We start from the raw sequence: 57671 nt of genomic DNA, 5'->3' as shown, positions 1-57671 counted from the left end.
GACGGGGAAGGCGTCGAGGACCACGAACAGCTGGGGCACCATGTGCTCGGGCAGCCGGGCCTTCAGGTGCTCGCGCAGGTCGCTGCTGGTGAGCGTGGAGTCGGCGGTGACGTAGCCGACGAGGCGGGGCGTGGCACCGTCGTCGCGGCGGGCCAGCACGACGGCGTCGCGGACGTGCGGGTGGGCGGCCAGGGCGGCCTCGATCTCGCCGGTCTCGATGCGGAAGCCGCGGATCTTCACCTGGTCGTCGTTGCGGCCCAGGTACTCCAGGGTGCCGTCGGTGCGGCGCCGTGCGAGGTCCCCGCTGCGGTACATCCGCTCCCCCGGGCCGCCGAAGGGGCTGGCGACGAAGCGGGACGCGGTGAGTCCCGGCCTGCCGAGGTAGCCGCGGGCGACGCCGCCGCCCGCGACGTACATCTCGCCGGTGACGCCGGGCGGCACCGGGTTGCCCCAGCGGTCCAGCAGGTGCACCTGGAGGTCGTCGAGGGGGACGCCGATGGGACTGGTGGGGTCCGCGACGTCGGCCTCGGTGAGGGGGCGCTGCGTGACGTGGACCGTCGTCTCGGTGATGCCGTACATGTTGACCAGGCGCGGCGCGGCCGAGCCGTGCCGGGCGAACCACCGTCCCACGCTGGGCAGGTCGAGCGCCTCGCCGCCGAACACCACCAGGCGCAGGGCCGGTTCACCGCCCTGGTGCTGGGCCTCGGCGGCCTCCAGGGCGCGGAAGGCGGACGGCGTCTGGCTCAGCACGGTCACCCGTTCGCGGGCCAGCAGCTCCAGGAGCTCGGCGGGGTTGCGGCTGGTCCCGTAGGGGACGGCGACGAGACGGCCGCCGTGGAGCAGGGCGCCCCACATCTCCCAGACGGAGAAGTCGAAGGCGTACGAGTGGAGCATCGCCCACACGTCGTCGGCGCCGAAGGCGTACGGGGCGCCGAAGGCGGTGAAGAGCCGCGCGACGTTGCGGTGCGTGACCTGCACGCCCTTGGGGCGGCCCGTGGACCCGGAGGTGTAGATGACGTACGCGAGGTCGTCCGGCGAGACGGCGGGCTCCGGGGCCTGCGCACCCTCGGGGGCGGGCGCGTCCAGGTCGACCGCCGTCCAGGCGCCCTCGGGCAGCCGCTCCAGCGCGGCGCCGCGCGAGACGACGGCGGGCAGCCCGGCGTCCTCGCACAGGAAGCGCAGCCGCTCCTCGGGGTAGTCCGGGTCCAGCGGGACGTAGGCGGCGCCCGCGCGCAGCACGCCCAGCAGGGTGGCGACCAGGTCGGCGCCGCGCGGCAGGGCCACGCCCACCAGTTGTCCGGGGCGGACCCCGGCCGCGTGCAGCCGGGCGGCGACGGAGCGGGCGCGGGCGTCCAGCGCGGCGTAGTCCAGCCGCTCGGCGCCGTCGGTGACGGCCTGCGCCGCGGGGGTGCGGGCGGCCCAGTCGGCGACCCGCTCGTGCAGCGGGCGCTCGTCGGGGACGGCGGCGGAGGCCTCGGCCGGGCCGGGCGCCTCCGTGCGGCCGGTGTGCTCGGCGGGCCCGGTGAGCGGTACGCGGGTGAAGCGGGCGGCCGGGTCGGCCAGCAGGCCCCGCAGCATCCGCAGGTAGGCCGCGGCGAACTCCTCGACGGTGGTGCGGTCGTACAGGTCGGTGTTGTACTCCAGCTCGATGCGGGTGGCGCGGGCGGTGATGACGTTCCAGGTCGTGTCGAACTTCGCGGTGCCGCGCTCGACGTGCTCGGCGGTGGCGACGGCCCCGCCGATGCGGTAGCCGTCGGCGGGCTCCTCCTGGAGGCCGAAGACCGTCTGGAAGACGGGACTGTGGCTGAGGACCCGCTCGTGGCCGAGGGCGTCGACGATCCGCTCGAAGGGGACGCCCGCGTGCTCCTGGGCGTCGGCGACGGTGGCGCGGACCCGCTCGACGAGGGTGCGGAAGTCGGGGTCGCCCCCGAGGTCGGCGCGCAGGGCGACGGTGTTGATGAGGGGTCCGACGGTGTCGTACGAGCCCTCGGGGTCCGCTCCCCCGCCGCGCACCGCGACCGGGGTGCCGACGACCACGTCCTCCTGGCCGGTGCAGCGGGCGGTGAAGGCGGCGAACGCGGCGAGCAGCAGCGCGTACGGGGTGGCGCCCAGTTCCCTGGCGCGGGCCGCGAGCCGCTCGGTGAGCGCGTCGTCCACGGCGATCAGCAGGGTCTCGCCGTCGAACGTCAGCTCGGCGGGCCGGGGGCGGGTGGCGGGCAGGGTGGTGACCTCGGGGGCGCCCTCCAGGCGGCGCAGCCAGTGCGCGAGGCCCTCCGCGCCCTCGCCCTCGTCCCAGGCGGCGCGCTCGCGAGCGGCGTGGGCCGGGTAGCCGGGGGCCGGCGGCAGGGCGCCGGAGCGGCCCGCGGCCAGCTCGGCGTAGCTGCGCCCGACGTCGCGCAGGACGATGCCCAGCGACAGCCCGTCGCACACGATGTGGTGCACCGTCAGCACGAGGAGGTGGCGGTCGTCCGCGAGCCGCACGAGCAGGGCGCGCAGCGGCCGTCCCCGGTCGAGCGCGAAGGGACGGCGCACCTCAGCCTCGGCGAGCGCACGGGCCTCGTCGGCGCGGCGCTCCGCGGGCAGGGCGGTGAGGTCGCGGTGGGTGAAGGGGACGTCCGGCGCGGCGCCGACGACCTGCACGGTCTCGCCCTCGCGGGTGGCGAACCCGGTGCGCAGCGCGGGGTGGCGGCGCGCGGTCTCGTGGAGCGCGCTCTCCAGGGTGCGGGCGTCCAGCGGGCCTCGGAGGAGGAAGGCCCCGCCGACGTTGTAGGTGGGAGTGCCGGGACGCCACTGTTCGAAGAACCAGACGGTGCGCTGGGCGAAGGAGAGCGGCGCGCTGACCGGTTCGGCGCCGGGGCCCGTGCCGGGGTTCGCCTCTTCGGCCTCTTCCCGCAGGAACGCGGCCAGTTCGGCGTCGAGGTGCGCGGCCGGGGCCGCGGTGCCGGCGGTGTCCCGGAGGACGGACACGTCGGGGAGGTCGGGCAGATCAGACATCGTGAGACCTTTCGATCAGCGCGTGACGCTCTTCCGGACGCAGGTTCCACGCCGTGAGCACGAGGGACGCCCGGCGGCTGAGCTCGTCCGGGTCTGTTGCGTGGCCGCGCACGACCTCGGTGAGGGCGGCGAAGCCGGAGGTGCGGAACAGCTGGGCGGGCGCCACCGTCACCCGGAGGACCTTGCGCAGGCGGGAGCCGAGGCGCACCGCGTCCAGCGAACGTCCGCCGAGGACGAAGAAGTCGCTGTCGGGCGTGACCGCCGCGACGGGCAGGTCGAGCGCGTCGGCCCATAGACGGGCGAGGACGTCGGGCACGGCGTCGGGCGGCGTGTCGGTGGCCTGTCCGCCGCCGGGAACACCGGGGGCGGCGGGGATGGTCGCCCCGGCTCCGGTGGCGGCCGGGGCGGTCGGCGCGTCGAGCGGCGCGTCGGCGATCGGCAGGTGCGGGGCCGTGCACACGCCCGCCAGCAGACGGGCGTAACGGTCCAGCAGGCGCTCGGCGTCGGCGCGCCCGTAGCGGTCGGTGGCGTAGGTGAGGGTGCAGCGCAGCGCCGTACCGTCGTCAGTCACGGTGACGATCAGGTCCAGCTTGGCCGCGGCCGGGTCGATCAGCCGGGCCTCCCAGACCAGTCCGGGCGGCGCGGGCACCGAGACGGCCCGGCTCAGTTCGAACAGGACGGGCGTCGGCGGCTCGGCCACGCGTCCCGTGCCGTGGCCCACCTGGTGGAACGGCACGTCCTTCCAGGCGAACGCGGCGGCGGTACGGTCCTGGGTGCGGCGGACCAGCTCGCCGAAGGCCGTGGCGGACGCGGCCGTGGAGCGGATCGGCAGGGTGGCGAAGAACGGTCCGATCAGCCCGGCGCACTCGGCGCCGTCCCGGGTGGTGACCGTGGTGCCGACCACCAGGTCGTCCTGGCCGGTGAGCCGGTGCGCCAGGGCCTGGAAGGCGGCCAGCAGCACGGTGTACGGGGTGGTGCCGAGGTCCTTGGCCAGGGAGCGCACGGCGTCCGTGGTGCGCGGGGCCAGGACCGTGCGGACGTGGTCGCCCGCCAGGGTGGGCGGGGCGGTGCGGGGGCGGGCGCCGGGGAAGGCCACGGGCTCGGGGGCGTCGGCCAGCTCGCGGGCCCAGTGCGCGGCGGCGGCCGCGCGGCGGGTGGCGGCCACCTCGTGCTGCCGGACGGTCAGGTCACGGTACTGCAGGGGCGGTGCGGGCGGCTCCTGGCCGGTGTACCCGGCGGCGAGTTCCCTCAGGAGCGGTTCGACCGAGCCGCCGTCCAGGACGAGGTGGTGGAACGTCAGCAGCAGCGTGTGGCGCTCCTCGGCGAGCCGCAGCAGGTCGGCCCGGAGCAGCGGGGCGCACGCCAGGTCGAAGGGCTCCTCGACCAGCTCGGCGAGCAGTTCGTCGGCGTTCTGCGGCGCCCCGGTCAGGTCGTGCTCGCGCCACGGGACCTCGGCATCGGCCAGGACCGGTGCCCGGGGCACTCCGTCGTCGTCGGTGAACGCGGTCCGCAGGACGACGTGCCTGCGGACCACGCCCGACAGGGCCGCGCGCAGCGCGCCGGTGTCGAGCGCGCCGTCGATGGTCAGGGCGTAGGGGGCGTGGTACGCCGTGGTGCCGGGCGTCCACTGTTCGGAGAGCCACATGGCCTCCTGGGCGGGCGACACGGGCAGGTCGGCGTCGAGCGGGTGCGCCCGCGGCGGCGGTACGGCAGCGGCTGCGGCGCTCTCCCGTGCCGCGGCGATCACCGCCGCGGCCTCGCGCGGGGTGGGCGCGGACATGACCAGCCCCTTGGGGAGCTCGACGCCGAAGTGGCCGGAAAGTCGCTGTGCGGCGCGGATGGCGGCCAGCGAGTGGCCGCCGATCGCGAAGAAGTTGTCGTCGCGTCCGATGTCCTCGGCTGCCAGCAGGTCGATGGCCTCGGCCCAGATCGCGGCGACGGTCCGCTCGGTCTCGCCCCGGGGCTCCTCCCGGACGCCGGGCGCCGCGGGCGCCGGGGGCGCCGGGGGCGCGTCGGCGGGTGCCTCGTGGAGCCGGGCGACGCGGAGGGCGGCGACCGGGGTGTCGGGGGATGCGGCGAGGGCGCGGCCCAGGTCGTCAAGGAGCCGGGTGACCAGCTCGGCGGAGTAGCGGTCGGTGTCGTACGTGGCCGAAAGGACGCCCGGGAAGCGGCGCACGGCCAGGGCGGCGCCGAGCCTGATGTGCTCGCCCGGTCCGTGCGGGGCGCCGTCGTCCGCGCGGGCGGCCAGTTCGGCCAGGAGCGTGTGGGGCGCGACGCTGAAGTGGGTGCCGCCGACGAGCAGTTCGCCACGGCCGGTGTAGCCGGCGAGGACGGCGGCCAGGCACGCGGCGAGCGGCAGGGTGCCGGGGCCGGTGCACGGGACCTCCCGTACGTCCTGGTGGAACTGGGGCACCACCGGCTCCGGGAGGTCGGGCGGGAGGGTGGCGCTCCGGGTGTCATGCCTCATCGCGCACCACCAGGAAGTCGCCGAGGACGAGGTGGTCGAGCTCGGAGCGCAGGTAGGTGGCGAGCGCCGTGCCGGGGTCGCGGACGATCGGCTGGCCGCGCAGGTTGAAGGAGGTGTTGAGCAGGACGGGGACGCCGGTCAGCTCGCCGAACGCGCCGATCAGCTCCCAGAGCCTGGGGTTGTCCTCGCGGGCCACGGTCTGCACCCTGGCCGTGCCGTCGACGTGGGTGACGGCGGGCAGCAGGTCGCGGTGCTCGGGCTTGACGCGCACCACGAACAGCATGTGCGCGTACATGTCCTCGGCGCCCTCGACGACCTCGAAGTAGCGGTGCACGTCCTCGCGGCGCACCACCGGGGCGAAGGGCCGGAAGTCCTCGCGCTGTTTGACGACGCTGTTGAGGTGGTCGCGCATGTGCGGTCCGCGCGGGTCGGCCAGGATGCTGCGGTGGCCCAGTGCGCGCGGCCCGAACTCCATGGCGCCCTGGAACCACGCCACCACCCGCCCTTCGGCGAGGTTCCGGGCGGTCTCCCGGACGACCTCGTCGCCGCTCGCCCGGCGGGCCGTGCAGCCGGGTTCGTTCTCCACCGTCTTGGCGACGGCCTCGGCATCGAACTCGGGCCCCCAGTAGGGCATGCCCATCCGAACGACGGGCTGCTCGGTCTCCAGGGAGCGCGCGTACAGGGCGGCGCCCAGCGCGCTGCCGTCGTCGCCCGCCGCGGGCTGCACGAAGATCTTCTCGACGAGCCCGCTGCGGGCGACGAGCCCGTTGGCGGTGCAGTTGAGCGCGACGCCGCCGGCGGTGCAGAGCCTGCGCAGCCCGGTCTCGGCGGCGAAGTGCCGCAGCACGTGCAGCAGCGTGCGCTCCAGCACGGACTGGACGGCGGCGGCCACGTCCATGTGCCGCTGCTCCAGCGGGGCGCCCGGCTCGCGCGGCGGGCCGAACAGCCCGGTGAGCGCGCGGACGGCGCCCGCGTGGGTCTCGTTCTCCAGCCAGCCGCGGTTCTCGCCGAGCAGCGGCACGGTGTACGTGCCGTCGTCGCCGAGGCGCGCCAGGGCGTCCAGCCGGTCGCGGTAGCGGGCCCGGTCGCCGTACGGGGCGAGGCCCATGACCTTGTACTCGTCCATCGCGAACTCGAAGCCGAGGTAGAGCGTGACGGCGCCGTAGAGCGTGCCGAGCGAGTGCAGGGCCGGCACCCGGCGCAGCGGGGTCAGCGTGCCGTTCTCGCCGCGGAAGACGGTCATGCTCTCGCGCTCGCCCATGCCGTCGGCGACCAGGACGAGGGCCGAGTCGAAGCCGCTGAGGTGGTAGGCGCTCGCGGCGTGCGCGTGGTGGTGCGGGACCGCCACGAAGCGCTCCGCCCAGTCGATGCCGGGCCAGTGGGCGTGCAGCTGGGAACGGGTGGCCTCGGCCGAGTAGACCTCGTCGAAGCGGCGCCGCGTGTACTCGCTCAGGTCGTCGAGCTCGGAGCGCCGGTAGTCGAAGCCGTACGCGACCCGGTCCACCTCGGAGAGGTCGATACCGCCGCGCTCCAGGCAGTAGCGGAGCGCCTGGAGCGGGAAGGCGCCGGTGGCCTTCTCGCCCGTGAACCGCTCCTCGGCCGCCGCCGCGACGACGCCGCCCGCGTCCACCAGGGCGGCTGCCGAGTCCAGGCCCTGGACCACCCGGTAGTGCCGGTCGTCCAGGCCGGGCAGGACGCGCTTCTTGAAGTTGACGCTGGAGTGCATGCCGCTGATTCCGAGTACCCGCACGGTGGGACCTCCTGAATGGGTGAGAGACGGGGCGCCGCGCCGGTGGACGGCCGCTTCGCATGCTTCGAGCCGCCGCTACTCGTTCGCTATCGGTCCGTTGTCGGCCGGGCGGCGAGTGATCAGTAGTGGGGCGATCGCGGGTCAGTAGCGGGCGTCGGTGTGATGAGTCCGTCGAAGCCCGAACCGCCGAAGGGAAACCCGAAAATGCAGCTCACCCGCCTGTTCGCCGCCCGCGTCTGCACCACCGCCGCGCTCACCGCAGCACTCGCCACGGGAGTGGCCGGCGGCCTCGCCGACGCGTCGGCGGCGGAGCGTCCCGCGGACACCCGGTGGGGCGTGGCGGCGCAGGAGGACACCCGGTGGGGGATGGCACCCGAGGAGGACACGCGCTGGGGCATCGCACGGCAGGAGGACACCCGCTGGGGCATCGCAGCGCAGGAAGACACCCGGTGGGGAATGGCACCCGAGGAGGACACGCGGTGGGGCATCGCACCCCAGGAGGACACGCGGTGGGGCATCGCACCCCAGGAGGACACGCGGTGGGGCATCGCACCGCAGGAAGACACCCGCTGGGGCATCGCGTCCCCGGAAGACACCCGCTGGGGCTGAGCCCCCGTCAGTCAGTCCGCAGCCTCAACGCCCCGCGGCCCCCGCGTCTCACCCGTCGGCGTGCAGCAGGCGCCGCTCTATGAGGTCCCGCACCTCGGCCGCCTCCGCCGACTCGATCGCGACCAGCAGTTTCGCCGCCGCCTTCAGGCACGCCTGCTCGTCGCCCTCCGACCCGGTCAGCACGGCGTGCACATCGGCCTTCGCCACCAGAGCCCGGCCCTGCCAGAGCGCCGCTCCCACGTGCGCGAACGTCTCCGCCGCGGCCGTCAGGGTCTCCAACGCCGCCGCGTGCTCCCCCAGTTCGTGCTCCGCCTGCCCCAGCGCCAGCCGGGCCTGCCCGTGGATCAACAGGTCACCGGCGCGCTCCGCGGCGCCCAGCGCCTCGGTGAACGCCTGCTTGGCGCGCCCGGGTTGACGGCCGTTGACCCAGACGCGGCCGATGCCGTAGAGGACGTGCGCCTCTCCCGCCACGTCGCTCGTGGCGCGGACGATCCGCAGCGCCTGCTGGAACGCCTGCCCCGCGAGCTCCGCCTCGTCGAAGCGCAGGTGGAAGTCGCCGAGCCGGTAGATGACCTGGGCCTCGATGCGGGCGCACCCCACCGAACGGGAGATCTCCAGCGCCTCGGTCAGCAGCGGCCTGGCCTCCTCGGCCTCCCCGTCGTCCAGCTTGGCCGCCGCGATGCCGCACAGCACGTGCGCCTCGCCGACCCGGTCGCCGAGCGCGCGCAGCTGCCCCAGCGCGATCTCGTACTGGGTCATCATCGCCTCGCGGTCGCCGCGCAGCCGTTCCAGGAAGCCCATGTTGCGCAGGACGAGCGCGCTGCCGTGCGTGTCGCCCACGGCGTCGAACAGTTCCTTGGCGGGTACGAAAAGCTCCTCGGCCGCGTCGAGGCGCGCCTGGTACATGTGGAGCGAGCCGAGCGAGTAGAGCATCACGGCCTCGCCCCGGGTGTTGCCCGCCGCGCGGACCGCGGCGAGGCCCAGCTCCGAGGTCTCGCGCCAGTCGTCGGTGTAGCCCTTGGCCTCGTAGAGCGTGACGGCGGTGTGCGCGAGGTCCCAGCACAGCTCGTGGAGGCCCGATTCGGCGGCCTGCCGCACGGACCAGACGAGCGCGTGGCGTTCGCGGGCCCAGCGTTCCATGGGTCCGTCGAGGAGTTCGGCCGTGGCCTCGGCGGGCAGCGTCCGGCGCTCTTCGGTGCCGTGCAGGATCGTGAAGTCGCCGCCGTACTCACGCCGGTGCATGGCCTCGGCGAGGGTGAGCCAGGTGCGCAGCAGTCTGCGCAGCGCGGCCGCGCACTCCTCGGGGGTCTCCGTCTCCTGGCAGCGCTCCTTGGCGTACACCTTGATCAGGTCGTGGACTTGGTAGCGGGTGCTGGGGTCGTCGCGATCGCTCATGACGTCGACGAGCTGGACGTCGACCAGGGTGTCGAGGATGTCCTCGGCGTCAGGCGTTTCCATGTCGGCGAGCGCGGCGGCCACCCAGCCGGGGAAGGTCCGCACGCCGAGCAGGGACAGGAGCCGCAGCATCCGCTGGGCGTCTTCGTCGAGGCCGCGGTAGGCGAGGCCGATGGTGGAGCGCAGCTCCATCCCGGCGTGGGCGAACTCGTCCAGGCGCCCGGCCTCGTCACGCAGTCGGCGCACGAGCCGGCCGACGCGCCAGTGGGGGCGGTAGGCGAGGCGGGCGCCCGCGATGCGCAGCGCGAGGGGGAGCCCCGCGCAGACCTCGGCCAGCTCGAACGTCTCCGCCAGCTCGGTCTCCACCCTGCCGCGCCCCGCGATCCTGGACAGCAGCTCGACCGAGAGGTCCCGGTCGAAGACGGGCAGCCCGATCCGGCGGATCGCGGTGATCGCGGCGAGCCGCGACCTGCTGGTCATGATCACGGCGCAGCTGGCGCTGCCCGGGATGAGGTGCTGGAGCTCGGGACCGTCGGCGATGTCGTCGAGGACCACCAGGACCCGCTGGCACGCCAGGCGGCTGCGGTAGAGGTCGGTGCGCTCCGTGAACTCCTCGGGGACGGCGTGGCTGGAGACGCCGAGGGCGCGCAGGAAGCGGTCCATGACACCCGCGACGGTGCGGGTGTCGGAGACGCCGTGCAGATCGGCGTAGAGCTGTCCGTCGGGGAAGAACCCGGCGAGTTCGTGGGCGGCGTGCACGGCGAGCGCGGACTTGCCGATGCCGCCCGTGCCGACGATCCCGATGACGGGAACGCTGTGCCGGGCGGCGGCGCCTCCCGCACCGGGGGTGAGGTAGCCGCGTAACTGCTCGATGTATTCCTCGCGTCCGGTGAAATCCCCTATGTCGCGCGGGAGTTGACGCGGAGGCTGGAGCGGCTGGCCCGGCGGGGGTGCGGCGGGCCGGACGTCGACGGCGGCGGCCGGAGGGCCGCTCTCCTCACGCGGATCGCCGCCCTCCTGTTCCTGGTGCCGCTCGGGCGGCGTCCCGGGCGAAGCCGGGGGTACGGGGCTCGGGTCGTCCTGGACCTCGGGGGGCGCGGCGCGGCGGACGACAGGCCGCGAAGGTGCGTCGAGGGACGCGTCGCCGTTGAGGATCGCCACTTCGAGGCGGCGCAGCTCACGGCCGGGCTCGATGCCGAGTTCACCGATGAGAGCGGTGCGCGCCCTGCGGTAGACGTCGAGGGCTTCGGCCTGGCGGCCTGCGCGGTAGAGGGCGAGCATCAGGAAGCCGTAGAGGCGCTCGCGCAGCGGTTCGCGCTCGATCAGCTCGAACAGCTCGCTGACCGCCTCCACGTGACGGCCGAGGGCGAGGTTCAGTTCGTGCAATTCCTCCAGGGCGGCGAGCCGCAGCTCGTCGAGCAAGGTGGCGCTGCGCCGTACGACGTCGCTGTGCACGCCCATCAGGGCGGGGCCGCGCCACAGGGCCAGGGACTCGCGCAGCTCGCGTTCCGCGGCGGCGGCCGCCCCGCGGGCCGCGTGGCCGCGCGCCGCCTCGACGCCGCGCGAGAACCGCTCGCTGTCCAGCTGCTCCTTGATGGTGCACAGCAGGTAGCCCGCGTCACGGGTCGTGATCACGTCGAACGCCCCGGCATCACGCGCGAAGCCCCTGCGGAGGCCGGAGATGCAGGTCTGGATCTGGGTGCGGGCGGTGGAGGGCGGCGCCTCCCCCCAGACCGCGTCGACGAGGCGTTCGAGCGGGGTGACGCGATTGGCGTTGAGGAGCAGCAGGGCGAGCACCGTGCGCTGGCGCGGCCCTCCGAGATGGAGAGCGGCGTCGTTGACGACCACTTCGAGCGGCCCGAGGACCCTGAACTCCATGGGCGCGTCTCCCTCTAAGCACATCGGCGTCGCCCCCACCCCGGCTTGCGCGGCCCCGGCCGGCCGCACGAGGCGGAACCGGGAACGACGAACAGCGGCCAGGCCAAAGGGAGTTGTGAAAGTGACCTACGAAGTCTTTACCTTCTCGTCACACATTGAAAGATACCCAGTCAGGACACGTCAATGGCGCGTTCCGGTCGCTGCGAAAGCAGCCACGCACCGTCCGAATTCCGTACCGAATGCGCCACGGACGCCGCTCACCAGCGCACTTGCCGCCTTCCGAGCCGCCCTCCTCCTTGGCCTCGGCCGTTCCCCTCGCTCCGCAACGGGGCAAGAGGACTTCGAATGTGGCACGACTTCCTCCCTTGCCGAGTGCGCGGCCCGGTGGGAGACGTCACCGGCCCTGGCGTCCGCGCGCTCGTGGCCGCCGCCCGGTCGGCCTTGATCGGGGGCGACGACGGGGCGGTGCCCGACCTGGAGAGGGCGTCGGCTTCGGAGCCGGAGTCCGCACGGATCCACCCGTTCTACGGGGGCGGCGTCGTCGATGAAGAGGCCACGGTCCTCCTGTGCCGCCAAGTCGTACGGCGACGATCGACAGACCAGCACGGCGGGCTGGAGGGGTGGTGTCGCCGGGTCCGTGGTCCGTAGGGTGCCCTCAGGGAGGCTGACGAGAGACCAGACCACCGCCCGGTCCGGCGCTGTGCCGGGCAGTTCCCGGCGGCAGATCCGCATGACGTGGATGCGCGATGCCAGAAACCGAAGGCGTGGGCGTCTTCCTCGGGATGGACGTCTCCCTCGGGATGGACGTCGGCAGGACGACATCACGGCCACGGGCTCACGCCGGCCGGTTACACACCTGTTCAATCAGCAGATGAGTGAGGCTGCGGGCATGACGGAGCACCCCGGTTTCGGCGCGATGCTGGAGTCGTTACTCGACCACAGAGAACTCAGTGCGCAGGAGCTGGCCAATCGCGCCGGACTGACGGCGGACGAGGTCCGAGTGGTGCTCGCGGGGGAAGCCCCCGGCGAGGGGCTGCTCCGGCGGATCGCACCTGCCATGGGATTCCACACCGTCGATCTGTTCATCCTCGCGGGGCTCGTGGTCCCGGACGATTTGGCGCCGCTGGACGCCGAGGCCGAGCAGTGGGCGCCGCACATCGTGATGGACGCGGTGCACCTTTCCTCCGCCGATCGGCGTGAACTCCTGCAGCTCATCCGCTCACTGCCGCAGGAAGAACGACCTTCCGTCTTTGGCGCGAAGCGGCTCGCGTCCCATGCCGGTCCGGGCGGTTGGGTGATCCGCATGCTCCAGTACCGCAATCTGACCTGGATGAGCATGGCGAGGATTTTGGCGGTCGTGACGCCCACCTACCTGTCGGCGACCACCTACGGTGTCATCGGCGACGGTCGCAAGGAGTTGACGCCCCGCTTGGTGGTGGACTTCGCAGCCCTGCTGGGGTTCGACGCCCGAGAACTGGCCGCGCTCACGGGCATCCATCTGAGCGAGGTACCACCGCCTCCGGCCCCGGAGGCGGTGGACGCCGCGGTTCTGCTGTGGGAGGCACGGCGCCTCTCTGCCGACCAGGCAAAGCGCGTCTCCGAGCTGGCGCACTCCATGCGCGGGGACCCTGCCAATGTGTACTTCATCAACCTGCCCGGGACCTGACGCCTGCGCGACACCCGCCCGTCGGGATACGACTCAAAGTGGCCCCGGCAAGAATTCCGTAGGCGAAGATCACCTCAACCCGTAGACCACCGAACTGAACCCAGGCGGACTCACGACCTGGTCCGACGGTCTGCCGCCATGCTCGCCAATCGCGACGCGCCACACCTCCCGGGCTGACCGAGCGACCTCACGAACAGCGGCCCGGCACCTCTCGTCGGCCTCGCCAAGCCCTTCACGAAGGCCGGAGCACCAAGCCGCGTTCACGTGTACGCCCACAGGCGTGGAGCCGTCGAGCCACGGGGAGGAGGCCCGACGGCATGGCGAGACCTTTCCAACCTGTCGGTACACGGACGTCCACAGGGTCCAGGCACGGCCGCTTCTGCCGAAGGCCCCGTTCAGGTTGCCTCAGCGGAGGCGCGCCCGCCGCTCACCGGCCGCCCTTCCCGCCCGTACTGCGGGTACCGGGCGGGCCTTCGGACCACAGGCGCGGTCCGCCGCGGTCGCGCAAGCGGCGCAGGAAGGACAGGACGCCCGCACTGCCCGAAGCCCAACCCGCACTCGACGCGGTCAGGGTGTTGTCGGCGAACACCGGCCGTCGCCCGGTGCCGCCGCTGCGGGCCAGGATCAGCCCGGCGACGTCCTCGGCCGCGGTGTGCAGGGGTGCGTCGCCGGTGGCGGCTGCCGCATCGAGGAGGAGTTCACCGACGCCCGCCAGACCGCAGCACTGCGAGACCGGGCTCATCCGGGGCGCGAGTCGGCGGCTCGCCCAGGCACAGCGCACACCGAGTTCCGTCGTGAACGGGTCCTGCGCGTATGCGCCCTCCTCGATCAGGAGGGCGCCGATCCCGGCGAGTCCGCGGCACCAGGACCCGTATCGCCGGTGAGCCTCAGGCCGGGCGGCCAGCGTCAGCAGTCGCGGTGTGTGCGTGGTCAGCTCTGCCAGTCCCCTTCGGGCGGCGGCACCGGCATCCGGGTCGCCGGTACGGCGGTGGTACGCGGACAGGAAGTGGACGACGCCCGCCCGGCCGTGAGCGAACCCGAGCGTGAACGCGGCCGCCGAGTCCGCTGCCGACCGCTGCGGCTCGGCAGGCTCCTGCTCGCACTCCCCCCGCAGCAGCGCCCGTACGCACTCCCCCGCCGCGGCGATCCTCGCCTCGCCCTCCTCCACGCGCCCCGTAGCGTACGCCTGGCGGGCCAGTGCGAGCAGCCCGGTCCCGACGCCTGACGCGCCGCCGATCTGATCACCCGTTGTGTCGTAGGGGCGACGGCCGGGTGCGGGGACGACGGCGGGCGAACCGGTGGCCGCGGCGGCCCGTTCGAGGAAGAGGTCGACTCCGGTGCGCCCGGTGTACAGAGCGGCCGACAGGGCGGGCAGGGCGGGGTGTTCCGCGGTCCTGCGGGCGAGCTCGGCCACCGCATCGGACACTCCTGGCCGGTCCCTGTGGTGCAGCAGCTCCAGTCCCAGACCGGCCGCGCCGTCGTAGAGCGTCAGCCCGTGGCCCGGCCCTCCGGAACCCTCGTGCGGCGGCTCGGGAAGTCCGGCGGCCGCCTCCGCGCAGTTCGCCACGGTGTGCGCGATCAGATCCTCCAGCAGGTCACCGGTGATCCGTGGCAAACGCCGGGCCGCTCGGGCGGCAAAGGCAGTGGTCACCGGCCCGCGCAGGCGATCCGCGCAGGCGGTGCGGCGTACGGGGTCCGGGTCCAGCATCCCGGCGACGAGCGCACGCGCCCAGTGGTGCGCGGCATCCGGGAGCACGGCATCCAGACACTGCAGGGTGCGCTCGCGGTTGACGTCGCGGTCGCGGTCGACGACCACCGGGTCCATGCCGGTGAGGGCGAAGTAGAGGGTCGCGCCGAGGGCGTACAAATCGTCTGCGGGCTGCGGGGCCCGGTCCGCGCGGAGCACCGGCATCGAGTAGCCGGGGGTCGCCCCCGCAGGCCTCTCGCCGTGCAGGGCGCCGATCCCGAAGTCCACGAGGTGGGCGACACCGTGCTCGTCGAGCACCACGTTGGACGGCTTGAGGTCGCACATCACGACACCCCGGGCGTGCACACCGTCGAGCACGCGCAGCAGGCGGCGGGCCAGTGCGGCGAGGTTCCGGGACGGCGTGGTCGCGTCCGGTGCGTACGGGCCGTGGGCGAGTACGTCACGGCGCAGGTCGTGGGGGCCGCAGTCGGTGGTGACCAGGTATTCGTCGTCGCCGTGGCGGAGGTGATCGTGAATGCGCGGGACGCCGTCGAGGCCGGACAGGGCGGCCAGTACGGCGTGTTCGTGCCGCAGGCGGCCGCGGGCGTCGACGCCCGCGGCGTCCTCGCCGACATGGGCGCGGGCCTGTTTGACGATCACGCGGCTGCCGGTCTCGGTGTCCAGGGCGCGGTACACGTCGCCGTGCGGTGAGCGGACGATGCCGACGGTGAGCCGGTGACGCCCGCCGATCAGCCTGGTGGTGGCGGACACGGGCGCGGCGGCAGTAGCAGTGGCGGCGGGCTGGAACGGGTCGCTGGCCCACGGCGGTTGGCGGTAGCGCGGGCCCGCGCGCCCGGGAAAGCTCTCTCCGCCGGGGCCGGTCATGACGAGCGCCGACGCGTCGTCGCCGTCGGCGCGCAGCGGGCCGTAGCGGTAGTAGACGGGTGCGTCCGGGCGGATGCGCCGGTCGCTGAGGACACGGGGTCCCAGCAGACCGGCCAGCCGCTGGGCGAGGTCCGTGCCGAGCGCGCTCACGCGCTCGGGATGGCGCGGGTAGACCGTGACGGCCTTCCCTACGAGGGCCGGCCCGCGTACGCCCGCGTTCATCTCCCGCAACACCTCGATGTCCCGGGCCAGTTTGGCGTCGCAGTCGTGCGCCAGGACTACGGGCAGGGCGAGTTCCAACAGCCGGGGAAGATCGTCCGCGCGAGCGGAGAGGTGCAACTTCCATCCGTGCGGTGCGAGTTGACGCGAGGCCCCACGCGAGGTCCCCGTGGAGACGATGCAGAGCCACGGGCCGTCGACGACAAGGCGCCGCTCGTGGCCCGCGACCAGGCGCCGGACCTGCGCCCCGAGACCGTCCTCGGGGCACAGGTCCGGGCCGGACGTCGGGCAGGTGGCCGCCGACTCACCGGTGGCGGACGCGTGCGCGCCGTCCGGATTCATGAGGGCGGCCACGCCTGCCCCTTACGCCCTCGCCCGCCCGGTCCTAGTCGCAGGCGAAGCGGGTCGTCGCCGTCACCCAGGGATCGGAGAGACACGCCTGGACCCCGCGGCTGGGGTCTGCCATCTCCTCGAACGGAATCTCGCCACTCTCCAGCTCTTCCAGGGCGATTTCGAGGGGTCCAGCGTCGCGGATCTGCACTGCCGAGAGGCTCATGGTGGTCCTTTTCTATGAGAAGACAAGGAACATGGTCGGTCCGTGAAGAAAACGTGACCGTCGTGCACCTGACAGTTTCATCACGAAGGACCCCCAGGTCAATGGAGCCGACCTCACTACGGAGCCGCCCGCGGCGATCAGCACACGGCCACTTGAGAAGACGGCGGAGGCGCCCCAGTCACTGACCGTACACAGCGCTACCGGGTTGAGGGGCAACTGACGTCCCCAGCGGCGCACCTGGCTGATAGGCGCTCGTCGGCCACGAGGACGGAGAACCCGCCGCCACGACCGCCTCCTGGCCGCACGCACCGAACAGCGGGCCGCTCTGCCGGTCAGCCCCAGAGGCCGAGCGGCTCAGCCGTGGAGAGTGACGTGGGGCAGCGCACGGCCAGTGGCGTCGAACAACGCGGCTCCACAATCGCAGCACTCGTCGGCCAGGGTCTGGTCCGCCGGCAGTTCCCAGACCAACATCTGCGAGCAACTCGGGCAGTCCAGGCTGACCAGGGTCACTTCGGGCTCCGAGCCCCAGACCCTCACCGGGAGGTCCTCGTACGTCAACCCGGTCGGCTCACGCCCATCGGTCAGCGCGACCAATATCTCATACGCATCGGTGCCGTTCTCCCACACCATGAGCGAGCAGCGCAGATCCGCCAGCACACCGGACAGGTGGTCGAGCTGACGGACCGGGAAATCACCGCGACGCAGAGTCGGGTCGGCCTCGGCTGCCCGGTAGACGACGTCGGTGTCGACGCCTGTCGGCTCCGCCCCGAAGGCCCGTACGCGATCAGCCACGAACGCAGCCAGCTGACCCGGGCAGTCCTCACCGGCCCAGTCCATGGTGAACACCACGCTGTCGACACGAAGCCCCCGGGCCCGTTCGTCGGGGCTCAGGACCAGCTCTTCCAGTTCCGTCACGACAATCACGCTATCAACCACCGGACGGCCGGCAGATCGGCACGGGTGAGAACGGCTGCCGCACACGCATCATGAACGGCCCCGTCGCCGATGTCGTAGCCGGGCTGAAGGCTGGTGGTGAGGGCGACATCCTCGTCAACACCAGCCCCAGCATCACCAAGGCGCTGCTGTCAGCCGACCTGCTCGACCGGATGTACCTCCTCGTCATCCCCGAGATCGTCGGCGGCGGAATGCGGCTGTTCGGCGACGGCCTCCCTTCGACGAAGTGGAAGCTCGTCCACCAGGAGACCGGTGATCTGGGCACGATGGCCCTCGTCCACGACCGGCTCCGCTGAACCACAACGCCCGAGCCATTAGCCCTGCTGCCTGCGACGGCGCTGCGCGGCGATGACGAGAGCGGTGCCGGCGAGCAGGAGCGCGATGCTGCCTCCGATCGCTTCGCCGCTGATGTCACCGCCGGTCTCGGGCAGTTCGGGGTCGGGTCGCAGGGGCGGTTGGACGGGGTCGGTGTCCACAACGACGGGGCCCTCAGTGGCGGTATCCACGGTGTCGGTGGCCACGGTGGAGGTGGCCGGGTCGGAGGTGAGGGGACCACCGCCGGGCGCCGTGCCGGTGACGGTGGCGGTGTTGCGCAGCGGCTTGCCCGTCAGGTCGGCCCGCAGCACGGTGTAGGTGGCCGTGCAGGTGACATGCCGACCCGGAGCCAGGCCGGTGGCCCCGCGCGGGCAGACGATCGGGCTGAGCCTGCCGCTCCCGCTGAACTCCCCTTCCCTCACCTCGACATCGGTAAGGCTGACGTTGCCGGTGTTGGTCACCTTGAAGCTGTAGGTGACCACCTGCCCCACGCGGGCGACCCGCTTCGTGTCCGCCGTCTTCACCACTGTGACGCCCGGATTCGGATCGCTGGGCACGTGCGAGTCCGAGGGCGGTGAGCCGACCGGCTCATCGGCACCGGGCGGCACACCGGTCGCGGTCGCCGTGTTGCTGATCTTCCCCGCATCCACGTCGTCCTGCGTCACCCGGTACGTCGCGGTGCAGGTCACCGACTCCCCCGGAGCCAGCGACTTGGCCCCCTCGGGGCAGGTGATCTCGGAGAGCGTGCCGGTGCCGGTGAACTCGCCCTCGACCGGACGGACGTCCGTCATGGTGACGCTGCCGGTGTTGGTGACCTTGAAGGAGTAGGTGATCTCGTCACCGGCCTCCGGGAGGCCGCTCGGTTCCGCGGTCTTCTCCAGCGTCAGCGCTGTCTTGGTCTCGTGCCTGACCTCGGCCGAGGCTTCGTTGGTCGACACGCGCCCGCCGCGCGGAGGCGCGCCGCTCGCCACGGCGGTGTTCTTCACCGAGCCCCGGTCGACGTCCTGCTGGGTCACCTCGTACTGCGCGGTGCACACGAGGACTTCACCGGGGTGCAGGCCGTCGCCCTTCGGGCACTCGGGTCGCAGCACCCCGCCGGAACCGGTGAACGCGACCTCCTTGAGGTCGATGTCGTGCAGCCGCACGTTGCCGGTGTTGGTGATGGCGAAGGAGTAGTGGAGCGTCCCTCCGGCCTCCAGGTCCTCCTCCGCCACCGACTTGGCCAGCGTCATCGAGGGCCGCGCCTCCTCGGTGATCAGCACCGCGGACTCGTTCGACACCACCGAGTCTTCGCCGCCCTTGGGGAAGCCCAGGGCCCGTGCCACGTTGCGGAGCTGCCCCGCGTCCACGTCGGACTGCGACACGGTGTACACCGCAGTGCAGGTCACGGACGCACTTGGGGCCAAGGACTTCGCCCCGTCGGGGCAGGAGATGTCCGCGCCGGGCCCGGATCCGGTCCACTCGGTTTCACCGATGACGACGTCCTTGACCGTGACGTTGCCGGTGTTGGTCACCTTGAACGCGTACGTGATTCTGTCCCGGGCCACCAGGCCCTGCTTGTCGGCGGACTTCTCCAGCTTCAGGCTCGGCCTGCGGTCGGCGGGCGTCTTCGTGGTACCGGGGTCCGAGGTGACGGGTCTGTCGCTGCCGGGTGGTGTGCCGCGGCCCTTCGCCGTGTTGGTGAGCTGCCCGGCGTCCACGTCGTCCTGAGTGGCCACGTAGGTGGCCGTGCACGTCACCGACGCGCCCGGTGCCAGCGACTTCGCCTCGTCGGGGCACGAGATCTCCGACAGCTTTCCGCTACCGCTGAACTCCCCCTCCTTCACCCCGACGTCGCGGAGCGTGACGTTTCCGGTGTTCGTCACGCGGAACGCGTACGTCAGCTTCTCCCCCACCCCGTACGCGTCCTTGTCCGTCGACTTCACGACCGTCAGGCCCGGCTTCCGCTCAGCGGGCACCGTTGACTTCCCCGGCTTCGAGTCGACGGGGTCGCCGCCGTTCGGCGGCACGCCTGTGGCGGTCGCGGTGTTCTCCACCTTCCCGGCGTCCACGTCCGCCTGCGTGGCCACGTAGGTGGCGGTGCAGGTGACGACCGCGCCGGGCGCGAGGGACTTCGCCTCCTGCGGGCAGGACACCTCCGACAGAGTGCCCGTACCGCTGAAGTCACCCTCGTCGATGGTCACGTCCCGCATGGTCACATTGCCGGTGTTGGTGACCCGGAACGCGTACGTCAGCTTCTCCCCCACCCCGTACACGTCCTTGTCCGCCGACTTCACGACCGTCAGCTCCGGTGTCTGACGGCCGCGGACCTCGGTCGTGGTCGGGTTCGAGGGGACGGGGTCGCCACCGCTCGGGGGCACGCCGGTGGCGGTCGCGGTGTTCTCCACCTTCCCGGCGTCCACGTCCGCCTGCGTCACCTCGTAGGTGGCGGTGCAGGTGACGACCGCGCCGGGCGCGAGGGACTTCGCCTCCTGCGGGCAGGACACCTCCGACAGAGTGCCCGTACCGCTGAAGTCACCCTCGTCGATGGTCACGTCCCGCATGGTCACATTGCCGGTGTTGGTGACCCGGAACCGGTAGGTGAGGGTCCTGCCGACGACGAGGTTCTGCCGGTCGGCCGTCTTCTCCAGGGACAGGGCGGGCTCGGGATCCTGCGGGACGCGGACGTCCGAGGGGGGTGAGGTAATGGGCTCGTCGCGGCTCGGGAGCGTGCCCTTGGCCTTCGCGGAGTTGTTGATCTCGCCCTCGTCCGCATCGGCCTGGACCACTACGTAGGTGGCCGTACAGGTGACGGTGTCATCGGGCGCGAGCTCGCGGACGCCCTCCGGGCAGGAGATCTCCGAAAGCCTTCCGGCTCCGGTGAACGTCTCCTCCTCGACCTGGATGTCGCGGAGCGTCACGTTTCCGGTGTTGCTCACGACGAACGAGTACGTGATCGTCTCACCGACATTGACGCGGCTCCGGTCCGCTGACTTGTCGATCTTGAGAGCCGGCTTCTGGTCCGCCGGGACCCGGGCGTTCGCCGGTTCGGAGGTGACCGGGCCGCCCCCGCGGGGCTCAGTCCCCTCTGCCTTGGCGGTGTTGGTGATCTCGCCCGCGTCCACATCGGCCTGCGTGGCCACATAGGCGGCCGTACAGGTCACCGACGCGCCCGGCGCCAGCGACTTCGCCTCCTGCGGACAGGAAGGGCCCGTCAGCTCTCCGGCTCCGCTGAAGTCGACTTCCTCCAGACCGATGTCGCTCATCGTGACATTGCCGGTGTTCGTCACCACGAACCGGTAGCGGATGGTGTCCCCGGCGGAGTACGAATCCCTGTCGGCCGACTTCTCCAGCTTCAGCGCGGGCTTCGCCTCGAAGGGCACGACGGCGGAGGAGGGCTCAGAGGTCACCTGATCGCCGCGCGGCGGGGCGCCGTTGGCCACCGCGGTGTTCGCGACCGAGCCCGCGTCCACGTCCTCCTGCACCACGGTGTACTCGGCGGTACAGGTCACCGACCTGCCGGGGGCGAGGCTCCCGGCCTCCTTCGGGCAGGTGACACGCGGGGCGTCGCCACGCCCGGTGAACCGGGTCTCCTCGATCTCCGCCGGGCTCAGCGTCACATTGCCGGTGTTGGTGATCTCGTACGAGTAGTGGAGCGTCTGTCCGGCCCGCAGGTCCCCGGTCTGCGCCACCGTCTTCCTCAAGGACACCCCCGGATCCGCTTCCGCCGTCACCGTGGCCGAATCCTCGTTGGACGTCGGTGCCGTCATCCCGGGCGGCGGTGTGGCCTTCGCCCGCGCGGTGTTGGTGATCTCGCCCGCGTCCAGGTCCTTCTGGGACACGGTGTACGTCGCCGTACAGGTCACCGACTCCTTCACGTCCAGGACACCGGCGGGGCAGCTCACCTCGGGCGCGCCGCCCGAGCCGGAGAAGGGGCCCTCGTCGACCTTCAGGTCCGTGACCGGCACATCGCCGGTGTTGGTCACCCGGTACGCGTACGAGATCACCTCGCCGACCTTCGTCACCTGCTTCGGCGTGGCCGTCTTGGTCAGCCGCAGCTCGGATTCGGCGGGGGTGATGCCAAGGATCTGACCCCAGATGTCCAGGTTCGTTCCCGTGCCGCCGTAGCCGACGTCCACGGTCAGGCTGGTGATGGTGGCGGACGTGGTGTTGACGTTGTAGGCGCCGCAGCCCATGGTGCCGCAGCTGGAGATGTTGCGGGCCGAGGTGCCCACGTAGCTCCTCGGGTTGAGGATCCCCACCGTGCGGTCGCCGTTGCGCAGGTCCATGCGGGGGCTGCGCGAGCCGGGGGCCTCCAGGCTGAAGGTGCCCTCGCGCAGGGTCAGCGGGTGGTTGTGGTAGCTGAGCACGGTGTTGTTGTCGTGCGTGAGCGCGCCGATGTCACCCAGGTACAGGATCGGGGTCTTCACCGGCTGCGAGAAGGTGTAGGTGACCGTTCCGCACCCGCTCTGGGCGGTGTTGGTGCAGCCCTGCACGCCGAACCTCAGTGCCCCGCTGCTGGTGTCCGGCAGATACGCGGGCCGGGAGCCCAACATGATCATGCCTCCGGCGGGGCGCATGGCCGTCGGCCCCGAGGCCACCGCCGTCACCCGCACACCGCTCGGAGTGGTCCCCGTAGCCGTGTTGCCGTTCACGCTCCACCTGCTCGGGTACTCCGACCCCACCGGCACGGCCACCGCCGGGGTGACCGTGCCCCACGGCGGGACCGTGAGCGAGACCAGTGTCACGACAACGGCCAGCAAGCCCGAAGGAACCCGGGTGAACCACGACCGCATCTCCGCCAACCGGCCCGTACGACCGGCTCCGCCTTGGTGCACCAACACGCGCTCCTCGTAAATCACCCGGGCGTGGAACCACCTCGCACGCTCGCTACCACATATCCCGCGTCACGGCACTCGCCCACGAAACACCACGCGCAACCATCGGATCGCACCCGACCGGACCACCGCTGACGCGGCTATGGGAGGTACGTCCCGCGACGTCCTCCGGCGAGGGCGGACAGAGGCGGGACACCTGTCGCGTGTCAGGTGCCCCGCTTCGCACTGGTACTCGTCCGGCCGACCACACCACTCGCTTGAGGGCTTCCGAGAAGTGCCCCATGGAAGGGACCGCCCTGCCCGGTGGAACAGGAGCATGACGGAGGCGGGGGGCAGGCCGCGTTCTCCTGGCTCACGGCGAGATACCCGTCTTCTTTGGAGTGCCTTCGGCAACGGCCCATAGGGCGTCTCCGCGAAGCCGTCGGGGCGATACTCCGTCCGTACGCCCGGACCGGACGGGCCGTGGATTCTCCTGACTGGCAACCAGGGACAGCACGGCCTGCCCATGCCTCTCGGCGTCCAGAGCCAAGACCTCGGCGCTCACACGAGGCCCCAACGAAACCGCTTCGCGACAGGAGGAGACCCATCTCCGCGAGATCGCGGGCGAAGGGCCGAACCGCACCAATGGGAGAACATCTCCCAGGACCCCGGCTCTCAGGGCCCCGGAAGGGAGCGGATACGTCACGGCTCCAGCCCCTGTTCCGCATGTCCGAACCCCCAAACCCACCGGCAGCCCGCGACCGGTCGGAGTTCCGTGCTTCGCAGCCCTGGCATCCCCCTCCCCCGACCCGCCCCCCCGCCCTTCGGGTACCCGAAACGGGCGGGCCCTGCCGTGCACGGCAGGGCCCGCCCGTTTCGGCGCTCTGCTAGAAGTTCTTCCAGCCGCCGCAGTTGTAGGCGACGACCCCGTCCCAGTCGCAGATGCGTGCCCGCTTGACGTTGACGTCGAAGTAGGCGCTCCTCGACGTGCTCGGGCCGCCGAGAGTCCCGTAGACCCACCCGTCACCCGTTTGGCCGACGAGCTGGACGTGCAGCGCCGCTCCCCGCCCGTCGTTGGATCCGTCGAGGACAGACGTCTGGGAACCGGGGCGCCCCGGAGGGTCGTTGTTGACGGCCGCCGCGTCACACTGGCTCCCGGAGCAGCTGGTCCAGCTGACACCGGCTGCGCTGGCGGGTGCGGTGGCGAGAACGCCTGCTGCGGTGACCGCAGCGAGCAGAGTGCCGAGTCTGACGGCACGTCGGGTGATGCGCATAGTCCGTGTTCCCCCTCAAGTCAGCGTGGCGGGGCGCCTGTACACCACAGGAGACGTCCGTCCCCAGACTCCCGCCATCTGTCATGGCCATGGCCGTGGCCATATTAAGGACGGAGTGCGGCAGCTGGGGCGGAACGAGAAACTCCCCTCGAACTTGGCTGGTTCAGCCGTCGGTGCGGTGCTCGTCCTCCGCACCCGGCGGCAGCCCTTCAGGTGTGGTTCCGAGCCGCAGCCTCAGCGATTGCCCAGAGTGCCGCCCAAGAGAGGGAGCAGGTGGTCCCAGTGCTGCTTCAGCCCAGAGGCGCTGAAGGCGTCGGTGTCGGACATGGTGAAGCCGTGGATCGTGCCGGGATAGATCTCGGAGGTGTAGCTGACGCCCGCGGCATCCAGAACCTGGCTGAGCTCGCCGAGGGCTTCGGGTGTCATGTCTCCTTCGGCGTGGCCGAGGTGGACCTCGGCGGTGAGCTTGGAGAACAAGCCGGGCCCATCGGCACTCACGGGGCCGTGGAACGCAGCGACGGCAGCCACCTGGCCGGGGTGGGCCGCAGCGGTCCGCAGCGCCAAGAGGCCGCCTATGCAGTAGCCAGTCACCGCGACCGGGCCTACGCTGACCTCGGGCTGGGCGGTGAGGAACGTGACGTAGGCGTTTGCGTCCCTCAGCACGCGTTCGGCGGTGTGCGCCTCGATCAAGGGCATCAACTCGGCGAAGAGCGAAGCCCGGTCCTCTTCTCCGATGTGCTCGGGAAGCTCGATCACTGGTACCGGGCCATGCCGGTAGTAGAGGTTGGGGACGAGCACGTAGTAGCCGTGCCCGGCCAGTTCGCGGGCCAACTCCCGCAGAACGGGCCGGATGCCGAAACCGTCCGAGTACAGCAGCACCCCCGGGTGCCGCTCGCCACGGTCGGGGAAGGCGGCGAACGCATCGGCCTGGCCGTCCGCGGTGGGAATCTGCAAGGTCTTGGTGGGCATGAATTCTCCTGTAGTGGTTGATCTGTCGAGCCTCTGACCAACACCACGGAGGAGGAGCCCGCGCGGCAGCGCAGGATCCTCGGTCGAACAGCGGGACCGTACTGGCCCGTACGGCGCTCAGAGGAGCACCGGGTCACCAATCCGTGTGTGGCGCAATGCCGTCCCGGTAGTCATACGCACAACATAGCCCACACCTCTGATCATTCAGTGCGGCAGAAAGACCGACAGCGGCTTCGGCCACCGCGGACCGACAGCGGTGTCGGAGGCGGACCTGATCGATCCGGGCAGCGCGTCGTCCTCGACAACGTCCAGCTCGGGGCAGGAAAGCATGGCGGACCAGAGCAGCGCACTCGGCCTGATCGACAACACTCTCGTGCTGCTCAACAAGCGCTATAGGGACAGCATGTGCGCCGGAGCGCTGCGATCGACCCGTAGCTGGCTGCCGCAAAGTGGGCGGACCGATCAGGTGCCCTACTGCGGCTTGCGGAAGCCGCGGGCATCCTCCCTCAGCCAGAGCAGCCCGGTCTCCGGTGCCGGCCACATGTCGATGCGGTGCCGTTCCGTCAGCTCGCGCCCGTCTTCTTCGTAGGCCACCGCCAGAGAGTCGTCGGCGCCCTTCACCGACAGCCTCACCCGCCAGTTGTGCCCATCACCGTGCCCCGGCCCTGGAAGGTCGAACTCCTGCAACTGCCCGTCCAGGTTGCCCAGCTGAACGTACGACTCGGCCTGAAGGTCGCCCTCCACGATCTCGTCCCAGCCTTCCCCGTCCAGCTCAGGTTCGCTCTCGTGGACCCGGACCACAGCCGGAATGTCACCGTGCTGCACACCCGTCCAGATCACGAGCCCCGGATGCGCCTCACTGGCTTCCAGCGCCTCCACCCGTCCGTTGTCCCGCTGCCTCCCCGCCCCCTTTGGAACCTCCCCGGGCTCGGGCTCGCTGCCCGTGATCCAGTAGTGCGTGTAAGCGGTGTGGAGCGTCATGTCTCGCTGCACCGCAGGCCTCCTCGAAATCGTCGGCGGAAGGCGAAACGTACCGGCATACGCGCCCTGCGCAACGCCGACCGCGCCGCGGTGAAGGCGCCAGGACCGGTCCACCTCATCGCGTTGGACGCTCTTAGCCTTGAGGTTTCGGGCGCATCGCACCAGCCCGGCATCGGCCAGGACGGCGGTCACAGCGGACAAGTGCGGTAACGGACAGCCCACTTCAACCGCACACAAGAGGACCTTTCCCACCGCCGTCCCGGAGGCCGTACGGGTACACCAGTCCGTACGGCCACCCGGTCGCGGGGCGCCGCCCGATCGGCACGTGCGGCTGCCGAAGGCGGGGTCAGGAGTCGAGCGCCTGGTAGAGCGTGGTCCAGAAGTCGTGCATGAGCCGCACCGAGTTGGGGGCGGAGGCCCCGACCTGGGTGAGCAGGATGCCGGTGAGGCCGGTCACCGGGTCGGCGTAGGTCGAGGTGCCGCTGCCGCCGTCCCAGCCGAACTGGCCGACGGGTGCGTAGTCGCCCCGGTAGGTGCGCACCGCCATCCCGAAGCCCCAGCCGCCGTGTTGGCCCTGCCCGAAGGAGATGTGCACGTTGTCGGTGGCGAGCGCGGTGCGGGCGGCCAGTTGTGCGGGCGTGAGGCGGTTGGTGGTCATCAGCTCGACGGCGGGCCGCGACAGGATGCGCTCGCCTTCGTGCACACCGCCGTTGAGCAGCATCCGGAAGTACGCGTGGTAGTCGTCGGCGGTGGAGTTCAGTCCGCCACCGCCGCTCTGGAACGCCGGAGGCGCGCTGTGGCGGCCGCCTTCGGCTTCGTCCCACACGTGGAACTCGCCGGTCGCCGGGTCGGGGGCGTACAGGGGAGGCAGCCGGTGCATGTCGTCGGCGGGCACGTGGAAGCCGGTGTCCTTCATGCCCAGCGGATCGAAGATCCGCTCCTTCAGGACCGCCTCGAACGACTGGCCGGTGACGCGGGAGACGAGCACGCCGAGCAGGTCGCTGGCGATCTGGTACTGCCACTGCTCACCCGGCTGGTGCATCAGCGGAAGCTCGCCCAGGCGCCGCATCCACTCGTCCTGCTCGGGCATCGGCACCGGGAGGTTGGGGGTGATCCCCTTCTCGAAGACCGCGGCCATGACAGGGGTGCCTATCGACGTCATATCCATGCCGAGCCCGAAGGTCGAGGTCAACACGTCTCGCACGATGACGGGGCGGCGCGCGGGAACGGTTTCGTCCAGCGGGCCGTCGATCCGCTTCAGCACCCGGCGGTCGGCGAGTTCGGGCAACCACGGGTCGACCGGATCGTCCAGCCTCAGTCCGCACTCGTCGAGCAGGGCCATCGCCGCCGCGACCGTCACCGGCTTGGACGTCGAGGCCATCCGGAAGATCGTGTCCCGCTCCATCGGCGCGCCGCCTTCGCGGCGCATGGTGCCGATCGTCTCGACGTGCGTCTCGTCGCCCCGGCTGAACAGCGCGACGATGCCGGGAACGTCTCCCGATTCGACGTGCCGCTCCAGCACGTCGTGCACCTTGCGCAGGCCCGACTTCGAGAAGCCGCCGTTACCCGTACCCATGATGAAGCTCCTTGCCGCAACGTTCGGGAATGACTGAACAGCCAGGAAACTATATTGCGTTCACTCCTTCGTCAACATGTGACGGAGCAACAAAAACACTCTTCATGCCGTTCAAACCATGTTCATTGCAATGAGATTGAGGGCGTACGCGATGCCCCGGCGCACTCCTGCATTGCAATGGGTATGAATTGAACGCACACTGTCCGCAGGTCGGGGAAGCGTCGAAGGAGAGGGGATCAGCACCCATGCCCGGAGGCAGGCTCACCAGTGAAGAGCGTCAGCGGATCGCCGAGGGGTTAGCCGGGGGACTCGGCTACACCGAGATGGGACGCCTCTTGGGCAGGCCCGCGTCGACCGTCATGCGGGAGGTCGTCCGCAACGGTGGTCCGGAAGGTTACGGGGCCCAACGGGCCCACGAAGACACGCGACGGCGAGCGCGCCGTGCGCAGCCCCGGACGCCGGTGCCGTCCCCGACACCGCCCGCGGCCGACGAGCGCGTCGGATGCGATCGCGACCCCGACGCGGTCCTTGACTTCACCAACTCCTTCAGCGCGCTCCTCACGCAGCAGGGACTGCCCCGCATGGCCGCGAAAGTGCTGGCCTGTCTGTACGTCACCGACGAGGGCGCCCTCACCGCCGCCGAACTGGTCCAACGGCTGGGCGTCAGCCCGGCGTCCGTCTCGCACGCCGTCGCCTTCCTGGAACAGCAGGGCATGCTGAGACGGGAGCGGACTGCCGGCGGACGCCGCGAGCGCTACATCTGCGACGAGGACCTCTGGCTCCGCTCCACACTCGTGGCGGCAAGGACGAACGACGCCTTGGCGGAGATGTCACGGCGTGGCGCCTGCACACTCGGAGCCGCGACCCCCGCCGGCGCCCGCTTCGCGTCTTCGGCCGAGTTCCTTCTGCTCCTGAACGAAGCCTTCCGGAAGGTCGTTGAGGAGTACCGGCGAAACCTGGCCGGACGGAACACCGGGCAGAGTGCCGGACAGAAAACCGTGCGGGATCCTGCACCGGGCGCCAACCAGCCGCATGCCTTCTGAGAGCCCTGCCCGTACGCCTCAGCGGACTCCCCCGCGCCTTTCACGGCACCGGCCGGGCCTCTTGAGCACGAGCAGCTCACCGACCGGGCCCCTGAGCACGAGCAGGTCACCGACTCGGCGCGTCACCGCCCGGCCGCGATGAGCACATCGTCCGCCGGTGGCGGAGCTATCTCGTCGACGATGTCCAGGAAGGGGCGGACCAGGGGGTTCTTGCCCGCAGTGGGCCACATCAGGCCGTAATCGATGGTCGAGGCATCGCTGAAGGGCACGAAGACCAGCCCAGGCCGGGCGTGGAACTGTTCGGCGCGGGCGGCGACGGTGCTGACGCCGGTACCCGACGCCACATGGACCAGGACCTCCGGCCAGTACTGCGTCGCGGGCCCCTGCGGGACCGGGCGGCCCGAGGGCGTCCGGCGGGGGAAGTAGCGATCCATCCAGTAACGGGGGATGTGGGCATCGGCGAGGGTCACCAGCACGGCGTCCGCGAGGTCTTCGAGCGATACGGACCGCTTCCCGGCGAACGGGTGGTCGGCCGGGACCATCAACGACCGCGGCTCCGCGAACATCAGCCGCCCGGTGGTGATGTCGGGTTCGTCGACGGGGAATTCGGTCATCTGCACGTCGATGGTGCCCGCGCGCATGCCTCCGAGGGGATCGCAGAGCTGGACCTCCCGGATCTCGACCTCGCAGTCGGGATACCGGACCCGGAACAGGTCGGCGGCTCGCACCAGGAGGTTTCCGCACCACGCACCGGACCAGCCGACCCGTACGACTCCCTTGATCCGCACGCCCCTGCCGGTCGAGATCGCCTGCGCCAGGCCCAGGGCGATCTGCTCGTACGCGGGCAGCAGGTCGTCCCGCAGCCGCTCGCCCACCTCGGTCAGCGTCACGCTCCGGCTGTTGCGCACGAACAGCTGGGCGCCGACGCGGCGCTCCAGCTTCCTTATCGTCTGGCTGATCCGGCTCGTCGTCACGTGGAGCCTCGCCGCGGTACGACCGAAGTGCAACTCCTCGGCCAACGTGAGGAAAGCCTCCAACTCAAGCCGCTCCAGCATGCCTTCCTCATTCCTTCGTGTAGCCACGCTCAACGGAGCGTGCTCTCTTTCCGCCTTGTCGGCGCGTTCGCCGTTCTCCGATCCTGGTGCGACCGCGTTCGGCGGACGAACCTCCCCGGTCGTCCGCGAGGAACGCGGACATCGGTCGCGCCTCGGTCGCGCGAGAACGGAGCAGCACTCATGAGCAAGGTCGTCGTCGTGATGTACGTGTCCATGGACGGCGTGGTCGAGGGACCCGCTTGGACGGGACCCTTCTGGAACGACGAACACGCCAAGTACCAGCACGGGCAGTTGCTCGCGAGTCGCGCGCTCCTGATGGGCCGCGTCACGTACGAGGAGATGGCTTCCTCGTGGCCGACCCGGGACGAGTCGGACGGTTTCACGGCTCGCATGAACAGCATCCCGAAGTACGTCGCGACCACCACCCTCGAAAGCGCGGAATGGAACGCCGTGCTCATCGAGGGCGACCTCGCCGAACAAGTGGCCAAGCTGAAGTCCGAACCGGGACAGGACCTCCTCGTCTACGGCAGCGTCACCCTAGTCGACCACCTCATCGCCCACGACCTCGTGGACGAACTCAAGCTCTTCGTGCACCCCGTGGTCGTCGGCACCGGCCGGCACCTCTTCTCGGCCGGTGCAACCGGGCGGACCTGGACGCTCGCGGGCACGGCGGCCTTCAGCTCCGGCGCGGTCGTCCTCGACTACCGACCGGCAAGAGTCGCGTGACCTCCGGCCCCCGACCGGCCACCCCACCTCGGAAATCCCTTCTCAGCAAAGGACGTTCACCGTCATGCGCAAAATCGTCAACTCCACGTACGTCTCCCTCGACGGCGACATCGAGAAGCTGGACCAGTGGTCTTTCGACTACTGGAGCGACGCCCTTGAGCAGTACGCGAACAAGCTGCTGTTCGCCGCCGACGCCCTGCTGATGGGCCGTGAGACCTATGTGAACTTCGCGTCCGCATGGTCGGAGCGGGCCGGTGCCGACGCGTTCGCCGACCGGATGAACAGCATCGACAAGTACGTCGTCTCCTCGTCCCTGGAGGGCGGCGACTGGGGCGACACCACCGTCATCCCCCAGGAGGAGGCCGTCGAGACGCTCACCGCGCTCAAGGAGCGTCCGGGCGGCGACATCCTCATGTACGGATTCGGCCCCGTGGCCAGGACCCTGCTCGCCCACGACCTGCTGGACGAGGTGCACTTCTGGGTGCACCCGGTGATCGCCGGCGGCGGAACCCTCGCCACCGATGGGCTCCAGCACCGCCTGAAGCACATCCGCACCGAGACGCTCGACACCGGCGTCGTGGTCCTCACCTACGCACCCGCGCCCGCCCCTGGGGCGTCGACGGTCGCACCACGGTGACGGCGGTGACGTGCACGGAGTGCTCCTCGGTTCGTGGGGAAGTCCCACAGCTCTGAAACATCAGACGAGACGAATCGTATCGCCTGGCGTGCACACTATGCAGGGCAAGGCGCCGTCGACTCAAGCGCGAATCGGCGGCGCGGAGCCGACCCGCTCCATCTCTCGCGTCGCAGGGCCGGGCGAGGACGCCGGTGACCGAGGGGCCGGAGAGTCCGGAGAGGCCAGCCAGGGGACTCCGTTTTGACCTCGAACCAGGCTGACAGGTAACGGCAGTTGCTCTAGTCTACGCGGGCCACGTAGCCGTAGTTCCGGGGGAACGCCATGGCGCTTCTGTTGCTGCTCGCCGCCGCTGTGCTGAGCGTGCTTGGCTGGGTGTACGAGAGCGACGGTCTGATCGACGCGAGCTGGGTGGTGTGGATCGTCGGCGTCCTCTTCCTGCTCCTGCGGTGGCGGCGCAACCGCAGGAAGTTCCCCAGCATCGAGAAGGCACAGGCCGCCGCGGAGGCTGGCGATCCGCGCGCCATGCGCGCCATCGCCTCGCTCCGCAAGCTCCAGGGAGACCACGCCGAAGCGGAGCGGCTGCTGCGGGCCGCGATCGAGCAGGGGGACGTGGAGGCCATGTGGGACATGGGGCGGCTCGTCGACCTGAGGGACGGGCTTGCGGAGGCCGAGCCGTGGTTCCGAATGGCCGCCCGTCACGGCCACTTCTTCGCCAAGAGGATGTTCCGACCGGGGCACGGCTTCAACATCGACGGCAGCAACCCGCTCTGAACCACCACATCAGAAGTACGGGCTGAAGCTTCCGAAGCGGGCGAGGAGCTTCCTCGTGTCCCGTTCGTTGAGCCCGAGCGCGTCGCCTGCCCGCTTGACCGTCATGCCGTTCCGAACGTCGTGCGCGGGCCAGTGGGCGAGGCGCCCGGCGAGGACCTCCATGCTGCGCACAGCCCGGAGCGCGGCAAGCGGTGCGCTCTTGGCGAGTTCCTCGATTTCGCCTTCCAGTCGCTCCAGGAGGGCGAGGATCGGTTCGGGCACGGGGACGGCCGTTTTCCCCACATCCGTGGTGTGGCGGTCCCACTCCAACGTGCACGTGCCCTCCGGGTCGGCTGCGGCCCTGGCCAGGTCCTGGTCTCCGATCACGTCCCAGTCCAGCCGATGCTCGGGTCCGGTCCAGCCGCAGGAACACACCGCGCGCAGTGCGGCGGCCCTGGGCCCGCAGAACGGCTTGCCGTTGTAGACGCTCCACTGGGAGACACTCCGGCTTTCGGGTCCGGACGAGCTGACGAAGAGGACCGGCTCCGGGACGGTGCCGTCCTCCAGGAGGACTCCCACCCAGCCTTCGTGGGAGGAGCCGAACTCGTCAGACGTCCAGGTTTCCTGCTCGGCCACGGTGTCCTCCGCCCGCTCACGCGCCCGGTCCGCAGGCGCCCCTGGACACGACAATGCCGCACCGAAGGCCGAGAGACGGAGGGATTCACCGAAACAGCCAGAAATCGCCGACGTACGAGCAAGACCGTCCGGTGCAACCTCATCGTCGACGGCGACATCGGCGTGCCGCCCAACGTGGCGCACTCCGCGACCGGCCCGAAGAACGGACATCGCGCCGGCCGCCCTTGAGCCTGCCCGGTGAGAATCGGTGTCAGCGCGGGTAGATCTTGTGCCAGCCGGCGCAGCGGTACTTGGCTCCGCCCTCGGTGAGGCACTCCTGTACCTCGAACTTGATGACGTTGCCGGCGAAGTTGTAGGTGTAGCTGTCCTCGTCGTTCAGGCCCGACGCGCTTCGGTTCTCGGTTCGGACCCCGCCGTCGTTGTATGTGGCCTTGAGGTACACACGGGCACCGTGGCTGTCCGACGCGGTGTCCCTGACGTTGACCTCGACGAAGAACCGATCGGCCTGGTCAACAGTGCCCCACCCGTACGCGCCGACGATGTCCGCGCTGGTGTTCGTGGCACTCCAGTTGTACGCCGCCGCGTTGGCCGTACCGGCGCCGACACCGACCGCCAGGGCGGCTCCCGCCGCTGCGACACCGGCGGAGCGCGCAACGGTCCTGAGGCGGTTCTGAACGTGATTGAGCATGCGATGACTCCTCAACTCGGTGTGGGACGACACAACTTCAGCGAGCTCTTCGCTTCCGCCCCTCGTTCGGTCGTACGGCTTGGATCGCCGAACTTCCGGGGCAGCGGTTCAAACCATGCCGGGCCTGTCTTGGAGGCACCTTGGCGGGTTCTTGTACCGGCTCGTCAAAACTCGTACCGGCAAGGAAATGGGGGGCATCGCGGCACGGTGCTGAAGGAGCGGGACACACTCCGGCGGGTCCGGCGGCTCAAGGAGGAACAGGCGGCCCGGCACACCCGCGTACGCTGCCGCCCGCGCGAACGCCTTCGAACCCGAACAGGTCGTCGGGCGGCCTCCGCTCTGTTCCGCGCACGGTTTCGAACACCCTCGCACGCCTCCGCCACTCCCCGCCCGACCTCCCACATGGTCTGATCGTGGACGTCGGCACACGGCGTCGAGTGCGCGTCGCGTTGGCCAGGCATCGAATCGTCGAAGGGTGATGCGATGAAGCTCGCGAGGATCCTGACAGGCGTCGCCGCCGCGCTCGGTCTGGCCCTGTCGGCCTCGGCCGTGCCTGCGACGGCGGATTCGGTCGGCACGGCCGAGACGTCGGCGGCCACGGTCCCCTACCCCGTCTGCTACGGCGCGGATGCGTACGTCAAGAACAGGTACGGGCAGAACGCGGCTTACGGGAAGACCGGTTGGTGCATCGACGACAGGGGCCGCTTCGAGACCACCACCGGTTGGAACTCGGTCAAGGACCTGGTGAACGGCGACGGGGTGGCGGCTCGGCTGTACGTACGGGGCACGTACCAGGACGGTCGCGACTTCGAGAAGATGCGGGCGGAGGACTTCACGACCACGCCCGGGGCCACGACCTGGGGCTTCGACGGCTACATCACGTACCTGTCGGTCTGGGTCTGCCTGGGCAACGCGAAGCCCGCGACCGGTTCCGCGTACTGCACGGACATGAGCCCGAGTGCCAGGTTCCCCTGGTAGGCGCGGGACCGCGGTGGCCGGCACGGGGGTCCGGCCGCCGCACCCTGCCGCACATCTGCCGGTACGGCGGACACGAACGTCGTACCAGCAGGTGTCTGCAGCTCAGTTGCGCTGCGTGGCGGACGTCCCCCGATGGCCGTCCTCGTCTTTCCCGAGTGACCGCTCCCGGGCGAACGCCGCGACCAGGGGGGACACGTGGAAGCGTGTTCCGCCGCCGGGCGCCGTGCGGGCTTCGATCAGGTGGAGTTCGAGCAACTGATCGAGCAGGAGATCCGCTTCGGCTCGGCCGACGTCGAACAGTGCCGCCGTTGCCCGTCCGGTGAACTCCGCGTCGCCGCACATGCTCATCAGGCGCAGGGCCCGCCGACCGGAGGTCGTGAGAAACCGGTAGGACAACGCGATGCGACGGCGTACGGCGATGTCGCCCACAGTGAGTTCGTCGAGTCTGCGGTCCTCGTCGGACAGGGCGCGCGCCATGTCCCGCAACCTCATGTGGGGGCGGGCCGCCAGGCGGGCTCCCGCGACGCACAGAGCGAGCGGAAGGTTGCCGCACAGCGCCGCGATCTCGTCGGCGGCGGCCTCCTCGCCGGTGACGCGCCCGATTCCGGCCGCGCGGCCGAGCAGTGCCGTCGCATCGTCCGGTCCGAGGGGTGCCAGTGAGAGATGGGATCCGCAGAGGTCGGCGAGCGTGGCGCGGGTCGTCACCACCGCCCGGCATTCGAGCCCGTTGGGCAGCAGCGCCCGTACGGTGTGGGATTCGGCGACGTTGTCCAGGACCACGAGCACCCGCCGTCGACTCAGCAGAGTCCGGTACAGGGCCACCCGCCCGTCCATGCCTCGGGGGACCGTCGAGGGGTGTGCGCCAAGTGCGCGCAGGAACAGGCTCAGGACGCTCTTCGGATCCACCGCGCTCTCGTGGAACCCGCCGAGGTCGGCGTAGAGCTGCCCGTCGGGGAAGTCGTCGATGAGTCTGTGTCCCAGGTGGACGGCCAGCGCCGTCTTCCCCACTCCCGCCGGCCCGGCGATGACCAGACAGCGCGGTGCGCGGTTCGGCTCCAGCAACGAAGCCGCCGCGGCGTCGACTTCGCCATCGCGTCCGATCAGCGGCAGGGGGATCGGAGGCAGCAGGCATGGAGCACCTGTCGAACCGCACGGAGCCGCCGTGCCGGGTTCTTCGGTGAGCGTCCGGTGCGCTCCGAGCCAGCGGGCCACTTCACCCTCCGGCAGGTCGAAGGCCAGGAGCAGCGCGGCGAGCAGATCCACATGCGGGAGCGTGCCCCGGTTGAGCGCGCTGTAGACGGTGCTCAACGGCAGGATGTGACCCCGGCGGCGGGCGTGCCGTTCGATGTCGCGGTACGACAGCCCGGTGCGGGATTTGAGTCGGCGCAACTGCGCGACGAACTCGTCCCGGTGTCGGATGTCGCGGGGATCGACATCGATCGCTTGCAAGGCGGTCATCGCTTGCCCCTCTGTCGCTGTGCGCTGGTTGCCGTGGTCTCTTGGATCCGGACACGCGGACGCGCCGGAGTCGAGGCCGCTGGTGGCACGTGCGGCCTCGACTCCGGCGCGTTCCCCCGCTCGCCCAAATGGCCAGCGGCCGCCGGGGCTTGGGAGCGGACCCGGTAGGTGCCGGTAGGGAACCCCCGGTGGCCGACCGTCGTACAGCGGCACCGTCGGCCCGGTCCGACTACAAGCCGCCCGGCCCGTCCACCCGGCCGCAGGCGAATCCGGTGATCCGCCAGTACAGAGCGTCCCGGGTGCGCGGTCCGTACACTCCGTCCGCGCTCTGTCCTCGCTGGACTGCGCGCGCTTGAGCGCCGTCCGGGTAGCGTTACCGAAAACGCCGTCCTCGGCGACTCCCGCGCCGTAGCAGGAATTGAGCGAATTCTGCGGGGACTTCACGGCACTTGAGGAATTCCCAACCGACAGCAAGCAGCTGACGCCGCGGCCCGCGGCAGGCAGGCTCGTGGTCCGCCCAGGAGGGCGAGGACCGCTGAGGAGGAAATCGGACGGCGACAGACCGTCATGTCCTGGCATTCCTTTCGGGACGTGGGCCTCTTGTCTCGTCTTGTCTTGTCTCGTCGGAGCGCGTGCTCGCGGTCATTCGTACGGACTCCCGCTCCGCCGCCGCTCCGGACCCTGTCGAGCCTTGGGTGAACCGTGCCCGGCCAGTCTTGTCGGAACCTTGGCGCGATCTGGAATAGGCCGGTGGGGATCGGTTCGGCAAGCTGAGAGCTCGCGCGGGCAAGTGCGGGAGGTGTGATGGCGGTCGAGTTCCGGGTGCTCGGTGACATCTCTGCGCACATCGGCGACGCCGCACTCGATCTCGGCCCCGCGCAGCAGCGTTCCGTTCTGGCCACCCTGCTGGTCGAAACTCCGCGAACGGTCTCGGTGGACCAGCTCGTCAGCCGGGTGTGGGGCGAGCGTGAACCACAGCGCGTCAAGGGCACTCTGTACGGCTATGTGTCCCGTCTGCGGAAGGCCTTGGCTCCGGCGGACGAGGAGGCGTCGATCTCACGGCGCTCCGGCGGCTACGCCTTGCTGGTGGACCGTGCCGCGGTCGACCTGCACCTGTTCCGGGACCTGGTCAAACGGGCCCGCGCCGACGAGCACGCCCGTCGTGCCGCGGAACTCTTCGAGAAGGCCCTGGAGCTCTGGCAGGGCGAGCCCTTCACGGGGAGCGACGCCTCCTGGTTCGGCACGTTGCGCGAAGGGCTGCTGCAGGAGCGTTTCGCCGCCACGTTGGACTACCACGACGTACTGCTGAGCCTCGGCCGTCACGGGGAGCTACTGGCACAGCTCACCTCCCTCGCCGATCAGCACCCCCTGGACGAGCGGGCGGCCGCGCAACTCATGCTGGGCCTCTACCGCAGCGGACGGGCCGCCGACGCCCTGCGTCACTACGACGTGCAACGCCGCCGTCTGGTGCGGGAACTCGGCACCGATCCGGGTCCCTCACTGAGCAGGCTCCACCAGCAGATCCTCACGGCCGCCCCGGCTCTCGCCCCTCCCGGTGCCGACGCCTCCGCCGACGCCTCCACCGACGCCCGCCCACCGGAAGGCCGCGCGACGAGTGATGTCGCCGAGGAGCCGGAGCAGCCCTCCCGCACGGCGGACCGGTTGGACGACTCCCGCGCGGGCGGCGCCGAGGAGCGGGGACAGGCGAACGGGCAGCAGTCTCTGCCCCGCCTGCTGCCACCCGGGCCGACCCTGTTCGTGGGCCGCGAGGACGAGACGGCCCGCGCCTGCCGGATCCTGCGGCAGGAGACTCCGGGACCGGTGACCTTGCTGGTGACGGGCGCGGCCGGGGTCGGCAAGACGGCTTTGGCCGTGCGCGCCGGACACGTCCTGGCGTCGCGGTTCCCCGATGGTCAACTCTACGTGGACCTGCGGGCCTTCGGCGGCGAGCGGGTCGAGCCGTTCACGGTCCTGGGCGCCTTCCTGCGGGCGTTCGGCGTACGGGGCGGGGCGGTTCCGCCTGACCTCACCGGCCGGGTACACCTCTACCGCACCGTGCTGGCCCAGCGCAGGACGCTCGTCGTGCTGGACAACGCGGCCGACGTCCAGCAGGTGAGCCACCTCCTGCCCAGCGGAGCGCACTGCGCTTCCGTCGTCACCAGCCGCACCACGCTGGCGGGCCTGGACGGTCACCGGCTTCCTCTCGGGACCCTGGGCCCGGCCACCGCGCTCGACCTGTTGCGCGGGATGCTCGGCGGTGAGCGCGTCGCCGCGGAGCCCGAAGCGGCCCGAGCCATCGTCGACACCTGCGAGAACCTGCCCCTCGCGGTCTGGGTCGCCGGCGCACGGCTGGCCGCACGGCCGCACTGGCCGCTCGGGAAGGTCGCGCGCGCACTGGCCGACGAGCAGCGCAAGCTCGACGAACTGGCCGTGGGCCACATCGCGGTGCGCGCCAGCCTTGAGCTGACGTACCAGGCGATGTCCCCCACGAGCCGTCACGCGCTGCGCATGCTCGCCACCCTGCCCGGCACCGACTTCGCCGCCTGGGCCCTGGCCGCCGTGCTGGACGTGGACCTGCGCCGTGCGGAGGCCGTACTGGACGACCTGGTCGAGGTCCATCTGGTGGAGAGCAGCGCCCGAGGCGGCGCCGGGATGCGCTTCAGGTTGCACGACCTGGTGCGGTTGCTGGGCCGGGAGCGGGCGGAGCGGGAAGTGTCACTGCGGGACCGCGCCCTCGCCCTGTCCCGGCTGCTCGGTGCGAGCCTGCACCTCGCCGACCTGGCCGCGGACAGTCTCAGCGTCGACTTCCAGGGCATCTCGCACACCGAGCTGGCTTCGTGGCGGCCGTCCTCCGCGGACACCGCTCAGCTCCTCACGGACCCACTGGCCTGGTTCAACGACGAGCGCCAGTTCCTCATCACGGTGGCGGACCACACGCTCGACGGAGCGGAGATCGAATCGGCCGCGGCCTTGGCCACCACCTTGACGACCCTCTTCCAGATCGGCAGCCACTTCGACGACTGGGAACGGCTTCAAAGCCGGGCGCTCAAGGCGGCGTTGAGCAGCGGCAGCACGCGGAGCGCCACTGAACTCCACCGCTGTCTCGGGGAACTCACCACGATCCTCGACCGCTATCCCGAGGCGCTGCACCACTTCGAGCAGGCACTGGAGCTCGCCGACGGTGAAGGTCCCGCGTACCTGGCCAGTGCCACCGCCGGGCTGGCCTACGTCCATCGGCTGCTGGGCCAGTACTCCCTGGCCGTCGAGCACTTCACCCGTGCGGTCGAACTGGCCAACACAGCGGGAAACGTCAACTGCCTCGTCTACGCGGCGAACGGCATCGGCGTCATCGACCTGGAGCAGGGGCGCGTCGACGAGGCCGTCGCGCAGTTCACCCGGTGCCTCGGGGCGAGCCGCGAAGCGGGCTACCGTCCCGGCGAGGCCCAGGCGCTGCGGTGCCTGGGGCAGAGTCACCGCGCACGCGGCGCCTACCCGGAAGCCGCCGACTGCTTCCGCCGGGCCGCAGCCATCAGCGAGGGCCTAGGCGACCGGCTCAGTGCCACGCACGCCACGTGCTGGCTCGGGGACGTGCTGGTCCGTCAAGGGTCTCAAGGGGAAGGGCGTCTGCTGCTGGCGCGTTCACTGTGGACCTACCGGGAGTTCGGCAACCTGTGGGGCGAAGCGGCGACCCTCTACGCGCTGGCCGAGGCGCAGATCGTCGCCGGGCGTCCGGGGCCGGCCCTCCTGCGGGCCGAGGCGGCCGTCCGGCTGTGGCGACAGATCGGCTCCACGACATGGCTCTCCGTCGGCCTCACCACCCTCAGCAGGGCGTACGAACTCGCCGGTGCCCCAGCAGCCGCCACACGCGCCCGAAACGAGGCAGCAGCCCTTCGTACCCCCTCTGCGACCGACTGAACAGGTGCCTCGCCCCTCTAGCGGGGGACGGCAGCCGTACGCGACCGACCCGTTCCGCACGCGTCCGAACGGCCCAACGCATCGCCCGTCGCCACAGTGCTCGACACCGGGCAGTTGCCACGAGATACGACAAGCTCGCGGGCCGCTACGAGGCGACTCTCCTCGTAGCGGTCATCGATGAGTGGCTGTGACCGGCCATTCAGGGATGGCGGACGGCAGGCCGTGGAGTCATGACGGTTCAGGGGGTGAGGGCATGCTCGACGAACTGGCCGCAGGAGCGGAACCCCAGGCGGCGGTAGACGGGCTCGCCGTCGGCCGACGCCTGCAGGACCGCGATGCGATGGTCTTGCTCGCGGGCCGTGCGGAGGGCCGCAAGCGTGATGGCGCCGCCGTAGCCGCGTCGGCGGTGGGCAGCCAGGGTGGAGATGTTGTAGATACCGGCGACTCCCGCATGGTGGAACACCTCGGCGGAGCAGACCGCGCGGTTCTCCACGTAGCCCACCAGATACCGGGCCGGGGAGGTCGCGGCCAGCGCCTGCGAAGCGGCCTGGGCGAAAAAACGTCGGACGGTTTCGGCGGGCGGATTCCAGTTCGCCGCGAGGACCGTGGCGTAGTCGGCGAGCTGTTCAGGTGTGGTCACGCTCCGGATGTCCAGGCCCGCAATGGCGGGAGGCGGCAGGGCGTCGTCCAGTTCGGCCCACATCGCCGTCTCGCGTTCGGACACCGGCAGACCGGCCGCTGTCAGTCGGGTGGTCAGGTCCGCCGGTGTCGAAGCCGGCCCCACCCACCAGGAGAAATTGCGGCCAGTGAGAGCCAGTGCCGCGGCGGTCTCGGTGATCCGGACCGTGGCTTCGTCGGAGGTGAAGCGTGCCGCGGCGACGATGTTGAACGTGTCGTCGTCTAGGCCGCTGTCCGCGATCAGGAGGTCATCAGCCTCTGTGACGGTCGCACCAGCTGTACTCCGGTGCAGATGACAGGCGTGTTCCGCCAGGTTGCGCTCCATCCTGTCCGGCAAGTCAGCTTGGTCGAGAAAGTAATCGTTCATAGCGATTGATCCCATCATGACCGGACGGACATCGCATGCAATTTCGACTCACGCCCTACGTCGAAGCGCCCCCGGACCGATCAGCGGTCCGTCCCCTTCCCTGCACCCGTCTCTTCTCGTGCCGGGATGAAAGGGCGGTTCAAATGGGCGGTCGCCAACAGGGCCTCGCGGCGCCGCGCGTCGCCCAACAGCCGTTCCCGGCTGGAGCGGGCCGTAACGGCGTCCCGCTCGGAGCGGTAGGACACCGCCGGGTTCGCCAACTGCACGGCGTGCACCAACGCGTCGCCCGTGACCACGATGCTCCGGGACCCGCCCTCGACCAGGACCGACTGGTGGCCTGCCGTGTGCCCCGGCGTCGGCACCAGGGTGACCTGCCCTCGCCCGGTGCCGCCGCGCCCGCCGCCCAGCAACCGAGTCCGCCCCTCGACCTCGTGGAGCAGGCCCGCCGCGCGCAGCGGAGCGACCACGTACGACAGCGCCGTATCGCCCTCCGCGAGGGCGGCGGTCTCGGCGCGCTGCACCACATGGCGGGCCCCGGGAAACATCGGCGTCCTATCCGCCCCCACCACCCACCCGTAGTGGTCCTCGTGCAGATGCGTCAGGACGACGGTGTCCACGTCCGCCGTGCTGATGCCCGCAGAGGTGAGTACGGTTGGCAGACGGCCCGGCACCGGCGCCCAGTCCGCCGCGGGGCTCCCGGCCGGACCGACCCCGGTGTCGACCAGGGTGACGCGCCCGCCGGGCCGCCGGACCGCGTAGCAGCGGAAGGCCAGCTCCCACGCGTCGCCGGGGCCGAACGCCACCGGATCGATCCGGGCGGCCCGCTCCCAGTCGTCCGCCGAGGCACCACCGAAGCTTTCCTGGCGCTTCGCGGGGAACGGGCCGTGCGCATCGAGGAGCGCCAGGACCTCGTACGCACCGACCCGGCGGCCCAGCACCCGCGACTCCCCGGCGGCCGCGCCGCCGTCCACCAGTGTGTGGTCCCACACCGCGAAGCTCGTCGTCGCCGCTCCTCGCAGCACATCGCGTCGCCCCAACTCCCGCATGTCGCTCCCTCTTTATTCAACGCCGTGCCGTACACCGAACAGGATGCCGGGCAACGGCACCGCGCCGCTCGTAAGTTCTTGCTCACTGTCGGCAGCCCAGGGCAAGGCAGCGCCATGTGTATGGCCGCCGCTCGCAAAGTCCAGCCTCTTTTCGAAGGCCGTCAGGAAAGGGGGATCGGAAAAATTATCGCGTCCATCGGGAAATGGCACGGAGACTTCCAGGTCGTCCTCCTCCTGGAGTGCGAATGAGTAGAATTCGACATATACGTCGATGTCGAAACGCGCGTTCAATTCAGCCACGGACAGCTCCCACTGGCTCCCCCATCTGGTTACTCGGAGACTACGATGCCGCCTCCCGCGGTGGGCGCCGCCTGACCTCGCCGGGCCGCGAGGGGCCGCCAGCGAGCTGAACACCCCCCGCCGCGGAGCGTCAGTGCCGCTCTTCATGGTGGACGTCGGACGAGGTGAAGGCGTAGGCGTCGACGGGCTGGGCCTGGTCGGCGGCGTACGCCGCGCGGTCTTGTCGGTGTTCTTCGGTGATGTCGGGGTGTACGGGGGGTGTTTGGGGAGCGTGCCAGAACTGGACGAGATGGCGTTCGCCGTGGTCGCCGATGCCGGGTTCGGGGTCGTCGGCGTGGCAGTACAGGCGCATGCGCACCCAGTTGCCGTCCCCGCCGCCGGTGGAGGGGGGCAGGGTGAGCGGTTCCTCGTCCGGGGGCCAGGCATCGGGGATGTCGCCCTGGTCGAGGGTGGCCACGCAGACGAAGGACAGGTCGGCGCGGAGGCTGAGTTCTTCGACGTCGTGCCAGGTGCCGGCCGGTTCGGGGGGCGGGGGGCCGTCGTGGATCTGGACGGTCAGGTTTAGGGGGCCGGTGTCCGTGGTGGTCAGGACGACGGCGTTGGCGTCGTCGGCCGGGCCGCAGCGCCAGCCGAAGGGCATTTCGGCGGGGTAGGCGTAGTCGTCGGTGAAGCCGATGAGGTAGCCGTTCTCACCGAGGTCGACGGTGAAGGAGCACGCGCGCACCAGCATGGAAGCCTCCTTGGATACGGCCGGGTGCCCCGCTCCCGCGGGTCGCGGGAGCGGGGCACCGTGGCGTGCGGGAGTTTATCGGCGCTCAGGCGATCACGTAGAAGGGGTCGCGGTCCATGACGTGCATCTGGCCGCGCCAGGCGGTGATCCGTCCGCCCTGGGACTTGTTCTCCTGGGTCTTGACCCAGGTGATGGAGCGCTGCCCGGCGGCGAGGGTGGTGCCGCCCTCGTAGGTGGAGGCGAAGGGGTACTCGTCGCAGGAGGTGCGGCCGGCGGCCTGCATGTCGGCCGGGGCGGTGCGCGGGCACACCGCGGCCCGGTGCTGGGTCTCCTTGGTCTTGTTGGTCATCCAGCGCAGGGGCTTGTAGTTGCCGTACGGGTCGCCGTAGTGGCCGCCCCTGGCGCGCAGGTTGCGTATGCCCTCGGATATGCGGGCCAGGCCGACCATGCTCACCGCGGTGGGCACCTCGGGGATGGCACAGCCGGAGCGGTTGGTGCGGGTGCTGCCGAAGTAGTTGTCGCAGCGGTAGGCGGCCGAGGCGTAGGAGACCTTGGCGGGGCTGTAGCCGGCCTTCGTGAGGGCGAGGCTGTAGGTGGTCTTCGCCTTGGCGAGGACCTTCTTGGGAGCGATGGTGGTCTTGTAGCCGACCGAGCCGGTGGCCGCGCTGTCCAGGGAGTGGCCCTGCGGGAAGGAGACCGTGGCCCGGGTCCCGGCGCCGGACTTGGCGGCGACGTTGACGCGTACGCCCCGGCCTTGGCCGGTGGTCCTGGCCTTGGAGACGGTGAACGTCTCGCTCCAGTTCGCGGAGTTCGTCTTCAGCGTCATCCGGTGCTTGACGTCGAAGTCCGCAGTACCCCGCAGGACGGGGCGCCCGTTGACGATCTGGACGACGTCGAGGTGGATGGCGACCCACTCGCACTGGCTGAACCGGTTGACCGTGATCCGGTTGATCGTACAGGTCGCCGGCGCCGCCGGACTGAAGGCCGTACGCGCCTGGGGCGCGGGCGCCGTCCCGATGGTGGGTGTGGTGACGGTGACGCGCAGCTCGGTGGCGCCCGGCTGGCTGGCCATGGCCGTCGGCGCGATCCCCGATGCCAGCAGCCCGAGTCCAGCGGCCCCCGCGAACAGATTGATCAGCTTCAAGATGTACCCCCGGTGTCGTGGAACGCAACAGGAGGCACAGCAATTCAACTCGCGTCCCCCCGAAGCGCGTTGATGCCATCCAAACACAGAAAGCACGAAGATCGCACGGAAATTCGATCGGATTCAAAGGGCACAGGTTCTGGGCGCATGCCCAGCACGGAGGCTGCCGTACGACTCGGCCGATCACATCACACACCGGCCAGGGGGCCGGGCACCAAGGTTGTCGCCTCACCGGAGGTTGAGACCCGCGCGCCCGCCTTCTCGCACTGGGCTACCACCGCCAGCAGGTCCTGGCCGATGGTTCCCCCTGTTTATGGGATCGCTCCCTCCAGCACCGTGATGTCGGCGATCGGCGGCCGACCGTACAGGGCGAGGATCTCGTCGGCGAGGGCGATGGTCCGCAACGGGTTGTCCCGCTGGCGGTGGGCCTCGATGCCTGCGGCGAGAAGCCCGGAGGGTACAGCCCCCGCGTCGAGGAGGACGCGCCACTCTCCGGGCGGGAGTTCCAGGTACTCAAGGTGCGTGAGCCGGGCTATCTCACAGGGATCGGCGAGAGTACCCGGATAGGCGGAGAGCGTCCGAAGACGCGGCAGGTCGAAGACGGGAGCGAGGCTGAGAGGCGCCTCCTCCCAGACCCCGAGGCTGAGGACCTCCAGGCCAGGGTGGGCGGCAGCCTCGACGCTCGGAACAGAGGCGCGATTGACGTGGGCGACGAGCGGCGGCCGTTCGGACCGTCTGAGCGGTCGGCCGTCGAAGTGGCGGTGAACAACCAGATCGGTGAGGGAGTCGGCGACCAGCCCGGCACCGACGTTCTCCTCGTGACTGATGATGATCACCTGCCCGACGTGCCCGTCAGGACCTGGTGTGAGGTCGATGGCGATCCGGTCTCCGCCGCCGTTGTCACCGAAGACGATCCAGCCCGGCGAGCCGACGAGCCCCTGCACCGCGTCTTCCGGCCCCGTCTCGACCGCCTCCATGGCGCCGAACTTCCACAGTACGTGCCGGGAAGCCGCGTCGGCGACGTACACCTCGCCGAGAGGAAAGAGCTCGCAGCCGACGGCGTCGTACGGCTCCTGGTAGTCGTCCCAGTCCTCGTGCCGGCCCCGGACGACCTGGTACAGCGCCCTCAACTCGGCGGGCAGCGGCACGCCCAGATGCGCCTCGGCCTCTGCGATCTCCTCCTCGGACGCGCCCACCGCGTTCGGGAGCCGCTCGCGAAGAGCGCGCTGGAGCAGTTCCACGTCCGCGGACGGAGCGGGCACTGCGCCCGGCACCCGCTCGGGCAGGCGGCGCACCGGCTCGGGCAGTGCCCCGTCCGCGAGAAGAAGCGTGCCCGGGTGCGCGGTCGCGACTCCCGGCTCCGCCGAAGAGCCCAGTCTGATCAGGTGCAGCCGGATACCGCTGGGAGCAGAAGACGCCTCCGCTACGAAGGAGACACCGTCGCTCCCGTCCTCCTTGAGAGCTTCGACGATCCGGCCCACGGCGTCGAACTGCTCCTGATTGTCGGAGACCTGCGAGGCACGCCCCGGCTCCGGAGGCCGGTACGGCAGCGGAACGCTCCATGCTCCGGGACTGATCTGCCCCGCCACATGCCCGCCGGGTGCGGTGAGCGTTTCCGTGTGGGCGGCGCACAACAGGCGTAGCAGGGGTTGCCAGGTGGTGAAGTCATGAAGCGCGGTCACGTGCGGGTCTCCTGACCATGTGTTCGGTGATTGATGAATGGTGATGGATGAATGCGGAGGTGTCACCGGTGCCGTTCACCTGAGCACCCCGCACTCGCGCACGTGGCCGTCTGCGTTGTGTCTGCCCCTCGGTGTGGCTGTCGGCCTACGTCGAGGGCCCAGTGACGGACCCTAGTTGATGATCTCGCCCCGCTCGTCCGCGAGGATCGCGGCGAGACGCTCCCGCCAGAGCTGAAGCGCCTCGGGTGTCAGCCGCGTCCAGTCGTCGACCTCCCCGAGGACGCGGAGCGGTTGCTTGCTGCGATAGGAGCGGGTGGGGTTACCGGGGAACTTCTTGTCGGTGACGTTCGGGTCGTTCTCGAACTCCCCGGTCGGCTCGACGAGGTACACCCGCGGCGCGCCGTCTCCTGCGGCGAGCTCGGCAGCGAGGCCGGCACCGTCGCGAAGAGCCGTGAAGTAGATGTGGTTCATGACGATCTCCGGCCGGTAGTTGGAGCGGAAGCCCGCGGTGAGTAGGTCCCCGACCTCCAGATCGGCCTTCGTGCCGTGGAAGAACGGCCCCGTGTCCAGCGTTTCGCTCATCACCACAGCCTACGATCCGAGCCACGGCGCCTCGGCGGGAAACACCCGGCGCACACCCGTTTCCAGAACGATCATTCAGCGCGAGGTAATGCTCCAGGGCCGTACGGAACCGGTGGCCATCGGCGTCGGGAAGCTTCAGACGGCCCGGAGCGAGCGCGCGGACCCGCACCCAGGACTCGGTAGTGACACCCCCGTTCGCTATGGTCTGCGACCATGACCGGAACCACGGCCGAGGCATGGCCGGAACCGCCCCTCGCAGGCACCGAGGCCGCAGCCGTTCTCGGCGCCCTCGAACGCCAGCGCGCCACGCTGGCGTGGAAGTGCTCCGGCCTGGACGCCCCCGGCCTGCGCGCCACGCTCGGCACGTCCGCCATCACGCTGGGCGGTCTCCTCAAGCACCTGGCGCACGTGGAGGACAGCCACTTCGCCCGGCTGTGGCTCGGCTCCCCCGTCGGCGCACCGTGGGACACGGTCGACTGGGACAGCACACCCGACTGGGACTACCGATCTGCCGCGCAGGACACCCCGGAGCAACTGCGGGCGCTCTGGCAGGAATCGGTCGCCCGCTCCCGTGCCATCGTGGACGAGGCCCTCAGCAAGGGCGGGCTCGACCAGCTCGGTGCGTACACCACCCGTAGCGGGGAACGCCCCAACCTCCGCCGCGTACTCCTCGACCTCGTCGAGGAGTACGCCCGCCACGCCGGCCACGCCGACCTCATCCGTGAATCCGTCGACGGTCTCACGGGCGAAGACCCGCCGAGCTGAACCGAGGGGCCCGTGCCGCGTAGTGGCCGTCCGGGATGACCGCCCCACCTCCCCCGAGCAGGTGGTGGCCGCCCGTTCGCGCGCCTCAGGACCGGCCCCCGTACGCCACAGGGCGCGTCAAATCTCGTCGGCGTGTGCCCGGCGAACACCGGGCAGATGCACCACGAGGAGCGTGAAGGCGGCCAGCGCCACGTTGCGGGCCGCGGCGTCCAGGCCGTTCCAGTCGGACGACTGCCACATGGCGAACCACTCGCCGCCGATCACGAGGAAGCCCACGCCGAAGAGCAGCAGCACCATCACCAGTCCTACCGTGCTCGCCGCACGGGCGCGCTCGTACGCGTCGCGGCGCAGCCCCGTGACCCAGAACCAGGTGGCGGCGAGGAGTACCACCGCGGCCAGTGACTCCCAGACGATGACGGCGACGTAGGCCGCGTTCTGGAGAGCGGAGGATTCGACCGCACGCCACATCAGGTCGGGGTCCTTGAAGGTGGTGTCCATGCTCAGGACGTGCTGGACGAACTGTTGGTTGGTACCGAAGTCGGTGATGTTCCCGAAGGCGACCAGGGTCATGTAGAGCGCGACGGTCGCCGTCAGCGCGGTCGCCGCGACGGGCAGCGCGCCCAGCCGCAGGAGCCGGTTCCGCCGGGTGGTCCGGGCGGTGCCCGGGGAACGGGCGTCGGAGTCGGTACCGGTCGGCCGGTGGGGCTGTGCCATGGATGTGCCCTCCCTCGTCGTCCCGCGGGCACGTGGCCCGCGCGCGTCATACCGTCCCTTCCCCACTTGCCCGCCCGCGCCAACGCGCCGGGAACACACGCGTCCGCGATCCGACTCCCGCGGATGGCCGCCCCCCCCTGGGCCAGCGCCCGAACCCGCGTCCGGACGCGGTCCGCACGGCCGGTGCCCCCGCTTCGGATCAGACCCTCACGTTGACCGCGTCCCAGGTCGCCGCGACGACCCGGTAGGCATACGTGTTCTGGCCGCCGAAGAGGTCGGCGGCAGCCCGGAGGGTGGCGCGGCGGGCACCGGCGTAGTCGGTGGTGGAGGTCATGTACGAGGTCAGGGCCCGGTACCAGATGTACTCCGCGTTGACCCGGCCGATTCCGGGAACGGGCCGACCGTCGACGGTGGGACTGTCGTAGACGATGCCGTTGACGGTCTTGCGGCCGCTGCCTTCGGCCAGGAGGTAGAAGAAGTGGTTGGCCGGTCCGGAGGAGTGGTGGACGTCGATGTCGCCGATGCCCGGGTACCAGTAGTCGGGGGACTTTCCGTCGGTGGAGGGCCGGTGCATGTAGCGCAGCGGGGTGCCGTTGCCGTTGAGGTCGATCAGCTCGCCCAGGAAGTAGTCGGGCACGTCGCGGGAGCTGTTGTTGTAGAACTCGACGGCGGTGCCGAAGATGTCGCTGGTGGCCTCGTTCAGGGCACCGGCCTCACGGGCGTACTGGAGTCCGGCGGTGGCGAAGGTGACGCCGTGGGTCATCTCGTGGGCGGCCACGTCCAGTTGGGTGAGCGGCTTGACGTTGCCCGCTCCGTCGCCGTAGGTCATGCAGAAGCAGTTGTTGTACCAGAATGCGTTTCTGTAGTTGTTCCCCGCGTGGACCCGGCTGTAGGCGCCGACGCCGTCGCCGCGGATGCCTCTGCGGCCCAGCCGCTGCTTGAAGTAGTCCCAGCTCGTGGCCGCGCCGTAGTGGGCGTCGACCGCGGCGGTCTGCCGGTTGCCGGGCAGGCCGTTGCCCCAGATGTCGTCGTCATCGGTGAGCAGGGTCCCCTGGCCCGTGCTCTGGTTGCGCATGTCGTACGTGCGGTGGCCGCCACGGCTCAGGTCGTTCATCTCGTAGCGGTCCAGGCGCGCGTTCGTGCCGAGGGCCACCCGGCCGTTGTACTGGCCCTGGCCGGTGCCCGTGCGCACGGCCTCGTACTCGTGCAGACGCCCGCCCGTGGTCGCATCGGTCACGATGTGCCGCTCGCTCGGCGTGCCGTCCTCCTGCGTCCCCTCGACGACCGACTCCCAGGCCAGCGCCCATTTCGTGGCCGCTGCCCACACCACGAGACTCGGACTGGTCTTGGCGCCGCTCGCTCTCCTGGCCTGCGGCGCGGAGACCAGCGGCACCGTGGACGGAATGTCCAACGGGCCGACGCCGACGGGTCGGGTGTCCGTCAGCACGCCCTTCGGGCTCCGGTGGACGACGAGGTCGCCACCGAGTACCGGCAGCCCCTTGTACCTGCGGTTGTAACGCACGTGGAGCGTGCCGTCGCGGTCCTTCGTCACTCCGGCGACGTGCAGGACCTCCTTCGCCCCCAGCCGGAGCGCCTGCGCCGTGGCACCCACCGTGTCCGCGGCGTCCTTGAGCAGCTTCGCGTGCTCCCGCGGTGACACCGGGAACGGCAAAGCCCCCTCGACGGGCTCCACCGAAGGCGGCGGCTCGGCAACGGCGGGCCCCGACTGGACGGTGGTCGCACCCGCCGCCGCGATCACGGCCAGAGCCCCGGCGAGCAACCGCCCCCGCCTCCGGCTTCCACGGCGAACGACGGACGACAACGGATGCTTCACGAGGACTCCTCAGAACGAACGGGCGCAAGACCTGCGCCCGCGCGCATCCTCGTGTCCGCCCCGCCCGAAACCTGCTCACGCCATCGGAACGGTCACCCCAACGGCACAGCAGGTCCACCCGACCTGACGCGCTGCCCCACCGGAAGGACTCGTAGGACGCGGCGTCGTGCGGTGGATGTCCGTCTGCTCCCTGAGCACCGAGCAGCCCAGCGCCACGAGCTCTTCCGGACTCGTGTCCGCCCGGCCGGGCGCGGCTTCCTTCCCTGGAGGTACGAGTCGCCTCCGCCACGCGGCGGATGCGGATAGGAGCCGCGCAGGAGGTGCCGAAAGTACGCCGCTGGAAGCCTGGGGACATGACCCAGACCTCGCATCCCGCTCCCTCCTCCGCCCCCGCCCGGCTCCCCGATCCCGGCCGGGCGTCCCGGGTGCTGCGCGCCGTCGCCGTCGTCTCCTGCCTCCCGTACCTCTCGCTCAAGGTCGCCTGGATCGCGGGCAGCAGCATCGGGATACCCAGTGGTAGCTCGCTCCTCGACGAGGACAACCGGGCGCTGATGATCAGCGTCAACGCGCTGACCGTGCTGATGGACGCCGCCGTCATCGTGCTCGCCCTGATGCTCACCCGGGCCTGGGGCCGTCGCGTGCCCTCGCCCCTGCTCGTGTTCCCCATGTGGGCGGCGACCGGGCTGCTGACACCGATCATGACGGGCTTCCCGCTGCAGTTGGCGGTCGGCCTCTTCACGGGGTCGGGCGAGAAGTCGTCGTCGAGCGGCGACTCCTTCCTCAAGGACTGGGTCTTCGGCATCGTCTACGGCGGCTTCATCGTCCAGGGCCTCGCCCTGGGCATCCTGTTCGTGCGGTACGCGCGGGAGCGCTGGGGCCACGTCTGGCGGGGGCGCGTGGGCGGTCTGCCACACGACGCCTGCGGCCGTGCGGCGCGCATGGCCTCCGTCGCGGGCGCCCTGCTCGCACTGGTGCCCGTCACGGTGCACCTGATGTGGGCAGCGGGCTCGACCACCGGGCTGCCGCAGCAGCGGATCGATGAACGCACCAGCGACTTCACCGCACTTGAGTCCCTCAGCGCCGCCACTACGGCCGTCGCCGTCGCGGGCATGCTGCTGCTCGTCTTCGCGCCCCGCACCGCGACGTTCACCCGGCTCCCGGTGAAGGTGCCGCTCGCCGCCGCCTGGGCGGGCTCAGGGGCCGTGGGCTGCTGGGGCGCCTGGATGCTGTTCGCCGGGCTGGTCCCCCAGGACGACCCCGCCAAGCAGCCTCCCACGCTGATGATCCTGACCTACGCCGTGTCCATGATCGCCGGGTTCCTGCTCGCCTGCGGCGTCGCCTCCTTCCTGCGGCGGCGCACTCCGTGAAGACGCTCTTCGACACCCCCGTCGGACCGCGCTGGGGCCATCTGGCCCTGCGGAACGCCCTGTTGATGCCGTACGGGCTGTCGAGCAGCGTGCCCGTCAGCCCGTCGCCAGGACCGGCGACCCGTGACACGGTGTGGTGCCGATCGCCAAGGGCGGGCAGGAGTGCGCCAAGGGCGGCCAGGAGTTGGGTCAGCGGTCGACCAGCCTCGGCCGCGGGTCCCCACCCGTGGATTGCGCGTCGGAGCCGACCGGGCCGCGGGGAAGCATCCGCTCCAGCCACTTCGGCAGCCACCAGTTGGTCCGGCCGAGGAGCGTCATGGTCGCCGGTACCAGCACCATGCGTACGACCGTCGCGTCGATGAAGATCGCGGTGGCCAGGCCGAGCCCGAACATCTTGGTGGAGGGGTCATCGGCGACGGCGAAGGACAGGAAGACCGCCACCATGATGAGGGCGGCCGACGTGATGATACGGGCGGTGCCCGAGACGCCCTCGACGATCGCCGTGCCGTTGTCGCCGGTGCGCTCGTACTCCTCGCGCACGCGCGAGAGCAGGAACACCTCGTAGTCCATCGACAGGCCGAACAGGATGGCGAAGAGGAACATCGGGATGAACGACACGATCGGAACCGTCGCCTCCAGCCCGATGAGCGCGCCTCCCCAGCCCCACTGGAAGACCGCGACCATGATGCCGTAGGACGCGCCGATGCTCAGCAGGTTCAGCAGCACCGCCTTGAGCGGTACGACGACCGAGCGGAAGACCAGCGTCAGCAGCAGGAACGACATCGCCAGCACGGCGGCGACGAACGCCGGCAGACGTTCGCTGGTGCGTCGGCCCACGTCGGACAGGCTCGCGGCGGCCCCGCCGACGTGCGCCCTGGCCGGACCGTGCCCGACCGCCGCGGGCAGCACCTCGGCGCGCAGCCGGGCGACGGTGTCGGCCGTGGCCTTGTCCTGAGGACTGGTGGTCGGGAACGCCACGAGGGTAGCGATGCCGCTGGCCCGATCGACGTGCGCCGGCGCGATGGACGCGATGCCCGGATCCGCCGCGACCGCCCCGACGAGCCGGTCCAGCACTCCCGGATCACCGGTGGGGTCAGCGGCGATGACGAGGGGACCGTTGGTTCCCGGACCGAACCCCTCGGCGACGAGGTCGTAGGCCCGGCGCTCGGTACGGCTCTGAGGCAGTGAGCCGTCGTCGGGCAGGCCGACGCGCAGGCCGAGCACGGGCAGCGTCGCGGTCAGCAGCAGCCCCGCCGCGCCGACCGCGTACGACACCGGGTGGCGGCTGACGTGCCCGATCCAGCGACGCCACCCGGCGGAGCGGGCGACGACCGCCGCCAGGTCTCGCCGCCGGGCGAGTCGGCCCGGCTTCCCGGGCCGCAGAGCCCGGCCGATCCGGCCGATCCGGCCGGATCGGGCCAGGCGCGGGCCCGCCGCGCCGAGGAAGGCCGGCAGCAGCGTCACCGACGCGAGCACCATCGTCAGGACGACGATCGAGACGGCAACCCCGCCCACCGTCATGAACGGCACGTTCGCGACCGCCAGGCCGAGGATCGACACGACGACGGTGCAACCGGCGAAGACCACCGGCCGCCCCGCCGTTGCCACCGCTCGTCCGGCCGCCGCCTGGGGGTCGAGCCCGCACGCGAGGTACTCCCGGTGCCTGGCGAGCACGAACAGCGCGTAGTCGATGCCCACTCCGAGCCCGACCATGCTGCCCAGGACCGGTGCGAACGTGGGGACCTCCGTCACCCCCGCCAGTACCGTCATCGTGGCGACCCCGACGGTCAGGCCGAAGACCGCCATGCCGATCGGCAGCGCGGCGGCGACGAGCGAACCGAACGCCAGGAACAGGATCGCGGCCGCAGCGAGGAGGCCGATCAGCTCGCTCGCGCCGCCGTCGGGGTCGGAGAAGGCGTAGAAGAGGTTCCCGCCCATCTCGATGCGCAGGGGCAGTTCGGCGCGCAGCCGGTCGCCGAGCTCGACGAGGGCGTCGAGGTCTTCGGCCGACAGCCGGCTCTGGTCGGGGTACTGCACCCGGACGACCGCGATCCGCCCGTCGGCCGAAACGAGGCCGCCGCGCACGGCGGTGTCCCCGCCCGCGTCGAGCGCCCCCGCCGGGTCGCTCGTGCCGAGCACGTGCGGCAGCCGCCGCAGCTCCGCCGGCAGGCGCGTCAGAGCGGTGCGCGCGCTGCCGTGGTCGAAGAACGTCGCACCGTCCTCGAGGGGGGTGACGACCACTTGGGCGGTCATCCCCTCCTGGCCGGTTCCGGCCCGCTCGATCAGTTCTGCGGCCCGCGCGGAGTCCAGCCCAGGAGCGGTCATCGAGTCCGCGGTCCGCCCGCCGAAGGCGAGCGCGGCGAGGACGGCGAGCGCGGCGACGACCAGCCAGGCCGCGATCACCCGCCAGGGATGGCGGGCGGCGCCTGCGCCCAGCTGCGCCAGGACTTTCGAGAGCATCGATTCCTCCAACGACCCCGTCGGCCGCCCTTGTACGGCCGACGACGCCGAGGTTCGCCGCCACGGCGCTCCGCGGCATCGGCCCGCGGGCCGCGGATCCGTCGGCCCCGGGGCTGAACGACAACCCGTCCTTTCGGCCGATGCGCGGCACGCCGCTGTCCTTAGGCTGAGAACCGTGCTCCGAGACGACCTGCGAACTCTGTGGACCGAACCCCGGCCGCCCGACGCGCCCGCCCGGGTGCGGCGGGACTGGGCCCTGCTCGCCGCGGGCCTCGCCGGTGTGGCACTGGAGGCCGCCCTGCGCGAGAACGTCGTGTGGCGGCCGGTGGCGGTGGTGTTCGCCGTATGGCTGTGCCTGCTGCCCCTGTGGCGCAGGACCCGCCCGCTGGCGATGGTGACGCTGGCGTTCGGCTCGGTGCTCCTGCTTCAGCTGGCCTCGCTCGCCGCCGCATCGCGCGAGTCCATCGGCTTGAACACCGGCGCGGTCGTGCTCGTGCTGGTGTACGCGCTGCCCCGGTGGGGATCGGGACGCGAGACCGTGCTGGGCGGCGCGGTGATCCTCACGGTCGGCACGCTGTGTTCCATCACGGACGAGACCCCTGTCGGCGAGAACGCCGTGGGTTTCGTCTTCCTGCTGCTGCCCGGCGTGGTCGGGGCTGCCGTGCGGTTCCGGGGAACCGCGCGCGAGCGGCAGTTGGAGCAGCTGCGCTCCCGCGAGCGCGAGCAGCTCGCCCGGGAACTGCACGACACGGTGGCCCACCACGTGTCGGCCATGGTGATCATCGCCCAGGCGGGCCGGGTCCTCGCGGGCACCGACCCGTCCGCCGCCGTCGAGGCGTTGGAGGGGGTCGAGGAGGAAGGGGCGCGCACCCTGGAGGAAATGCGCGCCATGGTCGCCGCGCTGCGCGACCGCGGGGTCGGCGCCGAGCTGGCGCCCCCTGCCGGAGTCGCGGATCTGGAGCGCCTGGTGCGCACTCCGGGTGGTCGTCTCAGGGTCGACCTGGGGCTCGACGGCGAACTGGACGCGCTGCCCCCGGCCGTGGACGCGGCCGTCTACCGGATCGTGCAGGAGTCGGTGACCAACGCGCTGCGCCATGCGGTCGACGCGACCGAGGTCGTCGTCCGGGTCGCCGCGGAACGGCACACGGTACGGGTGAGCGTGCGCGACGACGGCCGGCGCACCGGCCGGGGTCGCGACGGATACGGACTCACCGGACTTCGCGAGCGCGCGACGCTGCTCGGCGGCACACTACGAACCGGCCCGGGTGCCGACCGGGGCTGGCACGTCGACGCCGAACTGCCGAGAGCGAGGAGCAAGAGCGGTGTCCATTCGCGTCCTCGTCGCTGACGACCAGACGATCATCCGCACCGGGTTGCGGATCATACTGAACGCCCAGCCCGGCATCGAGGTGGTCGGCGAGGCCGCCGACGGGCTGGAAGCGGTACGTCTGGCCCGCGAACTACGCCCCGACGTCTGCCTGTTCGACATCCGCATGCCCGTACTCGACGGCCTTGAGGCCACCCGGCTGGTCGCCGGACCGGGCGTCGCCGACCCGCTGGCCGTGGTCGTCATCACCACGTTCGACCTCGACGAGTACGTCTACGGCTCGCTGCGTGCCGGCGCCCGCGGGTTCCTCCTCAAGGACACGGGACCGGACCTCCTGGCCCAGGCCGTACGGTCGGCGTCCGACGGTGAGGCGCTCATCGCGCCCAGCGTCACCGTCCGTCTGCTCCAGGCGTTCGCCGATCTGCCCGCCGGCCGGCCCGTGGCCCAGCCCGTCTCCCCCGTCACCGCCCGCGAGGAGCAGGTGCTCCTCGCCGTCGCACGCGGGCTGACCAACACCGAGATCGCCGATGCGCTGCACATCAGCCTCAGCACGGTGAAGACGCACCTGGCCAGCCTGATGGCCAAACTCGGCGCCCGCAACCGGGTCGAGATCGCGATGTGGGCCTACGAAACGCGCCGCATCCTCCCCGGAACCTGAGCCGGGCGCCGCTCCACGCCCCATGAGCCCCCGCCCGGACATCAGCGCACCGGCCGTCGCACGTCGGCTCCACGTGCCCCACCCGCCCCGGAGACGGACCCGGCGCGCCCGACCTCCATCGGCATACGCGGCCCTCCACCGGTCCGCAGGATCCGACGGCCGGTCATCCACCCGGATCCCGTGACACCTCGGTCGGCGGGTGACAGGGCGCCAACCGGCCCTTGAGGCCGTAGCCGTGGCCGCAGCGGCAGCGGCAGCGGGGCAGCAGCGGTAGCGGGGCAGCAGCGGTAGACGCAGCAAAGCGGGGCATCTGCCGAGTGGCAGATGCCCCGCTGAGATGGACGTGGTCGGCCTTCTCCTATCGCCTGCGGCGGCGTTGCGCGGTGATGACGAGAGCGGCGCCAGCGGCGAGGAGCACGATGCTGGTGCCGATCACTTCGCCGCTGATGTCATCGCCGGTCTCGGGGAGCTTAGGACCGGGAGTCAGGGGCGGTGTCACGGTGTCGGTGTCCACGGTGGTGGTGGACGGGTCGGAGGTGAGGGGGTCGCCGCCGGGCGGGGTGCCGGTGGCGGTGGCGGTGTTGCGCAGCGGCTTGCCCGTCAGGTCGGCCCGCAGCACGGTGTAGGTGGCGGTGCAGGTGACATGCCGACCCGGGGCCAGGCTGGCGGCCTCGTCCGGGCAGACGATGGGGCTGAGCCTGCCGCTGCCGCTGAACTCCCCTTCCCTGACCTTGATGTCGGTGAGGCTGACATTGCCGGTGTTGGTCACCTTGAAGCTGTAGGTGATCACTTGCCCCACGCGGGTCGCACGCTCGGTGTCCGCCGTCTTCTCCAGCGCCATGCCCGGGTTCGGGTCACTGGGCACCTGCGCCTCGGAGGGCGGCGAGACCACCGGCTCATCGGAACCGGGCGGCACACCGGTCGCGGTCGCGGTGTTACTGATCTTCCCCGCGTCCACGTCGGCCTGCGTCACCTCATACGTGGCGGTGCAGACCACCGACGCGCCGGGCGCCATCGACTTCGCTTCCTCGGGACAGGTGATCTCGGAGAGCCTGCCGGAGCCGGAGAAGTCGCCCTCCACCGGGTGGACGTCGCGCATGGTGACGTTGCCGGTGTTGGTGACCTTGAAGAAGTAGGTGAGAGTGCCGCCCAGCTCCAGTTCCTGCTTGTCGACGGTCTTGACCATGCTGAGCTCGGGCCTGCGGTCCGGTGGGACGGTCGTCTCGTCGGGGTCGGAGGTGATCGGGTCGCCGCCACCGGGCGGGGTGCCCGTCGCGGTCGCGGTGTTGGTGATCTTCCCGTTGTCGACGTCGGCCTGCGTGACCTCGTACGTCGCCGTACAGGTCACCGACACACCCGGAACCATCGACTTGGCCTCGTCGGGGCAGGTGATCTCCGACATGGCGCCGGAGCCGGTGAACTCGCCCTCATTGACCTTGACGTCAGTGAGAGTGACGTTGCCGGTGTTCGTGACCTTGAAGGAGTAGGTGACAGTCTCACCGGCCACCAGCTCGTCCTTGTCGGCGGACTTCACGATCTCAAGCGCGGGCTTGGGGTCCGAGGGAACGGTCGTCTCGTCGGGGTCGGAGGTAACCGGGTCACCACCACCCGGCGGGGTACCGGTTGCGGTCGCCGTGTTGGTGATCTTCCCGTTGTCGACATCGGCCTGCGTGACCTCGTACGTCGCCGTACAGGTCACCGACGCACCCGGCGCCAAGGACTTCGCCTTGTCCGGGCAGGTGATCGCCGACATGGTGCCCGAGCCGGTGAACTCGCCCTCATTGACCTTCACGTCACTCATCGTGACGTTGCCGGTGTTGGTCACCACGAAGGAGTACGTGACGGTCTCACCGAGAACCAGGTCGTTCCTGTCGGCGGACTTGACGATCTCCAGCGCGGGGTTGGGATCCGAGGGAACGGTCGTCTCGTCGGGGTCGGAGGTAACCGGGTCGCCGCCACTGGGCGGGATGCCCGTCGCAGTCGCCGAGTTCTCAATCTTGCCCGCGTCCACGTCGGCCTGGGTGACCTTGTACGTCGCCGTACAGGTCACCGACCCACCCGGTGCCAGCGACTTGGCCTCATCCGGGCAGGTGATCTCCGACATCTTGCCCGAGCCGGTGAACTCACCCTCGTTGATCTTGACGCCGGTGAGGGTGACGTTGCCGGTGTTCGTCGCCTTGAAGGAGTACGTGACGCTCTCGCCGAGGACCAGTTCGTCCATGTCGGCAGACTTCACGATCTCCAACGCGGGCTTGGGGTCCGAGGGGACCTCGGTCGTGGACGGGTCGGAGGTAACGGGGTCATCGCCGCCGGGCGGGGTGCCCGTCGCGGTCGCCGTGTTGCTGATCTTCCCGTTGTCGACATCGGCCTGGGTGACCACGTACGTGGCGGTGCAGGTCACCGACGCGCCCGGAGCCATGGACTTGGCCTCATCCGGACACGTAATGTCCGACATCTTGCCGGAGCCGGTGAACTTGCCCTCGTTGATCTTGACGTCGGTGAGGGTGACGTTTCCAGTGTTCGTCGCCTTGAAGGAGAACGTGACGCTCTCACCGAGGACCAGTTCGTCCTTGTCGGCAGACTTCACGATCTCCAGCGCAGGCTTGGGGTCCGAGGGAACGGTCGTCTCATCGGGGTCGGAAGTGACCGGGTCACCGCCGCCCGGCGGGGTGCCCGTCGCAGTCGCCGAGTTGTCGACCTTGCCCGCATCCACATCCGCCTGCGTGACCTTGTACGTAGCCGTACAGGTCACCGACGCACCCGGCGCCAACGACTTCGCCTCATCCGGGCAGGCGATCGCCGACATGGCGCCGGAACCGCTGAACTTGCCCTCATTGACCTTCACGTCACTCATCGTGACGTTGCCGGTGTTGGTCACCACGAACGAGTACGTAACCGTCTCACCGAGGACCAGGTCGTTCTTGTCGGCGGACTTCACGAGCGTCAGGGCGGGGTTGCGGTCCGCAGGAACGGTCGTCTCGTCGGGGTCGGAAGTGACCGGGTCACCACCACCCGGCGGCGTACCCGTCGCCGTCGCCGAGTTGTCGACCTTGCCCGCATCCACATCCGCCTGCGTGACCTTGTACGTAGCCGTACAGGTCACCGACGCACCCGGCGCCAACGACTTCGCCTCATCCGGGCAGGCGATCGCCGACATCTT

At 70.8% G+C, this 57671-nt stretch carries 40 protein-coding genes and 1 pseudogene (1 of these 41 cut by a window edge); 14 read left to right on the top strand and 27 right to left on the bottom strand.

What is annotated here, in order from left to right:
- The 3 genes in view from ACIBNE_RS05845 to ACIBNE_RS05835 are tightly spaced (each overlapping or abutting the next) and all read right to left on the bottom strand, a layout consistent with a single transcriptional unit that may run on beyond the window.
- On the bottom strand, window positions 1-2994 hold the start of the coding sequence (locus tag ACIBNE_RS05845) for an amino acid adenylation domain-containing protein (RefSeq protein WP_399269919.1). It extends 3705 nt beyond the left edge of the window; the window shows 2994 of its 6699 coding nt (coding positions 1-2994); it begins with the start codon at window positions 2992-2994; its stop codon lies beyond the left edge, outside the window.
- Window positions 2987-5461 carry a condensation domain-containing protein gene (locus tag ACIBNE_RS05840; protein ID WP_399269917.1) on the bottom strand — a complete coding sequence of 825 codons (2475 nt, stop codon included), beginning with the start codon at window positions 5459-5461 and terminating at the stop codon, window positions 2987-2989. The genes ACIBNE_RS05845 and ACIBNE_RS05840 overlap by 8 nt, the downstream gene beginning before the upstream one ends.
- Window positions 5451-7211 (bottom strand): carbamoyltransferase, encoded by a 1761-nt coding sequence (locus ACIBNE_RS05835; RefSeq protein ID WP_399269915.1) that lies wholly within the window; start codon window positions 7209-7211, stop codon window positions 5451-5453. Before ACIBNE_RS05835 ends, ACIBNE_RS05840 begins: the two co-directional genes overlap by 11 nt.
- 204 nt (window positions 7212-7415) lie before the next feature.
- Here ACIBNE_RS05835 and ACIBNE_RS05830 point away from each other — a divergent pair, with 204 nt between their 5' ends.
- Window positions 7416-7820, top strand: a complete 405-nt coding sequence (locus ACIBNE_RS05830; RefSeq protein ID WP_399269913.1) for a hypothetical protein — start codon at window positions 7416-7418, stop codon at window positions 7818-7820.
- A 48-nt stretch (window positions 7821-7868) separates the two neighbouring features.
- Here ACIBNE_RS05830 and ACIBNE_RS05825 read toward each other — a convergent pair whose 3' ends face one another.
- A complete protein-coding gene (locus ACIBNE_RS05825) occupies window positions 7869-11093 on the bottom strand; it encodes a BTAD domain-containing putative transcriptional regulator (RefSeq protein WP_399269911.1) in 3225 nt (1074 codons plus the stop codon).
- Between the two features lie 889 nt (window positions 11094-11982).
- On the opposite strand from ACIBNE_RS05825, the gene ACIBNE_RS05820 reads away from it, so the two are divergent.
- Window positions 11983-12759, top strand: coding sequence for a hypothetical protein (locus ACIBNE_RS05820; RefSeq protein ID WP_399269909.1), 777 nt, complete (start codon window positions 11983-11985; stop codon window positions 12757-12759).
- Between the two features lie 427 nt (window positions 12760-13186).
- Here ACIBNE_RS05820 and lanL read toward each other — a convergent pair whose 3' ends face one another.
- From lanL to ACIBNE_RS05805, 3 genes are all read right to left on the bottom strand, one after another.
- Window positions 13187-15904: a class IV lanthionine synthetase LanL gene (lanL, locus tag ACIBNE_RS05815; protein WP_399269907.1), complete on the bottom strand. Its 2718-nt coding sequence runs from the start codon at window positions 15902-15904 to the stop codon at window positions 13187-13189.
- 31 nt (window positions 15905-15935) lie between these two features.
- Window positions 15936-16106, bottom strand: a complete 171-nt coding sequence (locus tag ACIBNE_RS05810) for an SflA family class IV lanthipeptide (RefSeq protein WP_399269905.1) — start codon at window positions 16104-16106, stop codon at window positions 15936-15938.
- Between the two features lie 354 nt (window positions 16107-16460).
- Window positions 16461-17021, bottom strand: a complete 561-nt coding sequence (locus tag ACIBNE_RS05805) for a hypothetical protein (protein WP_399269903.1) — start codon at window positions 17019-17021, stop codon at window positions 16461-16463.
- 71 nt (window positions 17022-17092) lie between these two features.
- On the opposite strand from ACIBNE_RS05805, the gene ACIBNE_RS05800 reads away from it, so the two are divergent.
- Window positions 17093-17356 carry a dihydrofolate reductase family protein gene (locus ACIBNE_RS05800; RefSeq protein WP_399269901.1) on the top strand — a complete coding sequence of 88 codons (264 nt, stop codon included), beginning with the start codon at window positions 17093-17095 and terminating at the stop codon, window positions 17354-17356.
- A gap of 18 nt (window positions 17357-17374) precedes the next feature.
- On the opposite strand, the gene ACIBNE_RS05795 is transcribed toward ACIBNE_RS05800, so the two are convergent.
- Window positions 17375-21916, bottom strand: coding sequence for a hypothetical protein (locus ACIBNE_RS05795; RefSeq protein WP_399269899.1), 4542 nt, complete (start codon window positions 21914-21916; stop codon window positions 17375-17377).
- On the opposite strand from ACIBNE_RS05795, the gene ACIBNE_RS05790 reads away from it, so the two are divergent.
- Window positions 21909-22211: a hypothetical protein gene (locus ACIBNE_RS05790; RefSeq protein ID WP_399269897.1), complete on the top strand. Its 303-nt coding sequence runs from the start codon at window positions 21909-21911 to the stop codon at window positions 22209-22211. The genes ACIBNE_RS05795 and ACIBNE_RS05790 overlap by 8 nt on opposite strands.
- 847 nt (window positions 22212-23058) lie before the next feature.
- Here ACIBNE_RS05790 and ACIBNE_RS05785 read toward each other — a convergent pair.
- The 4 genes from ACIBNE_RS05785 to ACIBNE_RS05770 all read right to left on the bottom strand — a co-directional run bounded on the left by ACIBNE_RS05785 (window position 23059) and on the right by ACIBNE_RS05770 (window position 26971).
- Entirely contained in the window at window positions 23059-23445 is a 387-nt protein-coding gene (locus tag ACIBNE_RS05785; protein ID WP_399269895.1) for a hypothetical protein, read from the bottom strand.
- 234 nt (window positions 23446-23679) lie between these two features.
- Window positions 23680-24414: a dienelactone hydrolase family protein gene (locus ACIBNE_RS05780; RefSeq protein ID WP_399269893.1), complete on the bottom strand. Its 735-nt coding sequence runs from the start codon at window positions 24412-24414 to the stop codon at window positions 23680-23682.
- Between the two features lie 471 nt (window positions 24415-24885).
- On the bottom strand, window positions 24886-25587 hold the full coding sequence (locus tag ACIBNE_RS05775; RefSeq protein ID WP_399269891.1) for a hypothetical protein: 702 nt from the start codon (window positions 25585-25587) through the stop codon (window positions 24886-24888).
- A 154-nt stretch (window positions 25588-25741) separates the two neighbouring features.
- On the bottom strand, window positions 25742-26971 hold the full coding sequence (locus ACIBNE_RS05770) for a serine hydrolase domain-containing protein (protein ID WP_399269889.1): 1230 nt from the start codon (window positions 26969-26971) through the stop codon (window positions 25742-25744).
- A gap of 245 nt (window positions 26972-27216) precedes the next feature.
- Between ACIBNE_RS05770 and ACIBNE_RS05765 the strand changes: the two genes are divergently transcribed.
- Window positions 27217-28014 (top strand): helix-turn-helix domain-containing protein, encoded by a 798-nt coding sequence (locus ACIBNE_RS05765; protein WP_399269887.1) that lies wholly within the window; start codon window positions 27217-27219, stop codon window positions 28012-28014.
- A 122-nt stretch (window positions 28015-28136) separates the two neighbouring features.
- Here ACIBNE_RS05765 and ACIBNE_RS05760 read toward each other — a convergent pair whose 3' ends face one another.
- Complete coding sequence (locus tag ACIBNE_RS05760) at window positions 28137-29069, bottom strand: LysR family transcriptional regulator (protein WP_399269884.1); 933 nt, start codon at window positions 29067-29069, stop codon at window positions 28137-28139.
- A 180-nt stretch (window positions 29070-29249) separates the two neighbouring features.
- On the opposite strand from ACIBNE_RS05760, the gene ACIBNE_RS05755 reads away from it, so the two are divergent.
- The 3 genes from ACIBNE_RS05755 to ACIBNE_RS05745 all read left to right on the top strand — a co-directional run bounded on the left by ACIBNE_RS05755 (window position 29250) and on the right by ACIBNE_RS05745 (window position 31203).
- Complete coding sequence (locus ACIBNE_RS05755) at window positions 29250-29795, top strand: dihydrofolate reductase family protein (RefSeq protein ID WP_399269882.1); 546 nt, start codon at window positions 29250-29252, stop codon at window positions 29793-29795.
- 64 nt (window positions 29796-29859) lie between these two features.
- Complete coding sequence (locus ACIBNE_RS05750) at window positions 29860-30432, top strand: dihydrofolate reductase family protein (RefSeq protein ID WP_399269880.1); 573 nt, start codon at window positions 29860-29862, stop codon at window positions 30430-30432.
- A 321-nt stretch (window positions 30433-30753) separates the two neighbouring features.
- Complete coding sequence (locus ACIBNE_RS05745) at window positions 30754-31203, top strand: sel1 repeat family protein (protein ID WP_399269878.1); 450 nt, start codon at window positions 30754-30756, stop codon at window positions 31201-31203.
- Window positions 31204-31212: 9 nt separating this feature from the next.
- Here the strand turns inward: ACIBNE_RS05745 and ACIBNE_RS05740 are convergent, their stop codons facing one another.
- Together ACIBNE_RS05740 and ACIBNE_RS05735 are read right to left on the bottom strand one after the other, a co-directional pair.
- Window positions 31213-31818 carry a hypothetical protein gene (locus ACIBNE_RS05740; RefSeq protein ID WP_399269876.1) on the bottom strand — a complete coding sequence of 202 codons (606 nt, stop codon included), beginning with the start codon at window positions 31816-31818 and terminating at the stop codon, window positions 31213-31215.
- Window positions 31819-32068: 250 nt separating this feature from the next.
- The gene (locus tag ACIBNE_RS05735; protein WP_399269874.1) at window positions 32069-32506 is read right to left on the bottom strand and encodes a hypothetical protein; all 438 of its coding nucleotides are present in this window, start codon (window positions 32504-32506) and stop codon (window positions 32069-32071) included.
- 483 nt (window positions 32507-32989) lie between these two features.
- On the opposite strand from ACIBNE_RS05735, the gene ACIBNE_RS05730 reads away from it, so the two are divergent.
- Window positions 32990-33484, top strand: coding sequence for a hypothetical protein (locus tag ACIBNE_RS05730; RefSeq protein ID WP_399269872.1), 495 nt, complete (start codon window positions 32990-32992; stop codon window positions 33482-33484).
- A 102-nt stretch (window positions 33485-33586) separates the two neighbouring features.
- Here ACIBNE_RS05730 and ACIBNE_RS05725 read toward each other — a convergent pair whose 3' ends face one another.
- Complete coding sequence (locus ACIBNE_RS05725; protein WP_399269870.1) at window positions 33587-34942, bottom strand: NB-ARC domain-containing protein; 1356 nt, start codon at window positions 34940-34942, stop codon at window positions 33587-33589.
- A gap of 804 nt (window positions 34943-35746) precedes the next feature.
- Between ACIBNE_RS05725 and ACIBNE_RS05720 the strand changes: the two genes are divergently transcribed.
- Window positions 35747-38857 carry an AfsR/SARP family transcriptional regulator gene (locus ACIBNE_RS05720; protein WP_399269868.1) on the top strand — a complete coding sequence of 1037 codons (3111 nt, stop codon included), beginning with the start codon at window positions 35747-35749 and terminating at the stop codon, window positions 38855-38857.
- 238 nt (window positions 38858-39095) lie between these two features.
- Here the strand turns inward: ACIBNE_RS05720 and ACIBNE_RS05715 are convergent, their stop codons facing one another.
- From ACIBNE_RS05715 to arr, 7 genes are all read right to left on the bottom strand, one after another.
- Entirely contained in the window at window positions 39096-39860 is a 765-nt protein-coding gene (locus ACIBNE_RS05715) for a GNAT family N-acetyltransferase (RefSeq protein WP_399270094.1), read from the bottom strand.
- A 122-nt stretch (window positions 39861-39982) separates the two neighbouring features.
- Window positions 39983-40948 carry an MBL fold metallo-hydrolase gene (locus tag ACIBNE_RS05710; RefSeq protein WP_399269866.1) on the bottom strand — a complete coding sequence of 322 codons (966 nt, stop codon included), beginning with the start codon at window positions 40946-40948 and terminating at the stop codon, window positions 39983-39985.
- Between the two features lie 12 nt (window positions 40949-40960).
- Window positions 40961-41248, bottom strand: coding sequence for a hypothetical protein (locus tag ACIBNE_RS05705; RefSeq protein WP_399269864.1), 288 nt, complete (start codon window positions 41246-41248; stop codon window positions 40961-40963).
- A 130-nt stretch (window positions 41249-41378) separates the two neighbouring features.
- A complete protein-coding gene (locus ACIBNE_RS05700; protein ID WP_399269862.1) occupies window positions 41379-41978 on the bottom strand; it encodes a hypothetical protein in 600 nt (199 codons plus the stop codon).
- Between the two features lie 85 nt (window positions 41979-42063).
- The gene (locus ACIBNE_RS05695; RefSeq protein WP_399269860.1) at window positions 42064-43122 is read right to left on the bottom strand and encodes a NucA/NucB deoxyribonuclease domain-containing protein; all 1059 of its coding nucleotides are present in this window, start codon (window positions 43120-43122) and stop codon (window positions 42064-42066) included.
- 311 nt (window positions 43123-43433) lie between these two features.
- A complete protein-coding gene (locus ACIBNE_RS05690; RefSeq protein ID WP_399269858.1) occupies window positions 43434-44804 on the bottom strand; it encodes an SMI1/KNR4 family protein in 1371 nt (456 codons plus the stop codon).
- Between the two features lie 171 nt (window positions 44805-44975).
- Complete coding sequence (gene arr, locus ACIBNE_RS05685; RefSeq protein ID WP_399269856.1) at window positions 44976-45386, bottom strand: NAD(+)--rifampin ADP-ribosyltransferase; 411 nt, start codon at window positions 45384-45386, stop codon at window positions 44976-44978.
- A 213-nt stretch (window positions 45387-45599) separates the two neighbouring features.
- On the opposite strand from arr, the gene ACIBNE_RS05680 reads away from it, so the two are divergent.
- The gene (locus tag ACIBNE_RS05680; protein ID WP_399269854.1) at window positions 45600-46151 is read left to right on the top strand and encodes a DinB family protein; all 552 of its coding nucleotides are present in this window, start codon (window positions 45600-45602) and stop codon (window positions 46149-46151) included.
- Between the two features lie 117 nt (window positions 46152-46268).
- On the opposite strand, the gene ACIBNE_RS05675 is transcribed toward ACIBNE_RS05680, so the two are convergent.
- Together ACIBNE_RS05675 and ACIBNE_RS05670 are read right to left on the bottom strand one after the other, a co-directional pair.
- Window positions 46269-46865: a DUF2165 domain-containing protein gene (locus ACIBNE_RS05675; protein WP_399269852.1), complete on the bottom strand. Its 597-nt coding sequence runs from the start codon at window positions 46863-46865 to the stop codon at window positions 46269-46271.
- A 199-nt stretch (window positions 46866-47064) separates the two neighbouring features.
- A complete protein-coding gene (locus ACIBNE_RS05670; RefSeq protein WP_399269850.1) occupies window positions 47065-48645 on the bottom strand; it encodes a M4 family metallopeptidase in 1581 nt (526 codons plus the stop codon).
- 407 nt (window positions 48646-49052) lie between these two features.
- On the opposite strand from ACIBNE_RS05670, the gene ACIBNE_RS05665 reads away from it, so the two are divergent.
- Window positions 49053-50066, top strand: coding sequence for a hypothetical protein (locus ACIBNE_RS05665; protein ID WP_399269848.1), 1014 nt, complete (start codon window positions 49053-49055; stop codon window positions 50064-50066).
- A gap of 189 nt (window positions 50067-50255) precedes the next feature.
- Here the strand turns inward: ACIBNE_RS05665 and ACIBNE_RS05660 are convergent, their stop codons facing one another.
- Window positions 50256-52526: an MMPL family transporter gene (locus ACIBNE_RS05660; protein ID WP_399269846.1), complete on the bottom strand. Its 2271-nt coding sequence runs from the start codon at window positions 52524-52526 to the stop codon at window positions 50256-50258.
- A 175-nt stretch (window positions 52527-52701) separates the two neighbouring features.
- On the opposite strand from ACIBNE_RS05660, the gene ACIBNE_RS05655 reads away from it, so the two are divergent.
- Both ACIBNE_RS05655 and ACIBNE_RS05650 read left to right on the top strand, forming a co-directional pair.
- Window positions 52702-53874 (top strand): sensor histidine kinase, encoded by a 1173-nt coding sequence (locus ACIBNE_RS05655; RefSeq protein ID WP_399269844.1) that lies wholly within the window; start codon window positions 52702-52704, stop codon window positions 53872-53874.
- The gene (locus tag ACIBNE_RS05650) at window positions 53849-54511 is read left to right on the top strand and encodes a response regulator (protein WP_399269842.1); all 663 of its coding nucleotides are present in this window, start codon (window positions 53849-53851) and stop codon (window positions 54509-54511) included. The genes ACIBNE_RS05655 and ACIBNE_RS05650 overlap by 26 nt, the downstream gene beginning before the upstream one ends.
- Window positions 54512-54869: 358 nt before the next feature.
- Here the strand turns inward: ACIBNE_RS05650 and ACIBNE_RS05645 are convergent.
- A pseudogene (locus ACIBNE_RS05645) lies at window positions 54870-57671 on the bottom strand (hypothetical protein); the annotation flags it as partial.

Source organism: Streptomyces sp. NPDC050504, from assembly GCF_044458065.1.
In the GTDB taxonomy this organism is placed as follows: Bacteria; Actinomycetota; Actinomycetes; order Streptomycetales; family Streptomycetaceae; genus Streptomyces.
The sequence above is the reverse complement of the archived record's forward strand: the minus strand, read 5'-3'. Positions and strand labels throughout refer to the sequence as shown.

Coding starts and splice junctions, on each gene's coding strand:
- ACIBNE_RS05830 (WP_399269913.1), top strand. CDS start 7,416: ATGCAGCTCACCCGCCTGTTCGCCGCCCGCGTCTGCACCACCGCCGCG.
- ACIBNE_RS05840 (WP_399269917.1), bottom strand. CDS start 5,461: ATGAGGCATGACACCCGGAGCGCCACCCTCCCGCCCGACCTCCCGGAG.
- ACIBNE_RS05710 (WP_399269866.1), bottom strand. CDS start 40,948: ATGCGGGAGTTGGGGCGACGCGATGTGCTGCGAGGAGCGGCGACGACG.
- ACIBNE_RS05730 (WP_399269872.1), top strand. CDS start 32,990: ATGAAGCTCGCGAGGATCCTGACAGGCGTCGCCGCCGCGCTCGGTCTG.
- ACIBNE_RS05795 (WP_399269899.1), bottom strand. CDS start 21,916: ATGATCATGTTGGGCTCCCGGCCCGCGTATCTGCCGGACACCAGCAGC.
- ACIBNE_RS05660 (WP_399269846.1), bottom strand. CDS start 52,526: ATGCTCTCGAAAGTCCTGGCGCAGCTGGGCGCAGGCGCCGCCCGCCAT.
- ACIBNE_RS05760 (WP_399269884.1), bottom strand. CDS start 29,069: ATGCTGGAGCGGCTTGAGTTGGAGGCTTTCCTCACGTTGGCCGAGGAG.
- ACIBNE_RS05770 (WP_399269889.1), bottom strand. CDS start 26,971: ATGGGTACGGGTAACGGCGGCTTCTCGAAGTCGGGCCTGCGCAAGGTG.
- ACIBNE_RS05715 (WP_399270094.1), bottom strand. CDS start 39,860: ATGGAGCGCAACCTGGCGGAACACGCCTGTCATCTGCACCGGAGTACA.
- ACIBNE_RS05680 (WP_399269854.1), top strand. CDS start 45,600: ATGACCGGAACCACGGCCGAGGCATGGCCGGAACCGCCCCTCGCAGGC.
- arr (WP_399269856.1), bottom strand. CDS start 45,386: ATGAGCGAAACGCTGGACACGGGGCCGTTCTTCCACGGCACGAAGGCC.
- ACIBNE_RS05675 (WP_399269852.1), bottom strand. CDS start 46,865: ATGGCACAGCCCCACCGGCCGACCGGTACCGACTCCGACGCCCGTTCC.
- ACIBNE_RS05765 (WP_399269887.1), top strand. CDS start 27,217: ATGCCCGGAGGCAGGCTCACCAGTGAAGAGCGTCAGCGGATCGCCGAG.
- ACIBNE_RS05720 (WP_399269868.1), top strand. CDS start 35,747: ATGGCGGTCGAGTTCCGGGTGCTCGGTGACATCTCTGCGCACATCGGC.
- ACIBNE_RS05810 (WP_399269905.1), bottom strand. CDS start 16,106: ATGAGCCTCTCGGCAGTGCAGATCCGCGACGCTGGACCCCTCGAAATC.
- ACIBNE_RS05725 (WP_399269870.1), bottom strand. CDS start 34,942: ATGACCGCCTTGCAAGCGATCGATGTCGATCCCCGCGACATCCGACAC.
- ACIBNE_RS05825 (WP_399269911.1), bottom strand. CDS start 11,093: ATGGAGTTCAGGGTCCTCGGGCCGCTCGAAGTGGTCGTCAACGACGCC.
- ACIBNE_RS05745 (WP_399269878.1), top strand. CDS start 30,754: ATGGCGCTTCTGTTGCTGCTCGCCGCCGCTGTGCTGAGCGTGCTTGGC.
- ACIBNE_RS05700 (WP_399269862.1), bottom strand. CDS start 41,978: ATGCTGGTGCGCGCGTGCTCCTTCACCGTCGACCTCGGTGAGAACGGC.
- ACIBNE_RS05785 (WP_399269895.1), bottom strand. CDS start 23,445: ATGCGCATCACCCGACGTGCCGTCAGACTCGGCACTCTGCTCGCTGCG.
- ACIBNE_RS05780 (WP_399269893.1), bottom strand. CDS start 24,414: ATGCCCACCAAGACCTTGCAGATTCCCACCGCGGACGGCCAGGCCGAT.
- ACIBNE_RS05755 (WP_399269882.1), top strand. CDS start 29,250: ATGAGCAAGGTCGTCGTCGTGATGTACGTGTCCATGGACGGCGTGGTC.
- ACIBNE_RS05735 (WP_399269874.1), bottom strand. CDS start 32,506: ATGCTCAATCACGTTCAGAACCGCCTCAGGACCGTTGCGCGCTCCGCC.
- ACIBNE_RS05665 (WP_399269848.1), top strand. CDS start 49,053: ATGACCCAGACCTCGCATCCCGCTCCCTCCTCCGCCCCCGCCCGGCTC.
- ACIBNE_RS05820 (WP_399269909.1), top strand. CDS start 11,983: ATGACGGAGCACCCCGGTTTCGGCGCGATGCTGGAGTCGTTACTCGAC.
- ACIBNE_RS05750 (WP_399269880.1), top strand. CDS start 29,860: ATGCGCAAAATCGTCAACTCCACGTACGTCTCCCTCGACGGCGACATC.
- ACIBNE_RS05790 (WP_399269897.1), top strand. CDS start 21,909: ATGATCATGCCTCCGGCGGGGCGCATGGCCGTCGGCCCCGAGGCCACC.
- ACIBNE_RS05800 (WP_399269901.1), top strand. CDS start 17,093: ATGAACGGCCCCGTCGCCGATGTCGTAGCCGGGCTGAAGGCTGGTGGT.